This is a genomic window from Salmonella sp. SJTUF15591 (assembly GCF_043356435.1).
Taxonomy (GTDB): Bacteria; Pseudomonadota; Gammaproteobacteria; order Enterobacterales; family Enterobacteriaceae; genus Salmonella; species Salmonella enterica.
This window is the reverse complement of the sequence record NZ_JBEUJO010000001.1, coordinates 1-57,671: the sequence shown is the minus strand read 5'-3', so window position 1 is coordinate 57,671 and position 57,671 is coordinate 1. Positions and strand designations below refer to the sequence as shown.

58 protein-coding genes, 1 pseudogene and 1 other annotated feature (1 of these 60 running past the window's edge) are annotated in these 57,671 nt (G+C 51.5%); of the genes and pseudogenes, 33 read left to right on the top strand and 26 right to left on the bottom strand.

Annotated elements, in window-relative coordinates; all coding sequences use genetic code 11:
- Positions 1 to 120, top strand: the 3' portion of a protein-coding gene (gene sapD / locus ABVM99_RS00295) for a peptide ABC transporter ATP-binding protein SapD (protein WP_001649208.1). The gene continues 873 nt to the left of window position 1, outside the view; 120 of the gene's 993 nt are visible here — the last part of the coding sequence; the start codon falls outside the window, past its left edge; the stop codon is at positions 118 to 120.
- Between the two features lies 1 nt (position 121).
- Positions 122 to 928 (top strand): peptide ABC transporter ATP-binding protein SapF, encoded by an 807-nt coding sequence (gene sapF, locus ABVM99_RS00290; RefSeq protein WP_000230462.1) that lies wholly within the window; start codon positions 122 to 124, stop codon positions 926 to 928.
- A gap of 15 nt (positions 929 to 943) precedes the next feature.
- On the opposite strand, the gene ABVM99_RS00285 is transcribed toward sapF, so the two are convergent.
- Positions 944 to 1,651: an EAL domain-containing protein gene (locus ABVM99_RS00285; protein WP_023195561.1), complete on the bottom strand. Its 708-nt coding sequence runs from the start codon at positions 1,649 to 1,651 to the stop codon at positions 944 to 946.
- 466 nt (positions 1,652 to 2,117) lie between these two features.
- Complete coding sequence (steC, locus tag ABVM99_RS00280; RefSeq protein ID WP_017441293.1) at positions 2,118 to 3,491, bottom strand: SPI-2 type III secretion system effector kinase SteC; 1,374 nt, start codon at positions 3,489 to 3,491, stop codon at positions 2,118 to 2,120.
- Between the two features lie 34 nt (positions 3,492 to 3,525).
- Here steC and ABVM99_RS00275 point away from each other — a divergent pair, with 34 nt between their 5' ends.
- The 9 genes and pseudogenes from ABVM99_RS00275 to osmB all read left to right on the top strand — a co-directional run bounded on the left by ABVM99_RS00275 (position 3,526) and on the right by osmB (position 12,227).
- On the top strand, positions 3,526 to 3,729 hold the full coding sequence (locus ABVM99_RS00275; protein WP_052938175.1) for a hypothetical protein: 204 nt from the start codon (positions 3,526 to 3,528) through the stop codon (positions 3,727 to 3,729).
- Between the two features lie 81 nt (positions 3,730 to 3,810).
- Positions 3,811 to 4,104 carry a hypothetical protein gene (locus tag ABVM99_RS00270; RefSeq protein ID WP_031622943.1) on the top strand — a complete coding sequence of 98 codons (294 nt, stop codon included), beginning with the start codon at positions 3,811 to 3,813 and terminating at the stop codon, positions 4,102 to 4,104.
- Positions 4,105 to 4,221: 117 nt separating this feature from the next.
- Complete coding sequence (gene fabI / locus ABVM99_RS00265; RefSeq protein ID WP_000506501.1) at positions 4,222 to 5,010, top strand: enoyl-ACP reductase FabI; 789 nt, start codon at positions 4,222 to 4,224, stop codon at positions 5,008 to 5,010.
- Between the two features lie 199 nt (positions 5,011 to 5,209).
- Positions 5,210 to 6,187: pseudogene (locus tag ABVM99_RS00260) on the top strand (CMD domain-containing protein); the annotation flags it as partial.
- 244 nt (positions 6,188 to 6,431) lie between these two features.
- Positions 6,432 to 8,366 (top strand): exoribonuclease II, encoded by a 1,935-nt coding sequence (locus ABVM99_RS00255; RefSeq protein ID WP_000485041.1) that lies wholly within the window; start codon positions 6,432 to 6,434, stop codon positions 8,364 to 8,366.
- 261 nt (positions 8,367 to 8,627) lie between these two features.
- On the top strand, positions 8,628 to 10,610 hold the full coding sequence (pdeR, locus tag ABVM99_RS00250; protein ID WP_023194370.1) for a cyclic di-GMP phosphodiesterase: 1,983 nt from the start codon (positions 8,628 to 8,630) through the stop codon (positions 10,608 to 10,610).
- Positions 10,611 to 10,731: 121 nt separating this feature from the next.
- Entirely contained in the window at positions 10,732 to 10,911 is a 180-nt protein-coding gene (locus ABVM99_RS00245) for a hypothetical protein (protein ID WP_001279854.1), read from the top strand.
- Between the two features lie 86 nt (positions 10,912 to 10,997).
- On the top strand, positions 10,998 to 11,750 hold the full coding sequence (locus ABVM99_RS00240; RefSeq protein WP_001088594.1) for a DNA-binding transcriptional regulator YciT: 753 nt from the start codon (positions 10,998 to 11,000) through the stop codon (positions 11,748 to 11,750).
- A 258-nt stretch (positions 11,751 to 12,008) separates the two neighbouring features.
- Entirely contained in the window at positions 12,009 to 12,227 is a 219-nt protein-coding gene (gene osmB / locus ABVM99_RS00235) for an osmotically-inducible lipoprotein OsmB (protein WP_000481166.1), read from the top strand.
- Between the two features lie 119 nt (positions 12,228 to 12,346).
- On the opposite strand, the gene yciH is transcribed toward osmB, so the two are convergent.
- The 5 genes from yciH to pgpB form a co-directional block, all read right to left on the bottom strand.
- Positions 12,347 to 12,673, bottom strand: coding sequence for a stress response translation initiation inhibitor YciH (yciH, locus tag ABVM99_RS00230; RefSeq protein WP_001285199.1), 327 nt, complete (start codon positions 12,671 to 12,673; stop codon positions 12,347 to 12,349).
- Complete coding sequence (gene pyrF / locus ABVM99_RS00225; RefSeq protein WP_072101831.1) at positions 12,673 to 13,410, bottom strand: orotidine-5'-phosphate decarboxylase; 738 nt, start codon at positions 13,408 to 13,410, stop codon at positions 12,673 to 12,675. The genes yciH and pyrF overlap by 1 nt, the downstream gene beginning before the upstream one ends.
- Positions 13,411 to 13,600: 190 nt before the next feature.
- The gene (lapB, locus tag ABVM99_RS00220; RefSeq protein ID WP_000891378.1) at positions 13,601 to 14,770 is read right to left on the bottom strand and encodes a lipopolysaccharide assembly protein LapB; all 1,170 of its coding nucleotides are present in this window, start codon (positions 14,768 to 14,770) and stop codon (positions 13,601 to 13,603) included.
- Positions 14,771 to 14,776: 6 nt separating this feature from the next.
- Positions 14,777 to 15,085 carry a LapA family protein gene (locus tag ABVM99_RS00215; RefSeq protein ID WP_000876301.1) on the bottom strand — a complete coding sequence of 103 codons (309 nt, stop codon included), beginning with the start codon at positions 15,083 to 15,085 and terminating at the stop codon, positions 14,777 to 14,779.
- 149 nt (positions 15,086 to 15,234) lie between these two features.
- The gene (gene pgpB / locus ABVM99_RS00210) at positions 15,235 to 15,999 is read right to left on the bottom strand and encodes a phosphatidylglycerophosphatase B (protein ID WP_000948651.1); all 765 of its coding nucleotides are present in this window, start codon (positions 15,997 to 15,999) and stop codon (positions 15,235 to 15,237) included.
- Between the two features lie 195 nt (positions 16,000 to 16,194).
- Between pgpB and ribA the strand changes: the two genes are divergently transcribed.
- Positions 16,195 to 16,785 carry a GTP cyclohydrolase II gene (gene ribA, locus ABVM99_RS00205; RefSeq protein WP_001176284.1) on the top strand — a complete coding sequence of 197 codons (591 nt, stop codon included), beginning with the start codon at positions 16,195 to 16,197 and terminating at the stop codon, positions 16,783 to 16,785.
- A 55-nt stretch (positions 16,786 to 16,840) separates the two neighbouring features.
- On the opposite strand, the gene acnA is transcribed toward ribA, so the two are convergent.
- The 5 genes from acnA to topA all read right to left on the bottom strand — a co-directional run bounded on the left by acnA (position 16,841) and on the right by topA (position 24,475).
- Positions 16,841 to 19,516 (bottom strand): aconitate hydratase AcnA, encoded by a 2,676-nt coding sequence (gene acnA, locus ABVM99_RS00200; RefSeq protein ID WP_052938172.1) that lies wholly within the window; start codon positions 19,514 to 19,516, stop codon positions 16,841 to 16,843.
- A gap of 182 nt (positions 19,517 to 19,698) precedes the next feature.
- Positions 19,699 to 19,791, bottom strand: coding sequence for a small membrane protein YmiC (gene ymiC, locus ABVM99_RS00195; protein ID WP_223156441.1), 93 nt, complete (start codon positions 19,789 to 19,791; stop codon positions 19,699 to 19,701).
- 280 nt (positions 19,792 to 20,071) lie between these two features.
- A complete protein-coding gene (locus tag ABVM99_RS00190; protein WP_213083417.1) occupies positions 20,072 to 20,212 on the bottom strand; it encodes a YmiA family putative membrane protein in 141 nt (46 codons plus the stop codon).
- A 280-nt stretch (positions 20,213 to 20,492) separates the two neighbouring features.
- Complete coding sequence (cysB, locus tag ABVM99_RS00185) at positions 20,493 to 21,467, bottom strand: HTH-type transcriptional regulator CysB (RefSeq protein WP_000776233.1); 975 nt, start codon at positions 21,465 to 21,467, stop codon at positions 20,493 to 20,495.
- Between the two features lie 410 nt (positions 21,468 to 21,877).
- Entirely contained in the window at positions 21,878 to 24,475 is a 2,598-nt protein-coding gene (gene topA / locus ABVM99_RS00180; RefSeq protein ID WP_001649179.1) for a type I DNA topoisomerase, read from the bottom strand.
- Between the two features lie 402 nt (positions 24,476 to 24,877).
- Here topA and ABVM99_RS00175 point away from each other — a divergent pair, with 402 nt between their 5' ends.
- The gene (locus ABVM99_RS00175) at positions 24,878 to 25,129 is read left to right on the top strand and encodes a YciN family protein (RefSeq protein ID WP_000548616.1); all 252 of its coding nucleotides are present in this window, start codon (positions 24,878 to 24,880) and stop codon (positions 25,127 to 25,129) included.
- Between the two features lie 41 nt (positions 25,130 to 25,170).
- Here ABVM99_RS00175 and sohB read toward each other — a convergent pair whose 3' ends face one another.
- On the bottom strand, positions 25,171 to 26,217 hold the full coding sequence (gene sohB / locus ABVM99_RS00170) for a protease SohB (RefSeq protein WP_000422082.1): 1,047 nt from the start codon (positions 26,215 to 26,217) through the stop codon (positions 25,171 to 25,173).
- A 237-nt stretch (positions 26,218 to 26,454) separates the two neighbouring features.
- On the opposite strand from sohB, the gene ABVM99_RS00165 reads away from it, so the two are divergent.
- Positions 26,455 to 27,216, top strand: a complete 762-nt coding sequence (locus tag ABVM99_RS00165; RefSeq protein WP_000559308.1) for a YciK family oxidoreductase — start codon at positions 26,455 to 26,457, stop codon at positions 27,214 to 27,216.
- A complete protein-coding gene (gene cobO, locus ABVM99_RS00160) occupies positions 27,213 to 27,803 on the top strand; it encodes a cob(I)yrinic acid a,c-diamide adenosyltransferase (protein ID WP_001278856.1) in 591 nt (196 codons plus the stop codon). Before ABVM99_RS00165 ends, cobO begins: the two co-directional genes overlap by 4 nt.
- Positions 27,804 to 27,889: 86 nt before the next feature.
- On the opposite strand, the gene rluB is transcribed toward cobO, so the two are convergent.
- The 3 genes from rluB to rnm all read right to left on the bottom strand — a co-directional run bounded on the left by rluB (position 27,890) and on the right by rnm (position 30,375).
- On the bottom strand, positions 27,890 to 28,765 hold the full coding sequence (rluB, locus tag ABVM99_RS00155) for a 23S rRNA pseudouridine(2605) synthase RluB (protein WP_001291233.1): 876 nt from the start codon (positions 28,763 to 28,765) through the stop codon (positions 27,890 to 27,892).
- A 100-nt stretch (positions 28,766 to 28,865) separates the two neighbouring features.
- Positions 28,866 to 29,486, bottom strand: coding sequence for an L-threonylcarbamoyladenylate synthase (locus tag ABVM99_RS00150; protein WP_000077250.1), 621 nt, complete (start codon positions 29,484 to 29,486; stop codon positions 28,866 to 28,868).
- Between the two features lie 7 nt (positions 29,487 to 29,493).
- Positions 29,494 to 30,375 (bottom strand): RNase AM, encoded by an 882-nt coding sequence (rnm, locus tag ABVM99_RS00145; protein WP_000500448.1) that lies wholly within the window; start codon positions 30,373 to 30,375, stop codon positions 29,494 to 29,496.
- A 121-nt stretch (positions 30,376 to 30,496) separates the two neighbouring features.
- Here rnm and trpL point away from each other — a divergent pair, with 121 nt between their 5' ends.
- From trpL to ABVM99_RS00095, 10 genes are all read left to right on the top strand, one after another.
- A complete protein-coding gene (gene trpL, locus ABVM99_RS00140; protein ID WP_010989026.1) occupies positions 30,497 to 30,541 on the top strand; it encodes a trp operon leader peptide in 45 nt (14 codons plus the stop codon).
- Positions 30,518 to 30,613 (top strand) — a sequence feature (Trp leader region). Its footprint overlaps the gene before it by 24 nt.
- A gap of 22 nt (positions 30,614 to 30,635) precedes the next feature.
- Positions 30,636 to 32,198: an anthranilate synthase component 1 gene (locus ABVM99_RS00135; RefSeq protein WP_001194386.1), complete on the top strand. Its 1,563-nt coding sequence runs from the start codon at positions 30,636 to 30,638 to the stop codon at positions 32,196 to 32,198.
- Positions 32,198 to 33,793, top strand: a complete 1,596-nt coding sequence (gene trpD / locus ABVM99_RS00130) for a bifunctional anthranilate synthase glutamate amidotransferase component TrpG/anthranilate phosphoribosyltransferase TrpD (protein WP_052938171.1) — start codon at positions 32,198 to 32,200, stop codon at positions 33,791 to 33,793. Before ABVM99_RS00135 ends, trpD begins: the two co-directional genes overlap by 1 nt.
- 3 nt (positions 33,794 to 33,796) lie before the next feature.
- Positions 33,797 to 35,155, top strand: coding sequence for a bifunctional indole-3-glycerol-phosphate synthase TrpC/phosphoribosylanthranilate isomerase TrpF (gene trpCF / locus ABVM99_RS00125; protein WP_052938170.1), 1,359 nt, complete (start codon positions 33,797 to 33,799; stop codon positions 35,153 to 35,155).
- Between the two features lie 9 nt (positions 35,156 to 35,164).
- Positions 35,165 to 36,358: a tryptophan synthase subunit beta gene (trpB, locus tag ABVM99_RS00120; protein WP_023194603.1), complete on the top strand. Its 1,194-nt coding sequence runs from the start codon at positions 35,165 to 35,167 to the stop codon at positions 36,356 to 36,358.
- Entirely contained in the window at positions 36,358 to 37,164 is an 807-nt protein-coding gene (trpA, locus tag ABVM99_RS00115) for a tryptophan synthase subunit alpha (protein WP_023194604.1), read from the top strand. The genes trpB and trpA overlap by 1 nt, the downstream gene beginning before the upstream one ends.
- A 479-nt stretch (positions 37,165 to 37,643) precedes the next feature.
- Complete coding sequence (locus ABVM99_RS00110; protein WP_000807657.1) at positions 37,644 to 37,826, top strand: general stress protein; 183 nt, start codon at positions 37,644 to 37,646, stop codon at positions 37,824 to 37,826.
- 89 nt (positions 37,827 to 37,915) lie between these two features.
- Positions 37,916 to 38,419, top strand: coding sequence for a ferritin-like domain-containing protein (locus tag ABVM99_RS00105; RefSeq protein WP_001022822.1), 504 nt, complete (start codon positions 37,916 to 37,918; stop codon positions 38,417 to 38,419).
- 73 nt (positions 38,420 to 38,492) lie between these two features.
- Entirely contained in the window at positions 38,493 to 38,999 is a 507-nt protein-coding gene (locus tag ABVM99_RS00100; protein WP_001109977.1) for a ferritin-like domain-containing protein, read from the top strand.
- A gap of 19 nt (positions 39,000 to 39,018) precedes the next feature.
- Positions 39,019 to 39,897, top strand: coding sequence for a manganese catalase family protein (locus ABVM99_RS00095; RefSeq protein WP_000488345.1), 879 nt, complete (start codon positions 39,019 to 39,021; stop codon positions 39,895 to 39,897).
- Positions 39,898 to 39,978: 81 nt separating this feature from the next.
- On the opposite strand, the gene ompW is transcribed toward ABVM99_RS00095, so the two are convergent.
- Positions 39,979 to 40,617, bottom strand: a complete 639-nt coding sequence (gene ompW / locus ABVM99_RS00090) for an outer membrane protein OmpW (RefSeq protein ID WP_000714799.1) — start codon at positions 40,615 to 40,617, stop codon at positions 39,979 to 39,981.
- 337 nt (positions 40,618 to 40,954) lie between these two features.
- On the opposite strand from ompW, the gene ABVM99_RS00085 reads away from it, so the two are divergent.
- From ABVM99_RS00085 to yciA, 4 genes are all read left to right on the top strand, one after another.
- Positions 40,955 to 41,359 carry a YkgJ family cysteine cluster protein gene (locus ABVM99_RS00085; protein ID WP_000114955.1) on the top strand — a complete coding sequence of 135 codons (405 nt, stop codon included), beginning with the start codon at positions 40,955 to 40,957 and terminating at the stop codon, positions 41,357 to 41,359.
- Positions 41,360 to 41,384: 25 nt separating this feature from the next.
- Entirely contained in the window at positions 41,385 to 42,128 is a 744-nt protein-coding gene (locus tag ABVM99_RS00080) for a YciC family protein (protein WP_023195912.1), read from the top strand.
- Positions 42,129 to 42,184: 56 nt separating this feature from the next.
- The gene (locus tag ABVM99_RS00075) at positions 42,185 to 42,724 is read left to right on the top strand and encodes a septation protein A (RefSeq protein WP_000808682.1); all 540 of its coding nucleotides are present in this window, start codon (positions 42,185 to 42,187) and stop codon (positions 42,722 to 42,724) included.
- 160 nt (positions 42,725 to 42,884) lie between these two features.
- Positions 42,885 to 43,286 carry an acyl-CoA thioester hydrolase YciA gene (gene yciA / locus ABVM99_RS00070; RefSeq protein WP_000210317.1) on the top strand — a complete coding sequence of 134 codons (402 nt, stop codon included), beginning with the start codon at positions 42,885 to 42,887 and terminating at the stop codon, positions 43,284 to 43,286.
- A 59-nt stretch (positions 43,287 to 43,345) separates the two neighbouring features.
- Here the strand turns inward: yciA and tonB are convergent, their stop codons facing one another.
- On the bottom strand, positions 43,346 to 44,068 hold the full coding sequence (gene tonB, locus ABVM99_RS00065) for a TonB system transport protein TonB (protein ID WP_001517937.1): 723 nt from the start codon (positions 44,066 to 44,068) through the stop codon (positions 43,346 to 43,348).
- A 223-nt stretch (positions 44,069 to 44,291) separates the two neighbouring features.
- Between tonB and ABVM99_RS00060 the strand changes: the two genes are divergently transcribed.
- Entirely contained in the window at positions 44,292 to 44,588 is a 297-nt protein-coding gene (locus ABVM99_RS00060; RefSeq protein WP_000967605.1) for a YciI family protein, read from the top strand.
- A gap of 43 nt (positions 44,589 to 44,631) precedes the next feature.
- Here ABVM99_RS00060 and ABVM99_RS00055 read toward each other — a convergent pair whose 3' ends face one another.
- Positions 44,632 to 44,805 carry a YciY family protein gene (locus ABVM99_RS00055; RefSeq protein WP_001531561.1) on the bottom strand — a complete coding sequence of 58 codons (174 nt, stop codon included), beginning with the start codon at positions 44,803 to 44,805 and terminating at the stop codon, positions 44,632 to 44,634.
- A gap of 142 nt (positions 44,806 to 44,947) precedes the next feature.
- On the opposite strand from ABVM99_RS00055, the gene cls reads away from it, so the two are divergent.
- The gene (cls, locus tag ABVM99_RS00050; RefSeq protein WP_000206886.1) at positions 44,948 to 46,408 is read left to right on the top strand and encodes a cardiolipin synthase; all 1,461 of its coding nucleotides are present in this window, start codon (positions 44,948 to 44,950) and stop codon (positions 46,406 to 46,408) included.
- A 33-nt stretch (positions 46,409 to 46,441) separates the two neighbouring features.
- Positions 46,442 to 46,771, top strand: coding sequence for an HI1450 family dsDNA-mimic protein (locus ABVM99_RS00045; RefSeq protein ID WP_000425070.1), 330 nt, complete (start codon positions 46,442 to 46,444; stop codon positions 46,769 to 46,771).
- A 47-nt stretch (positions 46,772 to 46,818) separates the two neighbouring features.
- Here ABVM99_RS00045 and ABVM99_RS00040 read toward each other — a convergent pair whose 3' ends face one another.
- The 7 genes from ABVM99_RS00040 to ABVM99_RS00010 form a co-directional block, all read right to left on the bottom strand.
- Positions 46,819 to 47,655 carry an ion transporter gene (locus ABVM99_RS00040; RefSeq protein WP_000059074.1) on the bottom strand — a complete coding sequence of 279 codons (837 nt, stop codon included), beginning with the start codon at positions 47,653 to 47,655 and terminating at the stop codon, positions 46,819 to 46,821.
- Positions 47,656 to 47,702: 47 nt separating this feature from the next.
- Positions 47,703 to 48,707 (bottom strand): murein tripeptide/oligopeptide ABC transporter ATP-binding protein OppF, encoded by a 1,005-nt coding sequence (gene oppF, locus ABVM99_RS00035; RefSeq protein WP_000994696.1) that lies wholly within the window; start codon positions 48,705 to 48,707, stop codon positions 47,703 to 47,705.
- Positions 48,704 to 49,711: an ABC transporter ATP-binding protein gene (locus ABVM99_RS00030; RefSeq protein WP_000058857.1), complete on the bottom strand. Its 1,008-nt coding sequence runs from the start codon at positions 49,709 to 49,711 to the stop codon at positions 48,704 to 48,706. Before ABVM99_RS00030 ends, oppF begins: the two co-directional genes overlap by 4 nt.
- Before the next feature lie 11 nt (positions 49,712 to 49,722).
- Positions 49,723 to 50,631: an oligopeptide ABC transporter permease OppC gene (oppC, locus tag ABVM99_RS00025; protein ID WP_000979653.1), complete on the bottom strand. Its 909-nt coding sequence runs from the start codon at positions 50,629 to 50,631 to the stop codon at positions 49,723 to 49,725.
- 14 nt (positions 50,632 to 50,645) lie between these two features.
- Entirely contained in the window at positions 50,646 to 51,566 is a 921-nt protein-coding gene (gene oppB / locus ABVM99_RS00020; protein ID WP_000911097.1) for an oligopeptide ABC transporter permease OppB, read from the bottom strand.
- A 121-nt stretch (positions 51,567 to 51,687) separates the two neighbouring features.
- Positions 51,688 to 53,319, bottom strand: a complete 1,632-nt coding sequence (gene oppA, locus ABVM99_RS00015) for an oligopeptide ABC transporter substrate-binding protein OppA (RefSeq protein ID WP_001521098.1) — start codon at positions 53,317 to 53,319, stop codon at positions 51,688 to 51,690.
- A 775-nt stretch (positions 53,320 to 54,094) separates the two neighbouring features.
- Complete coding sequence (locus ABVM99_RS00010) at positions 54,095 to 54,742, bottom strand: YchE family NAAT transporter (RefSeq protein ID WP_000615840.1); 648 nt, start codon at positions 54,740 to 54,742, stop codon at positions 54,095 to 54,097.
- A gap of 476 nt (positions 54,743 to 55,218) precedes the next feature.
- Between ABVM99_RS00010 and adhE the strand changes: the two genes are divergently transcribed.
- On the top strand, positions 55,219 to 57,671 hold a 2,453-nt coding region (gene adhE / locus ABVM99_RS00005; protein WP_393926474.1), incomplete at its 3' end, for a bifunctional acetaldehyde-CoA/alcohol dehydrogenase.

The window sequence follows — 57,671 nt, the reverse complement described above, 5'->3', positions numbered from 1 at the left end:
TGTCGTCTGGGGCCGCGTTGCCCTTACGCGCAACGAGAATGCATTATCACGCCACGCTTAACCGGCGCGAAAAATCATCTCTATGCCTGTCATTTTCCGCTGAATATGGAGAGAGAGTGATATGGTGGAAACTCTGCTTGAAGTGCGCAACCTGAGTAAAACCTTTCGCTACCGGACAGGATGGTTTCGCCGCCAGACCGTCGACGCCGTGAAACCATTAAGCTTTACGCTTCGTGAGCGTCAGACTCTGGCCATTATCGGCGAAAACGGTTCCGGCAAATCCACGCTGGCAAAGATGCTGGCCGGCATGATTGAACCCACCAGCGGCGAACTTCTCATTGACGATCATCCCCTGCATTACGGCGACTATTCGTTTCGAAGCCAACGTATTCGAATGATTTTTCAGGACCCCTCAACGTCACTGAATCCACGTCAACGTATTTCACAGATCCTTGACTTCCCCCTGCGCCTTAATACCGATCTGGAGCCGGAACAGCGGCGCAAACAGATTGTCGAGACGATGCGTATGGTGGGGCTATTGCCCGATCACGTGAGCTACTACCCGCATATGCTGGCGCCGGGGCAGAAACAGCGTCTGGGCCTGGCCCGCGCGCTGATTTTACGCCCTAAAGTCATTATCGCGGACGAAGCGCTGGCTTCGCTTGATATGTCCATGCGCTCGCAGCTCATCAATCTGATGCTTGAATTGCAGGAAAAACAAGGCATCTCCTATATCTATGTCACGCAGCATATCGGCATGATGAAGCATATTAGCGATCAGGTATTAGTGATGCATCAGGGGGAAGTGGTTGAACGCGGCAGCACCGCCGATGTGCTCGCCTCTCCGCTACATGAGCTTACCCGCCGTTTAATCGCAGGCCATTTTGGCGAGGCGCTGACCGCTGACGCATGGCGAAAGGATCGCTAACCGACACAAATACCCTCAGTTCGATTCTCTGAGGGTGTTCATGCGACTGCCCAACAGCAATGTTTCAACCTCTTCTAACGCAACGGAAGGAAATAACGTGCCCTGGGTTGCCCAAATGCCTGCCGTTTTTAACGCCGGCAAATAGCGTGTGTTTTCCTGGCCACCCACCACAATCTTGTCACAATAACGCCGGATATGTTTGACGAGCAGCGGAAACGTCATTTTTTCAATTTGTGAGATAAAAAAGCTGCGATCAAGTTTTACGCCGCTAAAACACCCGCAAACTAATGGCGCAGCGGTTGCGTTCCCTACGCCCAGGTCGCCCAGCCATAATGGATTAGGTTGCTTATGAAGCGCGTGTATTAAAGGATCGATTAAGGCGTTATCTTGACATGAAAAATGTTCAGCGACCTGCAGCTCCACAAATAGCATGGCGTGTAGTAACGCGCGAATATTTTTGTCCTGAAGGACAAACTGCGCCATACCCCGATCGATATTTACGATACAGAACAGGCCGTGGCGTAGAAACCAGCCATGTTTGGCCGCGATTGTCCGCAACAGATCAAGCAGAAAATGGCGCTTCTGCGAATTGTCCCATGACGAGATAACAAACTCAGGGTGTAGCGGACGAGCGGGCGACGATGCAAAATGGGTAGTGATTTCGACACCCAGTAAATCCCCCTCCATTGCCCTTATCGGCTCTGCCATAAAAAAATAGCGCATGTGACCACTCCACTTGATCTTAACTCCCTGATAATGCGCTTTTAACGCAAATCAATCAATAAAAACGATCAATATATAAAAAATGATCGAAAAAAACAATATATGTTAACTTCATGATAACTTGCTAATTTTATGTTTTGAGAATGTTCTTCTATTGCTATAAGGAAATTTACATACTAAGCCGAACAACGCTAATATGACGGCATGAGACCATCCGTAAAGCCATGTTTTTCTTGTCAGGCAGAGGGGAAAAATCAAGGCGAGTTAATGGTGTTGCACCATCGCGTGGCATTTCACCCACTATGGCAGCGCGGCATCGCCAACCCTAATGGCGAGTTGCATCTCCGCTACAGGCTGTCCAGATCCCCCGAACGACCTTTAAGCGAATAGCAACTCTCAATAATTGATCGGCAAATCTGTAGCGAATGAGCCCCCGGCGATTCGCAGAAAAGAACTGAACTAAATGCTATTTTTTTAATTCATTCTTTAATACCTTAGCCACAAGAGTCCCTTCCTCAGGCGCGGCTAGTTTAAAACGTCTTCCTGGCGCAGGTGTCTGTTCTTCCTCTCCGATTAACGCATCAAGATCCGCAATAAGTGACTTATAATATTCAATATCTTCAGTATTTTCTTCGGTCTCGGCCCGCTTTAATTTTATCAGGTGATGGGCCTTAATTTGCTCTTCCAGTTGCCTTGTTGCAAGAGAAACGCTTCGCTGTTGCCGGGATTCTTGTGACAGTACCATTTGATCGCCATCCACAAAGAAAAGAACCCCTTCTTTAATCAGAATATTACCTAAGATATTTATATCATGCATATAAACCCCCCGGGATTTAAGAAGCGCCTCCGCCATTCGATAGTTATCTTCATCTTCAACATCTAACTCCCGACCTTGAATATATTTTGAAACTAAAACCGTAACGTCTTTACCATTAATATTCATGATGGCCGAACGAGAAAAATTCTTGTCGCCATTGGCCATATTCAAATACTTACTGACACGATCAGGATGACAATTACGATGTTCCGGAGAGTTAACATCCACTTTTATCCCCCGCTCATTAATTGGAATCTTAACAACAAACTCATCATTTAACAGATAGACTGTCCCATAACTTCCGCTACCTATTTTATTTTTTTCAATATCACGCATGCGAATATTTTTCTTAAACTCCGACGAGTTAATAAACGCCTCTATTGCCGCTGGTTGTGATGTATCCGTCTGATCAATAGCGCCGCTCTCATCACCAGACGCCGTAGCGGGCGTGGTCAGGAAGTCTATCAAACGTTGCTCAAAAGCCTCATAGATTCCATTACTACCTGCTTCGCTCGGCGGCTGGTTATCATTATCCAAAGCGGTAAGCGTAATTTCCCCGGAATTATAATTAAACATCGTTTCTTTTAAAAAATCGACGCAACGCTCAGAACACTCCGTCTCGGTCACTAATACTCCATCGTAAAACATCTGTAGTAGTAACATATTTTCTTGATACGCTAATACTTCTACAGTGTATTTATCTCTTGTTTCAGGCCTGGAGGCATCAATAAGTTTAATATATCCAAGAAGGGGGCGCCATCGTGTACAGTCTTCATCTCGCTTCGAAAATGGTCCTGGAGAGAAAGGCCCTTTAATATCGGGATGCTCGTTTTTTTGGCACAGTAGATTATATATTTCTCTATAGTCAGAAATTAAACTTCGCTTGGTGAATATATTCCTGAAAAAATCTATAAATTTCTCACACGTTGAAAAAACATGCTCTCTTTTATTATCGATGATATCTCTTAAATACCTTTCTGATATCTGGCAACTATGATTTCCGATCTGAAATGTAAACGGCATATGTCTCATCCTCTGAAAATTTATTATAATATACATGCAAACATATAAAAACCTGATTTGTAACTACTGTAATCACCTGATTTCCAAAATTTTTCATATTCAGTATTACTCTGCATCAATAAATAGAGAAAACCTTCAGCACCTAAAAAAGAAATTATTTTTGTTAAGCATTTGCTGGTTAAAATTACATGTCTATACCCAAAATAATTCGAGTTGCTTAAAGGCGGCAAGGGAGTGAGTCCCCAGGAGCATAGATAACTATGTGACTGGGGTGAGCGAGCGTAGCCAACACATAAGCAACTTGAAGTATGAAGGGTATATAACATCGCTAATAGGTGAGGTAAACCATTCGGATGAATATTCAGGCTTCCTACAGAACCTTTACTTGTCTGGTGGAAGGCGCATCGCTATCGTACTTGCTATCCGTCCCGGTGTCTCTGGTTGGATGAGGCGAACCTTACACCAGCTGGTATACTGCACCGTAGGGCCTGTCCCATTAGACTCTTTGATTTGCCAGTTTGGCCCTGGGGAGTGCTCAAAATCCTCAGGGACTTTGTTACCGTGTGGTTTTAGAACGTCACCTGCCGGAGATAGCGGCGGAAAAATAGCGTGACACACGGGGCCAGGAGTGGGATATAATTTCAGACTAATTTCGAATAATGTTGAAAAATTGCTGTTAACCATTGTTCGTAAAAGCAAAAAATAAGCAATGACTATAAGGATTAAAGCTATGGGTTTTCTTTCCGGTAAGCGCATTCTGGTCACTGGCGTGGCCAGTAAACTGTCCATCGCCTACGGTATCGCACAGGCGATGCACCGCGAAGGAGCTGAACTGGCGTTCACCTACCAGAACGACAAACTGAAAGGCCGCGTAGAAGAATTTGCTGCCCAGCTGGGTTCCAGCATCGTTTTACCGTGTGATGTCGCTGAAGATGCCAGCATTGACGCTATGTTTGCGGAGCTGGGTAACGTTTGGCCGAAATTTGACGGTTTTGTACACTCGATCGGTTTCGCGCCTGGCGATCAGCTGGACGGCGATTATGTTAATGCGGTTACCCGCGAAGGCTTTAAAATCGCTCACGATATTAGCTCTTACAGCTTTGTTGCCATGGCGAAAGCCTGCCGCACCATGCTGAATCCGGGTTCTGCGCTGTTGACCTTGTCTTATCTGGGGGCGGAGCGCGCCATCCCGAACTACAATGTCATGGGTCTGGCGAAAGCCTCTCTGGAAGCCAACGTGCGTTATATGGCAAACGCTATGGGACCGGAAGGGGTTCGCGTCAACGCCATCTCTGCGGGCCCGATCCGCACGCTGGCGGCGTCCGGTATTAAAGACTTCCGTAAAATGCTGGCGCATTGTGAAGCCGTTACGCCAATTCGTCGCACCGTGACCATTGAAGATGTGGGTAACTCAGCGGCGTTTCTGTGTTCCGATCTCTCGGCAGGCATTTCTGGCGAAGTCGTCCATGTTGACGGCGGGTTCAGCATTGCGGCAATGAATGAACTGGAACTGAAGTAAGCGCATTAAGTTTATTAGCGGGCGGCACGGCTGTGCTGCCCCATTCCCCTCACTCACCGCTCATCTCGTTATATAGCGTTCTGATATTTGTTATCACCTAACAATCTTTCATCCCTTTCCCGCATACGCCAGGATAATCCAGCATAAACGATCCGACGCCGAATCATTATCGATCGCCATTTCATCCTCGGGAAACCCTATGGAACAATGCCGAAAAGCGGGTAAAAGCCACTGGTATCATGAAACACAATCCACTATGTCGTCACAAACCCCGCTTTCGCTAATGCCGGAAGCCGCGTATGTTAACGATCGATTTTTACTGGATTTAGCGGTAGCAGAAACCGCGTTGACGCCTTTTGAATCATGGTTAAAGCCCGCTCGCCAGTTGGCGGATGTCTTATTTCCCCGCACGGTTCTCAACGACCGGCTTCATACGTTTAGCGCCTATGAACGTATGAGCACCGCGCTGACCGCCGCTCAGGTATTTGGGGTTCAGCGTTTGTGCCGCCATTATGCCGCGCGTCTGGCGCCGCTACCTGGCCCTGACGCCTCAAGAGAGAGCAATCAACGGCTGGCGCAAATTACGCAATACGCTCGTCAGCTTGCCGGCTCCCCCTCCGTTATCAATACGCGGGCCCGCGAACAGCTTGCAGAGGTGGGATTAACCGCCCGGGATACCGTACTCATCAATCAGATCATTGGGTTTATCGGTTTTCAGGCGCGGGTAGCGGCGATATTTCAGGCGTTTTGCCGTCTGCCCGTGCGCGAACTGCCCGGCCAGGAGATGCAGCGCTTTGCCAGGGCCGCGCGGTTTCAAAACCCCCAGACGATATGGCGGCCCGCCGCTAGTCTGGTAGAATATCCTCCAGCCCATACCAAAGTTCGGCGGCAATATTCGTCTTCACAATGCCAAATGATGGCGCCGGTACTCATGCGCGATCCGTCTTCATTCGCGTTACTCGAACGCATACTGACCAGCACATTACACACTGCGTCGCCCTCTTCTTTACTTCCCCTTATCACGCTCCTCACATCACGTATCAACGGCAGCGCCGCCTGCTTTAACGAACAGGCAACCCAACCTGGCGCGTGGCGTCGCGCTGTCATCACGTTACGCCAGGAAGACGACGACATCGCTCGTTGGGAACTTGAGCCTGCGCTGACACAGGCGATACAATGGCTCACCAGAGCGCCCGATCGCTTTAGCGCCGCGCATTTTTTCCCGCTACTCACCAGGGGAGTTTCATCGGAGCAGGCCATTAATATGTTAGGCTGGTGCGGCGTGTGCGGATGGTTAAATCGTTTAAAAATCGCGTTGGGCGAAACCTATTAACTCATCCATTACTGAAAGAGCGCTTGCTGCGCCAGGCAGAATCGCGTAAAACTGTCAGCCGCTCTTTTGGCTACGAAAATAGACGAATATGTTTCAGGACAACCCGCTGCTAGCGCAGCTTAAACAGCAACTGCATTCCCAGACGCCGCGCGCTGAAGGGGTCGTAAAAGCCACGGAAAAAGGCTTTGGCTTCCTTGAGGTTGACGCGCAAAAAAGCTATTTCATTCCTCCGCCGCAGATGAAAAAAGTGATGCATGGCGATCGTATCGTCGCGGTCATCCACACGGAAAAAGAACGGGAGTCTGCCGAGCCGGAAGAACTGATCGAACCGTTCCTGACGCGCTTTGTGGGAAAAGTTCAGGGTAAAAATGACCGCCTGTCCATCGTGCCGGATCATCCGTTGCTGAAAGACGCGATTCCCTGCCGCGCCGCGCGCGGCGTTCAGCATGAGTTCAAAGAAGGTGACTGGGCGGTTGCCGAAATGCGCCGCCATCCGCTTAAAGGCGACCGTTCGTTTTACGCCGATTTAACGCAGTACATCACCTTTGCCGACGATCACTTTGTTCCCTGGTGGGTTACGCTTGCCCGCCACAACCTGGAAAAAGAAGCGCCGAACGGCGTAGCGACGGAGATGCTTGACGAAGGGCTGGAGCGTCAGGATCTGACCGCGCTGAATTTCGTCACTATCGATAGCGCCAGCACTGAAGATATGGATGACGCGCTATATGCTGAGGAATTAGCGGACGGCAGACTCCAGCTTACGGTGGCTATCGCCGATCCTACCGCCTGGATTGCCGAAGGCAGTAAGCTGGATAACGCCGCGAAAATTCGCGCCTTCACCAACTACCTGCCGGGCTTTAATATTCCTATGCTGCCGCGTGAGCTGTCTGACGATCTGTGCTCACTGCGCGCCAACGAAGTGCGTCCGGCGCTCGCCTGTCGCATGATAATCGCCGCGGACGGCACCATTGACGATGATATCGCCTTTTTTGCGGCCACCATCGAATCGAAGGCCAAGCTGGCGTACGACAATGTCTCCGACTGGCTGGAAAATAACGGCACCTGGCAGCCGGATAACGAAGGCATTGCCCAGCAGATTCGTCTGTTGCACCGTATTTGTCTAAGCCGCAGTGAGTGGCGTCATCATCATGCGTTAGTCTTTAAAGACCGCCCGGATTACCGCTTTGTGCTTGGCGAAAAAGGCGAAGTACTGGATATTGTGGCGGAACCGCGCCGTATCGCTAACCGTATCGTAGAAGAGTCGATGATCGCCGCTAACCTTTGCGCCGCGCGCGTACTGCGCGATAAGCTCGGTTTCGGTATTTACAACGTACATACGGGCTTCGATCCCGCGAATGCCGACGCGCTTGCCGCGCTGCTGAAAACGCATGGTCTGCATGTCGATGCCGAAGAGGTGCTGACGCTGGAAGGCTTCTGTAAACTGCGTCGCGAACTGGATGCGCAGCCCTCCGGTTTCCTTGACAGCCGCATTCGTCGCTTCCAGTCTTTTGCGGAAATCAGCACCGAGCCGGGGCCGCATTTCGGTCTTGGTCTTGAGGCTTATGCCACCTGGACCTCTCCCATCCGTAAGTATGGCGATATGATTAACCATCGCCTGCTGAAAGCGGTCATCAAGGGGGAAGCTATTGCGCGTCCGCAGGAAGATATCACCCAGCAAATGGCGGAACGCCGTCGCCTGAACCGCATGGCGGAGCGCGATGTCGGCGACTGGTTATATGCACGCTTCCTTAACGATAAGGCGGGGACAAATACCCGTTTCGCGGCAGAAATTATTGACGTCAGCCGCGGTGGTATGCGTGTGCGACTGGTCGATAACGGCGCTATCGCCTTTATCCCTGCCCCGTTCCTGCACGCCGTTCGCGATGAACTGGTATGCAGCCAGGAAAACGGTACGGTACAGATTAAAGGTGAGACGGTTTATAAAGTGACGGATGTCATTGATGTCACTATTGCGGAAGTTCGCATGGAAACCCGCAGCATTATTGCCCGACCGGCAGCGTAACCACGTTGAGCTCGTTTAACGGCCTTTGCTGAGAAGGCAAAGGCCGTTTCTTTTCTTCTTCTCCCTTCCGTCATGCTCTAAGTTTAATCTTATTCAAGCGCCCCATTTCTTGTTATTTTTAGCTGGCGACTATGCTTTTTCCAGAATCTGGATTACATATGAATACATAGATAAAACAATACGTTCAGCCATAATTACCCTTATTTATAACATGGCTAACCTTTCTTTTCGGGCACCTGGCGCTTAAATGGGATGGTACGCATGATGAAACAGATTCAGGAACAAACGGCGCTAAATCCCCTTCACTCTCACTGGCGTCTGGCTGATGACCGCAACGTGCTGTATCTCTCCCCGACAGGTGAAACGGATGCAGAAAAAACGGTTGAGCTATCGCCGGAACAAGCCGGGCGTATCCGGGAAATAACGGCGATTACGTCCAGTCTGCTGATAACGTTGTTGATAGAAAAACAGGTTACCGCTGTGCACCTGGTAGGCCGTAAGATTAATAACCGTGAATGGGCTGGCAGCCTGGCAACCTGGCCTGATACGCCTGCCGTCTCGCCAACGCAGGCGCAGGAGCTCTCTTTTGCCGAGCAAATCGTATCAGAAGCCAACTCAGTCATTGCGATACTGGATAGTCGGGGAAAAATCTGTCGATTTAATCGGTTATGCGAAGAGTACACGGGCTTAAAAGAGCAAGATGTAATTGGTCAAAGCGTCTTTAAATTATTTATGAGCCGCCGGGAGGCGGTTGCCTCCCGACACTACATTGAGAATTTTTTTCGCAATGGCAATGCCTATGAAATCGAACGCTGGATAAAGACCCGTAAAGGCCAACGCCTGTTCTTGTTTCGTAATAAATTCATCCATAACGGCAGCGGAAAAAACGAAATTTTCCTGATCTGCGCAGGCACGGATATCACCGAAGAAAGGCGGGCTCAGGAGCGTTTACGCATACTGGCGAATACAGACACCGTCACCGGCCTGCCCAATCGCAATGCTATTCATGAATTTATTAATCATGCTATTGCCTCGGCTGGCGAGTCTCAGGTGGGTATCGTTTATCTCGATCTGGATAACTTCAAGAAAATTAATGACGCCTATGGGCATATGTTTGGCGATCAGCTCTTACAGGCCGTTTCGCTGGCGCTGTTGAGTTGTCTGGAGGAAGATCAATTGCTGGCCAGACTGGGGGGAGATGAATTTATTGTCCTCGCTGCCCATACGTCTCAGGCCGCGCTGGAAGCAGTAGCCTCACGAATCCTTACCCGTCTGCGGCAACCGTTTCGCATTGGACTCATTGAAGTTTACACGGGATGCGCCATTGGCATTTCGTTGGCCCCCCGGCACGGACAGGACAGCGAAAGTCTCATTCGCACTGCCGACACCGCAATGTATAACGCCAAAGAAGGCGGCCGCGGTCAGTTCTGCGTTTTTTCGCCGGAAATGAATCAGCGCGTATTTGACTATCACTGGCTGGATACAAACCTGCGAAAAGCGCTGGAAAACGACCAGTTACTTATTCACTATCAGCCCAAAATTACCTGGCGCGGCGAAGTACGTAGCCTGGAAGCGCTGGTACGCTGGCAATCGCCGGAACGCGGATTAATTCCGCCGCTGGAGTTCATCTCATACGCCGAAGAGTCAGGACTCATCGTCCCGCTGGGCCGCTGGGTGATTCTGGATGTAGTTCGCCAGATTGCGAAATGGCGCGATAAGGGGATTAACTTGCGCGTAGCCGTTAACTTTTCGGCGCGACAACTGGCCGACCAGACGCTTTTTACTGCGCTTAAACAGGCTTTGTACGATCTGAATTTTGAGTATTGCCCGATCGATGTCGAGCTAACGGAAAGCTGCCTGATTGAAAACGACACGCTGGCGCTATCGGTTATCCAGCAATTTAGTCAGCTCGGCGCTCAGATCCATCTGGATGATTTTGGCACCGGGTATTCTTCGCTTTCTCAACTCGCCCGGTTCCCTATCGATGCCGTTAAACTGGATCAGGCTTTCGTCAGAGATATCCATAAGCAACCGCTGTCGCAATCTCTGGTTCGGGCTATTGTCGCGGTGGCTCAGGCGCTAAATTTACAAGTGATTGCCGAAGGCGTAGAAAATGCTAAAGAAGATGCCTTCCTGACAAAAAACGGCGTCAATGAACGACAGGGCTTTTTATTCGCCAAACCTATGCCCGCCGTTTCTTTTGAACGCTGGTACAAACGTTATCAGACGAAAAAAATGCGTTAATGGCGGCGATAATAGGGAGAACAGCCTGTGCAGACAGGCATAGCCCTATTTTTCCCTTCTCTTTTCAGATTAATTTCTGCATCATGAATTGAAACCTTTTCTGACATTAAGGATGACAAACATGTCTGATATCGAAGCACAACGAATTGCCGCACGCATTGATACCGTGCTGGATATCCTTGTTGCTGGCGATTACCACTCGGCCATCAATAACCTTGAAATATTGAGAGCAGAGCTGTTAGATCAGGTTAAAGACGGTATCTCGCCATCCCAGGCTCCCGGGTCGCCCTGGGAAATCTGATAGCGATTATTTGTCCGGGATGGCCGTTAGCCCTTCCCGGCTCTCTGACTGTCTGTTGACTCCTCTTAACGTATAAAATTAATACTATGAACTCCCGACAACAATCAATTTTGCAAATGGTGGTTGATAAAGGCCAGATGAGCGTTGCTGAACTGGCGAAAATTACCGGCGTATCTGAAGTCACGATTCGTCAGGATCTGAATACCCTGGAAAAGCAGAGCTATTTACGCCGTGCGCATGGTTTCGCCGTTTCGCTTGAGAGCGATGACGTAGAGACTCGCATGATGACGAACTACACGCTAAAACGCCGACTGGCGGAGTTCGCCGCCTCGCTGGTCAGTCCAGGGGAATCCGTTTTTATTGAAAATGGCAGCAGCAATGCGCTATTGGCCCGGACGCTGGCGGAACAAAAAGATGTCACGATCATCACCGTGAGCAGTTATATCGCGCATCTGCTCAAAGAAACCCCTTGCGAAGTCATTCTCCTCGGTGGAATCTATCAGAAAAAAAGTGAAAGCATGGTAGGGCCGTTGACGCGACAGTTTATCCATCAAGTGCATTTCAGCAAAGCATTTATCGGTATTGATGGCTGGCAGGCTGATACCGGCTTTACCGGACGCGATATGATGCGATCGGATGTGGTTAACGCTGTTCTGGAAAAAGGTTCAGAAGCGATTGTCCTCACCGACAGCTCCAAATTTGGCTGTGTGCATCCCTATCCCCTGGGCCCGCTCTCTCGCTTCCATCGTGTCATTACGGATTCCAGAATTTCCGCCAGCGATCAAATGCAGTTAGAGCATGCAGGGCTGCTAGTCAATGTTATTGGCTCATCCGTTTAAAATATTTCCCGATGGTTTGCCCTATGGCAAATCATCCTCTCTCTAAGACTTTTCTGACATCCCAATTAAGACTATTTACCTGTTGTAACGAGCGTAACGTCGTAAAATTAATATTAGCGAAATAACAGGAAGTGACTATCACCTGCGTGATATACCCCTGCGCAATCAGGTTTTACGGAAAATCTCTTAACAGGTTTTATTTTAACTATAGTTATAGTGAGCTTAATTCCGTGAATCGTTAATTCAGGAGAGAGTATTATGTTTATGACGAGCAAAAAAATGGCCGCTGCTGTGCTGGCAATCACCGTAGCAATGTCTCTGAGCGCCTGCTCAAACTGGTCCAAGCGCGATCGCAACACGGCTATTGGCGCAGGTGCGGGGGCGTTAGGCGGCGCAGTGTTAACGGACGGCAGTACATTAGGCACCCTGGGCGGCGCGGCGGTCGGCGGCGTGATTGGTCACCAGGTTGGAAAATAATCCAGACGTTTAAATATTGAACGGCTCAAAATAATACGTTTATTCTTTTCAGGTCTGGATTACAAAAATAGACAAAGTTGACTTTTACGCCACGGTAATTTACAACCGTGGCGTTTTCATTAGCCACCAGCTAATTTTACTTTCATTCCTTTAGCTTCCAGCAATGATTTTATCAAGTCGCGTTTATCTCCCTGAATTTCAATAATCCCTTCTTTTACTGCCCCGCCACAGCCGCATTTTTTCTTCAGTTCAGCCGCCAGTTTGGTTAATTCCGCATCATTCATCTCGATACCGGTAATCAAACATACGCCTTTACCCTTACGGCCACTGGTTTGACGCTGAATGCGAACGATACCATCCCCTTTGGGACGAACCGGCGCCGTTTTAGGTTCTTCAATGCGCCCCGTCTGTGTTGAATAAACCAGACGACTATTGGAATCGCTCATTATGCCTCCCGTTTCAGTGACGCGTTAATATCCTTCAGCGTTTGCGCCGGATCTACCGATTGCGTAACCGGGCGGCCAATCACCATATAGTCGACGCCGGCGGATAATGCCTGTTCGGGCGTCATAATGCGTCGCTGGTCGCCTGCCTCGCTGCCTGCGGGCCGAATGCCCGGCGTCACCAGCTTAAATGCAGCGCCAAAGGCCTGTTTAAATCTGACCGTTTCCTGAGCGGAACAGACCACGCCATCCAGCCCGCATTGCTGTGTCAGGCGCGCCAGCCGCTCCGCATGTTCCGCCGGTGACAACGTCACGCCCAGATCGCGCAGATCGCTGGTTTCCATACTGGTCAACACGGTCACGGCAATGAGCAACGGCGCATCTTTACCGAATGGCGCCAGCGCGTCGCGCGCTGCGGCCATCATTCTCGCCCCGCCAGACGCGTGAACGTTTACCATCCAGACGCCCAGGTCTGCCGCTGCGGCGACTGCCCGGGCCGTGGTGTTGGGAATATCATGAAATTTTAGATCAAGAAAGACATCAAACCCACGTTGCTGGAGATCCCGAACGAGCTGTGGACCAAACAGCGTGAACATCTCTTTGCCCACTTTTAAGCGACAATCGCGAGGATCGATTTTATCGACAAACGCCAGGGCTTTATCGCGTTCATGGTAATCCAACGCCACAACGACAGGCGATTCAGTAATAGCGCAGGAAGAAGATGAAGCAGTAAACGTCATGACCAGACCTTCTTGATGATGGGCACCGGAAGTGGCGCAAATTGGATAAACGGCGTGCATTCTACCTGCGGCGCAGGGAAATTAACAGGTTCGATTGACAACCTGATAAGCCCTGGCCGCCGATGCCAGCGTCGTTTCTAGCTTTACATCATTAAGTATGTTGTAACTAAAGCGAAGCTTTTTTTATATACTACTGCCCATCAAGTCCGCGAATAGGTTTAATGGTCGACCATGCCCGGCAGGACGGACAGTGCCAGTACAAGGTATAGGCGGTAAAACCGCATTTCTGACAACGATACCGCGGTTTACTGCGCACCTGCTCGCCAACCATATCACGCAGTACCATCAGGCTTTCTTTCGCTCGCCCTTCTTCCGCCTCGTTGAGGTGGTAATCCATCAGCTTATGGAACACCCGCATGGTAGGGTGTCGCTGTAGCTGACGCGTAATATAGACTTGAGCTGCATCACTACCTTCACGCGCTTCCAGAATATCGGCAAGCATTAACTCAGCGCCAGCACCGGTATTCTCCTCTACGGCGCGGCGTAAAAACTCCGCCCACTCGGCATTTTTACCGAGCTGTTGATAACAGGTTTGCAGCATCTCCAGCGTTTCGCTGACCAGCTCTTTATCCTGAACGATCACCCGTTGCAGGCTTTCGACCGCTTTGGCGTAATCCCCTCTCGCCATATAAACGCGCCCCATCATGATAGACACCCGGGCGCTATTTTTATCTGCGGCGGCACCTTTTTTCAGCAACGCCATCGCGCGATCCATATCGTCGTTGCCCATCTGCTGTAACGCTAACTCACAGTAAAAATGGGCGATTTCGATACGCTGTTTATCTTTGCCCAGTTTCACCAGCCGTTCTGCTACTTCGATCGCCTTTTGCCAGTCGCTGGTTAGCTGATAGATTTGCAAGAGCTGCTGTAACGCGCCTACGCGAAATTCCGTTTCGTCGGTAAGTTGGTTAAACATATCTTCCGCGCGGTCATATAAACCGGCGGCCATATAGTCGCGCCCCAGTTGCTGAACAGCCAGTAAACGCTGTTCATAGGTCAATGAAGCGCTTTCCATGAGCGTTTGATGAATACGAATGGCGCGATCGACTTCGCCGCGTGAGCGAAACAGATTACCGAGAGTGAGATGAGCCTCAACGGTGCCGGTATCCTCTTTAAGCATATCGAGGAACAGATCCACCGCTTTATCTTGTTGGTTACTCAGCAGGAAGTTAACCCCTGCGACATAATCGCGCGACAGGCGGTTAGCTTCATCCTGTTTTGTTTGTTGCGCACTTCTGCGACCCATATACCACCCATAGGCAGCGGCTACAGGCAACAGCAGAAATAACAACTCCAACATAAATGATTATTCCTTTACAACCGACGAATCGGCAGGGACCGCAACGTCGGTTGCTGGCGAGAGCTTGTTTTCCAGTCGTTTAATTTTACGCTCAGCGCGGGCAAGGGAAACGCGGACCCGCAGCCAGAACAGGCCGCAAATCAGCCAGCCAATCGCAAAACCGACGGCGAACAGCACAGCAAGCAACGTGGAGATACGATACTCCCCTTGCGCCAGCAGGTAGTTAAACGTCACCTGTTGATCATTCTGCGCGCCCAGCGTCACCGAAATAACAAAAATCGCCAATACCAGTAAGAAAATGAGTAAATATTTCACATTACTTCCCGTTATGTGGTTTGCGCGAATAAATCGTGTCCAACTTACCGCATCCAGCCTTCTAAATTACCATTTTCCCGCCTCGCGCGAAATGGAAATGCGCCCGCCATCAGATGATTTAAGGGCAATAGTCAGAAAATCAACCGTTGTCAGCTTTCCTGCTCGCGTTCAGCAATTTCTTGCGCTTCTTCACGAGGCGGCATAAGCGGCCCGCAAATTCGCTGCGCCAGCCAGGTCGCCAGGGTAACTAATAGCCAGGAGATAAGCGTGGCGACCACTAAATCTCGCGGCCAGTGCATTCCCAGAAGCAAACGGCTGCCCATTACGCCGGTCGCCCAAACTAACAAAAACGCGATGGTGAAAGTCCGTCTGCGCGGCCATAACAGACCCACGGCCAAAAGCGCCCAGCTCGCTGCAAACATGGTGTGTCCGGAGGGAAACGCAAAGCCCGTCTCTTTTTGCCAGTGCTGACGCAGGAAAACGGGGATGTTCTGTTGCCCGGCCAACTGCTCTTTCACTAAATGTCCGCGTTCTGTACGCTTTAAAGTGTAGAACTCATCGACGGGAATATGGTGCGTTTTTTCAAGCCAGACCACAAATGGCCGCGGCTCCTGTACGCGCTCCTTTACCCATGACTTCACGCCCTGCCCGACGATAATCGCCCCGCCGAGAATCGCAAACAGCATAATGGCGGCGCGCAGGCGAAATCGCAGGCACCATAAGAACCATCCACAAAGAATCACATGCGTGATAACGCCCCAGGGTTTGGTCACGGTTTCCGTTATCCAGAATAGCGTTTTTAGCCACCAGACCTGATGTCCTGGCTGCCACTGCCAGCCTGATACCCATACGGCAAGCGGCATGATAAGCAACAGGGCGGCGCCTGCCGCGGTGCGCCTCGCAATTGAAAGCATGGATGCTCCTTTTATAAGTAAGTATCACAATCATAACTGAAAATTCTCGCCGGACTGGAAAATTGACAAATTTGTGCCATTCCTGAGCAATTACGTGGTAGTGATTAGGTGATGTCCGCCGCCTTATGGCAAAATAGCGGGATACAAGCCAACAGGCGACGACACCGCAGGCGTCAGCATAATCTGGAGAAATACATGCAGCTTAAACGTGTGGCAGAAGCCAAACTGCCAACCCCATTGGGTGACTTTCTGATGGTGGGATTTGAAGAACTGGCAACCGGACACGACCATGCCGCGCTGGTTTTTGGCGATATTTCAGGTAAAACGCCGGTCTTGGCTCGCGTTCATTCCGAATGTCTTACCGGGGACGCGCTTTTTAGTCTGCGCTGTGATTGTGGTTTTCAACTGGAAGCCGCGCTGACGCATATTGCGGAAGAAGGACGCGGTATTCTGATTTACCACCGTCAGGAAGGCCGCAATATCGGCCTGCTTAATAAAATTCGCGCTTATGCGTTACAGGATCAAGGCTATGACACGGTGGAGGCCAATCATCAGCTCGGCTTTGCCGCCGATGAGCGTGATTTCACCCTGTGCGCGGATATGTTCAAATTACTGGGCGTGGATGAAGTTCGCCTGCTGACCAATAATCCGAAGAAAGTCGAAATACTGACCGAGGCGGGAATTAATATCGTGGAACGCGTTCCGCTCATTGTGGGTCGTAATCCAAATAATGAGCATTATCTCGATACTAAAGCGGCCAAAATGGGCCACCTGCTAAGCAAGTAAGCCACTGGTATTAAAGCGCGGGCCTGCCTGTTTACGGCAGGCCCGATAAACGGCTTTAGTTCAGCATATTTCTAATGACATAGTGCAATATGCCGTCATTCTGGTAGTAAGTCAGCTCGGTGGCGGTATCAATGCGACAGCGACAAAGCACCGTTTCTTTGCTGCCGTCCGCTCTCGTTAACATAACCGGAATGGTCGCGCCAGGGCGCAGATTTTGCAGATCCGCGATATCAATCACCTCTTCCCCGGTCAGTCCCAGCGTTTTACGCGTTACGCCCTGTGGAAACTCCAGCGGCAGGATCCCCATCCCAATCAGGTTTGAGCGGTGGATACGTTCGAACGACTCGGCGATCACCACGCGAATACCTAACAGCCGCGGACCTTTTGCCGCCCAGTCACGGCTCGATCCCGACCCATACTCTTTCCCGGCAATTACCGCCAGCGGCGTTTTTTCCTGCTGGTAGAGCATCGCGGCATCATAAATCGACATCGCTTCCGTACCCGGCAAATGCCGCGTCATCCCACCTTCGACGCCGGGCAGCATTTCGTTGCGAATACGAATATTGGCGAACGTACCGCGCATCATCACTTCATGGTTGCCGCGCCGTGATCCATAAGAGTTAAAATCCTTCCGCTCAACGCCGTGGTTTTGCAGATAGCGTCCGGCGGGACTGTCCGGCTTGATACTGCCGGCCGGAGAAATATGGTCGGTCGTTACCGAATCCCCCAGCATCGCCAGGATACGCGCGCCGTGGATATCTTTGACTGGCGCAGGCTGGGCCTGCATTTCATCAAAGAAAGGCGACAGGCGAATATAGGTTGAATCCGACTGCCAGCCGTAGGTATCGGACGATTCAACCTGAATCGATTTCCATTCTTCCGTGCCCTCAAACACTTCCGCATACTCTTTACGGAACATATCTGATGATACCAGTTCAACGGCGCGGGCAATTTCCTGCGCCGAAGGCCAGATATCCTTCAGGTATACCGGATCGCCTTTACGATCGTACCCCAGCGGGTCTGTCGCGAGGTTAATATTCATGTTTCCGGCCAGCGCATACGCGACCACCAGCGGCGGCGACGCCAGCCAGTTCGTTTTCACCAGCGGATGGATACGCCCTTCAAAATTTCGGTTACCGGAAAGCACGGCCCCTACCGTCAGATCGCCTTTTTTAATCGCGGTCTCAATAGGCTCCGGCAACGGACCGGAGTTCCCGATACAGGTCGTACAGCCATAACCGACCAGGTTAAAACCGAGCTCATCCAGATAAGGCGTAAGTTTGGCCTGCGCCAGATAGTCAGATACCACTTTTGACCCCGGCGCCAGAGAAGCCTTGACCCACGGTTGACGCTTCAACCCCAGCGTTACTGCTTTTTTCGCCAGTAATCCCGCCGCCATCAGCACGCTGGGATTCGAGGTATTCGTACAGGAGGTGATGGCGGCAATGACGACAGCGCCATCCGGAAGCTGATATGGCTGTCCGTTCATCGTATAGTCAACCGGCTGGCGATCTTTTTGCGCGGTATTCAGCTCCAGCTCGGCGCTGGCGGCAAAGGCTTTCGGCACATCGCCTAACGCCACGCGATCCTGCGGGCGTTTCGGCCCGGCCAGACTGGCCTCGACATGGCCCATATCCAGTTCCAGAGTACTGGTAAATACCGGTTCGTCTCCGGGATTGCGCCACATTCCCTGCGCCTTCGCGTAGGTTTCAACCAGCTCGACCAGATCGTCGCTACGTCCGCTTAATCGCATATATTCCAGGGTGATGGCGTCAATAGGGAAGAAACCACAGGTTGCGCCATATTCCGGCGACATATTAGCGATGGTCGCGCGATCCGCCAACGGCAGCGAATCCAGACCATCACCATAAAATTCAACAAATTTACCCACGACGCCATGCTTACGCAGCATTTGCGTGACGGTGAGCACCAGGTCAGTAGCGGTGATTCCCTCCCGAAGTTTACCGGTTAACTTAAAGCCGACGACATCCGGGATAAGCATCGACACGGGCTGACCAAGCATTGCCGCTTCTGCTTCAATACCACCCACGCCCCACCCCAATACGCCCAGACCATTAATCATGGTCGTATGGGAGTCAGTCCCCACCAGCGAGTCCGGGTAAGCAATCCACTCCCCGTCCTGTAATTCGCTCCAGACGGCTTTACCCAGGTATTCCAGGTTAACCTGATGGCAAATGCCGGTGCCGGGCGGCACCACGCTGAAACGGCTGAATGCCTGCTTTCCCCATTTCAGGAACATATAACGCTCATGGTTACGTTCCATTTCCAGCCGCACGTTTTCTTCAAACGCATCGTCATCGCCGAAATGATCGACCGTCACAGAGTGGTCAATAACCAGATCAACCGGCGATAACGGGTTCACTTTCGACGTATCGCCGCCGAGGCGTTTAACGGCTTCACGCATCGCCGCCAGGTCGACAACGGCAGGCACGCCGGTAAAGTCCTGCATCAGGACACGGGCGGGCCGCCAGGCAATTTCACGATCGGCATGGGCATTTTTAAGCCAACCGGCCAGCGCCTGAATATCTTCATCAGTCACAGATTCGCCGTCCTGCCAGCGCAACAGGTTTTCCAGTAACACTTTAAGTGATTTGGGCAAACGGGCGATATCGCCCAGGGATTTGGCAGCCAGCGGCAGACTGTAGTAATGATACGTTTTATCTTTGGCCTGCAATGTATCCTTACTGGCTTCTCGTAGGGTTGACGACATAGCTCCTCCTTAAATGACAGGGTTGCGTTACCCTGATTCTCCACAGGGTTGTATTAAAGATAACACAAACAAAATGTAACGTTTTGATAACAACCCAAATTGCTAAAAGAGGAGAAACCTAACAGGCGAGGAACGAAGATGAAAAAGCCCGATAAATAACGCATTATCGGGCTTTGACGAGATTAGACGGCAATCCAGATTAACTCGACCCAGAACAGTAGCGATAATATAAACGCGCCAGTCCATGACCAATACTTTATATTTGACGTTAACATAGGCGACACCAACTGTGTTTAATCAATACTGAGAGGCGCTCAGCACACGGTTGCTGCGGTGTAATAAGACAGCGTTAATAAAACAGTAACGCCAATAAAAAGACGGATATTATTTTTGTGACACCTCATCAGCAAAAGCATCAATAAATGCCCGCTGCTGCGGTGTGAGCGTCCAGTGTTGCGGAACAGACCGAAAAACGGTCGTATCCGGGGTGTTATCATCGTCACAAGATTGAATCGGGGGCGCGATCACGCGCTCGCGTTCCGACGTAATGCTCACTTAGCCCCACCAATGCCAGATAACAAGCGCTACCACTACCCAGAACAGCGCAGAACCCACAAAAACCGCCAGCCATGCTTTACGTTTGAGCTCAGGGTCGCGGCGCGGTTCCTGGTTTTCAGAAGGCATTACTAACCTCATGCTATCGGTATCACTTATCATTTCAGCACCAAACAATCGGTACAATTAATCATCAGATGAGACAAATCCTAAATAAACTTTAGTCAAAAATCCAGTCAATTTACGAATCGTTGCCAGTGAATAAATCAATCTTTTGACTCAAGATAACTATTTGGAAAAAGAAACTGGCGGGACGGGTAATTCAACACTATTTTGCTGATCATTACCCGTAATACTTCGAGGGATATTGCAAAAGGCGGCTTTGTCTGCCATGCCACTACGACACAAACCGGCGGTGATATTACTTTTCAGGCAGCTTTATATCCTGAAACATCGCTTCAATTTCTTCATTAGAACGCAACGCCACCGCCGTATCCACCACATCACGCGTCAGATGCGGCGCAAAACGCTGGATAAAATCATACATATAGCTGCGTAAAAAAGTACTACGGCGAAAACCAATTTTTGTGGTGCTGTGGCTAAAAATATCGTGCGCGTCAATCCGCACTAAATCAGGATCGGCAAGCGGATCGACCGCCATGCTGGCAATGACGCCAACGCCCAGCCCTAACCTGACATACGTTTTAATCACATCCGCATCGGTTGCAGTAAAGACGATCCGCGGCGTTAATCCTGCGCGATTAAAAGCGGTATCCAGTTCGGAACGCCCGGTAAAGCCGAAGGTATACGTCACCAGCGGATACTGCGCCAGCGCTTCAATCGTTACGGAAGACGTTGCCGCCAATGGATGATCCGGCGTCACCACTATCGAACGGTTCCAGTGATAGCATGGCAACATCACCAGATCGTCATATAAATGCAGCGCTTCCGTGGCAATCGCGAAATCGGCGTTCCCTTTCGATACCGCTTCCGCAATCTGCGTTGGCGACCCCTGGTGCATATGCAGCGAAACGCGCGGGTAACGCTCGATGAAGCCTTTAATCACGCCTGGCAATGCGTAACGCGCCTGAGTATGGGTAGTGGCAATATAGAGCGAGCCTTTATCCGGCCAGGTATGCTCGCCGGCGACCGACTTAATGGCATCGACTTTGGAAAGCACCTCACGCGCAATACGAATAATCTCCTGGCCTGCGGGTGTCACCTGAGTCAGATGCTTACCGCTGCGGGCGAAAATCTGGATGCCAAGCTCATCTTCCAGCATCCTAACCTGCTTGCTGATCCCCGGCTGGGAAGTATACAACCCCTCAGCGGTAGAGGAGACGTTAAGGTTATGATTAACCACTTCAACAATGTAACGAAGCTGCTGCAATTTCATAATACATCATCCAGATTAGCGCCATCAGGCCATCGTTTATCTGCAGACATCATTGGGCTGCTAATACGATTTAATAATAAAAAAGGTGTTAACTATAACCACTATATCATTTATATCTGAACTGTATAGCCAGCGCGATAAAATAATAAGCCCGCTATACCCAAAATAATTCGAGTGATTAAAGGCAACAAGCGAGTGAGTTCCCAGGAGCATAGATAACGATGTGACAGGGGTGAGCGACAAATCTGCCGGGAGCAGATTTGAACGTCGCGTGCGACGGCCCGTCAGGGCGAGGCCCATAGATGGGCCGAGTAATCCGTAGCCAACACATAAGCCACTTGAAATATGAAGGGGATATAAAAAAGGGCCGCTTACGCGGCCCGCTTGACTATAGTGACGACAGGCAGGGGTTATTTCTTGCCTTCAACCCACTTGCCGTCGACGAAGAACGCTGACCATCCCGTCGCCTTCCCGTCTTTTTCCGCCGCAACGTACTGCTGTTTTGTTTTGCGGCTAAAGCGAACAACGGTTTTATTACCTTCCGGATCCTGCTGCGGCGCATCCGCCAGATACCGCAGTTTTTCCGGCAGGCGATCGCGGAACCGGTAAAGCTCCTCGACTAATGGCGCGCGCGTTTCGCGTGATTTCGGGAACGTATTGGCCGCCAGGAATATCCCTGCGGCGCCATCGCGCAGCACAAAGTACGCGTCCGATTTTTCACACGGCAGTTCCGGTAATGGAACAGGATCTTCCTTCGGCGGCGCAACTTCGCCGTTACGCAAGATCTTACGGGTGTTTTTACATTCGTCGTTAGTACAGGCCATGTACTTACCAAAACGCCCCATTTTAAGGTGCATTTCGGAACCACATTTCTCACACTCAACGATCGGGCCGTCATACCCTTTGATGCGGAACTCGCCTTCTTCAATCTCGTAGCCGTCACAGGTCGGGTTATTACCACACACATGCAATTTACGCTTCGGATCGATCAGATAGCTGTCCATCGCCGTACCGCACTTCTGACAGCGACGCTTGGCGCGCAGGGCGTTGGTTTCGGCGTCGTCGCCCTCCAGCACGTTCAGAACTTCATTTTCCGGCACCAGGTTAATGGTCGTTTTACAACGCTCTTTCGGCGAAAGCGCATAACCTGAACACCCAAGGAAAACGCCCGTACTGGCAGTACGAATTCCCATTTTACGGCCACAGGTTGGACAGTCGATGCTGGTCAGCACCATCTGGTTAGGACGCATCCCCCCTTCTTCCGGATCTTTCTCGGCTTTATCGAGCTGCTGAGTAAAATCGCTGAAGAAGTTATCCAGTACCGCTTTCCACTCGGCCTGGTGATTCGCAACCTGATCCAGACTATCTTCCATCTGCGCGGTAAAATCGTAGTTCATCAATTCGCGGAAGTTTTCTTCCAGCCGGTCGGTGACGATTTCACCCATTTTTTCCGCATAGAAGCGACGGTTTTCAACGCGAACATAGCCGCGATCCTGAATGGTCGAGATAATCGACGCATAGGTAGACGGACGACCAATACCGCGCTTCTCAAGCTCTTTAACCAGAGAAGCCTCGCTAAACCGGGCTGGCGGTTTAGTAAAGTGCTGAGCAGGCGTCAATTCAAGTAGCGTCAGCGCATCGCCCTTATTCACGGCAGGCAATGTGCGATCTTCATCGCCTTTACGCAGCGCCGGCATCACTTTTGTCCAGCCGTCAAAGCGCAAAATACGCCCACGCGCTTTCAGACGGAATTCGCCTGCGCCAACGGTAAGCGTAGTAGAGTCATATTGTGCTGGCGTCATCTGACAGGCGACAAACTGACGCCAAATTAGCTGATACAACTTCTGCGCGTCAGCCTCCATGTCTTTCAGCGACTCCGCCATGACAACAACGTCAGAAGGACGGATCGCTTCGTGCGCTTCCTGAGAGTTTTCTTTGCTGGCGTACTGGTTCGGGTTATCCGGCAGGTATTTCTTGCCGAAATTATCGCCAATATAACCGCGCACCATGTTGACCGCATCCTGACTCAGGTTGGTGGAGTCTGTACGCATATAGGTGATGTAGCCCGCCTCATACAGACGCTGCGCCATCATCATGGTTTTCTTCACGCCAAAGCCCAGCCGGGTGCTGGCCGCCTGTTGTAGCGTGGAGGTGATAAACGGCGCGCCAGGTTTGCTGCTGGTCGGTTTGTCTTCACGCTCCAGTACGCTATAGCGCGCTTTTTCCAGCAAGCTGACGGCGGCAAGCGTCTGCTCGCGATTTACCGGCCGGAATGGCTTGTCGTTCTGATGCGTGACCTGTAGCGGTAGCGCCTCGCCAGACGGCGTCGTCGTATTGGCGTCAATTTCCCAGAACTCTTCCGGAACAAATGCTTTAATCTCGCGCTCGCGTTCAACGACCAGACGGACCGCGACAGACTGAACGCGACCTGCCGACAAACCACGGGCGATCTTTTTCCACAGCAGCGGCGAGACCATATAGCCTACCACGCGGTCCATAAAGCGGCGCGCTTGCTGGGCGTTGACCCTGTTAATATTCAGCTCGCCCGGCTGTTCAAACGCCTGGCGAATGGCATTTTTGGTTATTTCGTTAAAGACTACGCGACTGTAGCGCGCGTCATCGCCGCCGATCACTTCCCGCAGGTGCCATGCAATGGCTTCCCCTTCGCGGTCAAGGTCGGTTGCGAGATAGATGTGGTCGGCTTTTTCCGCCAACTGTTTCAGTTCAGAGACGACCTTCTCTTTACCGGGCAGCACTTCATAGTGCGCATCCCAGTTGTGCCACGGATCAACCCCCATACGGTTGACGAGAGCGCCACGTTCATCCTTTTTGGGCTTTTTAGCCGTTTTGGTGGAGGTAGAGTCGGCGCTCTTTTTAGCTGCTGAGCCACTGGTCGGCAAATCACGGATATGACCCACGCTGGATTTCACCACGTAGTCATTACCCAGATACTTGTTGATCGTTTTGGCTTTTGCCGGGGACTCAACGATGACAAGAGCTTTACCCATATTCACCTTTACCTAAGTTGATTCTTCCAGGAATGCGTCGCACGTTGATTCACCTTCCACTGGCGACGAGACAACGATATATGGTCTCTGCGTCTGCGGATATCAACCCCTTGTACTGGCTTTGTGTACGAAATGTAACCCTCAGGTGACTGAGTTAACAGGCTTTTTTGCACACACGCGCTATAGCACGACGGAATTTTGGTCGAATGTCAAGCAATTCTGTTGCCAGATTGACGAAAGCGTCACACTGTACCTGATAAAATTCGATACGCAACTTTATTAGCATGCAAAAACAAATCTTGCCAGTGAACGCAACATGACAAATCCATCAATTTCCTGTGAGAATATTTGCCCATCAGAAGTGCTCAGCGTAGACTAATCTCCTTGTTTAAGGAGTAAAAAATGCATAAAGAGACGCAACCTATCGATCGCGAAACACTGTTGCTTGAAGCCAACAAAATTATTCGGGAACATGAAGACACGATGGCAGGTATTGTCGCCACCGGCGTAACGCAGAGAAATGGCGTGCTGGTTTTCAGCGGCGATTACTTTTTAGACGAGCAAGGGTTACCGACCCCTAAAAGCACCGCGGTGTTTAACATGTTTAAACACCTGGCGCATGTGCTGTCTGAGAAGTATCACCTGGTGGATTAATCCATGCCGGATGGCGCTGAATGCCATCCGGCAATAGCGGTTTACATCAATGGCTTTTGTCCACGCTGCCACCAGCGCAGCAGCAGCCGATCCGCGCTTTCCGCCGCGCTGCCGGTAACACGATCGATCAGTTTTTTACGCTGCATATAGCGCACATTCAGCACCTCGCGCCCTTCCATCAGGCCGAGGATAACCTCATCGCTGGTGTTAATCTCATCAACCAGTCCTTTCTCCAGCGCCTGCTGACCGTACCAGTGTTCGCCCGTGGCGACCTGTTCAATGTCCAGAGCCGGACGCATCCGCTGCACAAACTCTTTGAACAGATGGTGCGTTTCGTTGAGATCTTCACGAAACTTCTGCCGCCCTTCTTCCGTATTCTCGCCTAACAATGTCAGGGTACGTTTGTACTGCCCTGCGGTATGCAGTTCAATATCAATGTCTTTACTTTTGAGAAAGCGGTTAAAGTTCGGGATTTGCGCGACAACACCAATTGACCCCACAATAGCGAACGGCGCCGCGATAATTTTTTCCGCCACGCAGGCCATCATGTAGCCTCCGCTTGCCGCGACTTTATCCACCGTCACGGTCAGCGGAATATTTTTATCGCGCAGGCGCTGCAATTGCGATGCCGCCAGGCCATAGCCATGCACAACGCCACCGGGGCTTTCCAGACGCACAACCGCCCGATCGCCGGGTTTCGCCACTGCCAGCACCGCCGTGACCTCTTCGCGTAACGCATTAACTTCGTGAGCATCCATACTGCCTTTGAAATCTATCACCCATACACGCGGTTTGTCCGATGTCGCAATGTCCCCCAGCTTCGCTTTTGCTTTGGCGGCTTTCGCCTCCTGCTTATGCTTTTTTTTCTGCGCTTTATGCCACAGTTTTTGCTGATGGCCATCCATCAACGCCGCAGCAAGGTCATCCTTCATCTCCTGATACTGCTCACTCAAATTGGTCACGCGCAGCTCGCCGCGCTGACGTTTGCGTTGCGTAGCATTCACGATCAGCAGCACAATGACGGCAATGGCCACTACAACGGTGACGATTTTTGCCAAAAATAAGCCATATTCAGACAACAATTCCACGACTCCCACCTTGATTAAATAACGCGACTTGCGCTCAGTGTACAACAGGCATCGAAGTCAGTCTCTCTTCATCCGTATGCCTGTTGAGGAAGAAAAAGTATGACAAGACGTTCATTTTACGGCGTTATCGCCCCTGTCTGATTGAAAAAAAAGGCGCTTTCAGGCATAAACCCGAAAAGTTAACGCGAAGATAAGACAACCTGGCAGGACGGTGCACCACGCCGTTGAGGAGTAGCCATGCATTACCAACCGAAACAAGATCTATTGCAAAACCGCATTATTCTGGTCACTGGCGCCAGCGATGGCATTGGGCGGGAAGCCGCGCTCACGTATGCGCGTTACGGCGCAACGGTGATTCTGCTGGGACGCAACGAAGAGAAACTGCGTCGGGTCGCGCAGCACATTGCTGACGAGCAACATGTCCAACCACAGTGGTTTACGCTCGATCTGCTGACCTGCACCGCTGAAGAGTGCCGGCAAGTGGCCGACCGCATCGCCGCGCACTATCCCCGCCTGGATGGCGTCCTGCACAATGCCGGGTTACTGGGGGAAATTGGTCCAATGAGCGAACAAGATCCGCAGATCTGGCAGGATGTCATGCAGGTAAACGTTAACGCCACCTTTATGCTCACCCAGGCGCTGTTACCGTTATTATTGAAGTCCGATGCCGGCTCGCTGGTCTTTACGTCATCAAGCGTTGGCCGTCAGGGACGCGCCAACTGGGGCGCCTATGCCACCTCGAAGTTTGCTACTGAAGGAATGATGCAGGTGCTGGCGGACGAATACCAGAACCGTCCTCTGCGTGTTAACTGCATTAACCCGGGCGGCACGCGCACCAGTATGCGCGCCAGCGCCTTTCCGACGGAAGATCCACAGAAATTAAAAACGCCTGCCGATATTATGCCGCTTTACCTGTGGCTTATGGGCGACGACAGTCGCCGTAAAACCGGTATGACCTTTGACGCCCAACCGGGCCGTAAACCAGGAATCGCCCAATGAGTGATGAACGTTATCAGCAGCGCCAGCAGAAGGTAAAAGATCGGGTTGACGCCCGTGTCGCCCAGGCACAGGAAGAGCGCGGTATTATTATCGTGTTTACTGGCAATGGTAAGGGCAAAACCACGGCGGCTTTCGGGACTGCCGCCCGCGCCGTAGGACACGGTAAAAACGTAGGCGTGGTGCAATTTATTAAGGGCACCTGGCCCAATGGCGAGCGTAATCTGCTGGAACCGCATGGCGTCGAATTTCAGGTGATGGCAACGGGATTTACCTGGGAGACGCAAAATCGCGAGGCAGACACCGCAGCATGTATGGCCGTTTGGCAGCATGGGAAACGGATGCTGGCCGATCCGCTGCTTGATATGGTGGTCCTGGATGAGCTGACCTATATGGTGGCGTATGACTATTTGCCGCTGGAAGAGGTCATAAGCGCGCTAAACGCGCGCCCTGGTCACCAGACGGTGATTATTACAGGTCGCGGCTGTCACCGGGATATTCTTGATCTTGCGGATACCGTCAGCGAACTGCGTCCGGTTAAACATGCTTTCGACGCGGGCGTAAAAGCCCAGATGGGAATTGATTATTAACCGTAGGCCGGATTAAGGCGTTTGCGCCGCCATCCGGCACAAACCCTCTTATCTGATGATTCTCGGCCTATAGACTGCGGTAGAGATTACCCGTTGTTATTACGCCCACCGGAGCGGCGTCCGCCAGCTATCTGGCTGTGGCGTTTTACCGCCCGACGGATCTGGTTCGCTTTCATACGACGACGGTCTTTTTCGACGGCAACCTTCGACGAGGTTTCCGGCGGGAGCTCTACCAGACCACGCAGATAGTTCGTTTGCGCGAGGTCGAGCTCAGTCCAGCCGCCGCGCGGCAGGCCTTTCGGCAGCGGGATATCGCCGTAACGAACGCGGATCAGACGGCTGACCTGAACGCCTACCGCTTCCCACAGTCGGCGAACTTCGCGGTTGCGCCCTTCCGTCAGCGTCACGTTATACCACTGGTTAATGCCTTCGCCGCCGCTGAATTTAATGGTCTTAAATGCCGCCGGACCATCTTCCAACTGTACGCCACGGCTTAAATCACGCAGTTTCGATTCATCCACCTGACCGAACACGCGCACGGCATATTCACGTTCAACTTCACGACTAGGATGCATCAGGCGGTTCGCCAGTTCACCGTCGGTGGTAAACAACAATAGCCCGCAGGTGTTGACATCCAGACGTCCTACCGCAATCCACCGCGCGCCGCGCAATTTCGGTAAGCGATCAAAAACGGTTGGCCGCCCTTCAGGGTCATTGCGGGTACACAGTTCACCTTCTGGTTTGTAATAGGCCAGAACGCGGCAAATTTGTTCCGCCGACTCTTTCACCGAAATCAGGTGACCGTCGATACGGATTTTCAAACCGGGAGTGACTTCAACACGATCGCCAAGCGTGGCGATTTTACCGTCAACGCTGACACGTCCCGCTTCAATAATGGATTCGATTTCACGGCGAGAGCCGTGGCCAGCGCGCGCCAGCACTTTTTGTAACTTTTCGCTCATAGAGCTTCCTTCAGGTGTCGCCTTCACAGGCGTCGAACAGGAGAATGAACGGCGCGTTGCCGCGCCATTTTAAGGCCGCGTAGTATACAGGCTTACGCCCTTATAAGAAAGGTGTAACGTCGCCGACGCCTTCGCGCAGCACCACCGGGGAGTCATTGGTCAAATCGATTACCGTGGTAGGCTGTTGACCGAGGTAACCGCCGTGGATGATCAGATCCACCTGCTTCTCCAGCCGATCTTTAATCTCCTCCGGGTCCGACTCGGTAAAATCGCTGCCAGGCAGCATCAACGACGTCGAGAGCATCGGTTCGCCCAGCGTATCCAATAACGCCAGCGCAATCGGGTTTGACGGTACGCGCAGGCCGATAGTTTTACGCTTTTCCTGCAACAGACGGCGCGGCACCTCTTTTGTCCCCTTCAGGATAAAGGTGTAATTACCCGGCGTATTGTTTTTCATCAGACGAAATGCCACGTTGTCGACGTAGGAGTAGGTCGACAACTCGGACAAATCGCGGCACATCAGCGTGAAGTTGTGGCCGTCCGGCAGATGACGGATGCGGCAAATGCGCTCCATTGCGCCTTTGTCTTCAATTTTACAACCCAGGGCATAGCCGGAATCGGTTGGATAAACAATAACACCGCCTTTACGCACAATGTCGACGGCCTGATTAATCAGCCGTTGCTGTGGGTTATCCGGATGGATATAAAAAAACTGGCTCATACTTCCCTCACTGTGATATTTGCGGCTGTTCCCATGTCTGCCATACGCCTTCAACGCCAGCGGGCAGCCAGAGTTTACGCCCCAACTCAATCCACGGGCAGGGCTGATGGAAATCAGATCCAAGCGATGCCCATAAATGATGCTGACGCGCAAGCGTCGCCAGTTGGGTGCGTTCATTGGGCGATTGTTGGCACTGCGCCACTTCCATCGCGTCGCCGTGATGGTCGGCAAAATGCGCCACTAATCTTTTCAGCCACTTAGCGCTAAGGTCGTAGCGTCCCGGATGGGCCAACACCGCCTTACCGCCAGAATGATGAATGACATCAATAGCTTGTTCTATTGTACACCACTGCGGCGGAACGTAACCGGTTTTCCCACGCGCGAGATATTTTTTAAAAACATCCGCCATGGTCGCGGCTTTGCCGCACTCCACCAGAAAGCGGGCGAAGTGGCCGCGCGTCACCGCGCCGCCATTGGCCAGTCTCAATGCCCCTTCCCACGCGCCGGGAATATGGGCTTTTTCCAGACGCTCCGCAATGAGCCGACCACGCGCCTGACGCCGCTGTGTCTGCTGCGCCAGAAAATCGCGCATTGCCGGGTGCGCAATATCAATATTCAGACCCACAATGTGAATTTCATGATTCTCCCAAACCGTTGAAATCTCCACGCCGGGAATCAGATTCAGGGCCAGCCCGGAACGTGAAATTTCTTCTCTTGCCGCAGGAATCGCTGCTGTGGTGTCATGATCGGTAATCGCCAGCGTGCCGACTCGCATCTCTACCGCACGGTGTACTAATGTTTCTGGCGTCAACAGTCCATCGGACGCCGTGGTATGACTGTGCAGATCGTAAATCACTGCGTAATTCGTGTCGCTCAAGGCGGCTCCCATAGAGATAAAGGTATGTCATGTACATCATAACGGTTCCGGCAAATATACTGAAATAGGTGTTGACATTATTCCATCGAACTAGTTAACTAGTACGAAAGTTCACATGAAGAGGGTATCTAAAATGGCAGCGACATTTGCATTACACGGTTGGTGGCGCACTTCCTGATAGCGGGCGGTGTATGAACAGCTGTAATCAGCCAAACGATACCCGGCCCGCCTGTTAAGCGGGCTTTTTTTTGAACAAAATAATGAGAATAACCATGCAAACACCAAAACCCACGCTCGAACTGTTGACCTGCGATGCCGCCTACCGGGAAAACCCAACGGCGCTTTTTCACCAGGTCTGCGGCGATCGCCCGGCAACGCTGCTGCTGGAATCCGCGGATATCGACAGTAAAGACGATTTAAAAAGCCTGCTGCTGGTAGATAGCGCGCTGCGCATTACCGCTTTAGGTGACACTGTCACCATTCAGGCGTTATCTGATAATGGCGCCTCGTTATTGCCGCTACTGGATACCGCCCTGCCCGCTGGCGTGGAGAACGAAGTCCTGCCTGCCGGTCGCGTTCTACGCTTCCCGCCCGTCAGCCCATTATTAGATGAAGACGCCCGTTTATGCTCTCTGTCGGTATTTGATGCGTTCCGTCTGTTACAGGGAGTGGTGAACATACCAACGCAAGAGCGGGAGGCTATGTTTTTCGGCGGTCTGTTTGCCTACGACCTGGTCGCTGGCTTTGAAGCGCTGCCACACCTTGAGGCTGGCAATAACTGCCCGGACTACTGCTTTTATTTAGCGGAAACGCTAATGGTGATAGATCATCAGAAAAAAAGCACCCGTATTCAGGCCAGTCTGTTCACCGCCAGTGACCGGGAAAAACAGCGCCTGAACGCCCGCCTGGCCTACCTTAGCCAACAGTTAACCCAGCCTGCGCCGCCGTTGCCGGTCACGCCAGTGCCGGACATGCGCTGCGAATGCAATCAAAGCGATGACGCGTTCGGCGCGGTGGTACGCCAGTTGCAAAAAGCCATCCGCGCGGGGGAGATATTTCAGGTGGTGCCGTCGCGCCGCTTTTCACTGCCCTGCCCGTCGCCGTTGGCTGCCTACTACGTGCTGAAAAAGAGCAACCCCAGCCCGTATATGTTCTTTATGCAGGATAATGATTTCACGCTTTTCGGCGCGTCGCCGGAAAGCTCGCTGAAATATGACGCCGCCAGTCGTCAGATTGAGATTTACCCCATCGCGGGTACCCGTCCACGCGGTCGCCGCGCCGATGGTACGCTGGACAGAGATCTCGACAGCCGTATTGAGCTGGACATGCGTACCGACCATAAAGAGCTTTCCGAACATCTGATGCTGGTCGATCTGGCGCGCAATGACCTGGCGCGCATCTGTACGCCGGGCAGTCGCTACGTTGCCGATCTGACAAAAGTTGACCGCTATTCGTACGTGATGCATCTGGTTTCCCGGGTGGTGGGCGAACTGCGTCACGATCTCGACGCGCTGCACGCCTATCGCGCCTGCATGAACATGGGCACCCTGAGCGGCGCGCCGAAAGTACGCGCCATGCAGTTGATTGCCGATGCGGAAGGACAGCGCCGCGGCAGCTATGGCGGCGCGGTCGGTTACTTCACCGCCCACGGCGATCTGGACACCTGTATTGTTATCCGCTCCGCGCTGGTGGAGAACGGTATCGCCACCGTACAGGCGGGCGCCGGAATTGTGCTGGACTCGGTTCCGCAGTCTGAAGCCGATGAAACCCGTAATAAAGCGCGCGCCGTATTGCGTGCTATCGCCACCGCGCATCATGCACAGGAGACCTTCTGATGGCTGATATTCTGCTGCTCGATAACATCGACTCGTTTACCTGGAACCTGGCAGATCAGCTACGGACCAACGGTCATAACGTGGTGATTTACCGTAACCATATTCCGGCGCAGACGCTTATCGATCGCCTGGCGACAATGAAAAATCCGGTGCTAATGCTCTCCCCCGGTCCGGGCGTTCCCAGCGAGGCAGGCTGTATGCCGGAGCTGCTGACCCGACTACGCGGCAAGTTACCGATCATCGGCATTTGTCTGGGGCATCAGGCGATTGTCGAAGCTTACGGCGGTTATGTCGGTCAGGCGGGAGAAATCCTGCATGGCAAAGCCTCCAGCATTGAACATGACGGTCAGGCGATGTTCGCCGGGCTGGCGAATCCGCTACCGGTCGCGCGTTATCATTCGCTGGTCGGCAGTAATGTTCCTGCCGGGCTAACCATTAACGCCCATTTCAACGGCATGGTGATGGCGGTACGTCATGATGCGGATCGCGTTTGCGGTTTTCAATTTCATCCTGAGTCCATCCTGACGACACAGGGCGCTCGTCTACTGGAGCAAACATTAGCCTGGGCGCAGCAAAAGCTGGAACCGACCAACACCCTACAGCCAATTCTGGAGAAACTCTATCAGGCGCAAACACTGACGCAACAAGAGAGCCATCAGTTGTTTTCGGCGGTCGTCCGCGGCGAACTTAAGCCTGAACAGCTCGCCGCCGCGCTGGTGAGCATGAAAATTCGCGGCGAGCATCCCAATGAAATTGCCGGCGCCGCCACTGCGTTGCTGGAAAATGCCGCCCCGTTCCCGCGCCCGGACTACCTGTTTGCGGATATCGTTGGTACCGGCGGCGATGGCAGTAACAGTATCAATATCTCTACCGCCAGCGCCTTTGTCGCAGCGGCCTGTGGACTGAAAGTGGCGAAACACGGCAACCGCAGCGTATCCAGCAAATCGGGGTCATCCGATCTGTTGGCGGCGTTTGGTATTAATCTGGATATGAACGCCGATAAATCACGTCAGGCGTTAGATGAACTGGGCGTCTGTTTCCTGTTCGCGCCGAAATATCACACCGGATTCCGTCACGCGATGCCGGTTCGCCAACAGTTAAAAACGCGAACCCTGTTCAACGTACTCGGCCCGCTGATCAACCCGTCGCATCCGCCGCTGGCATTGATTGGCGTCTATAGCCCGGAACTGGTGCTGCCGATTGCGGAAACCTTACGGGTACTGGGCTATCAGCGCGCGGCGGTGGTACATAGCGGCGGCATGGATGAGGTTTCGCTCCATGCGCCGACGATTGTCGCGGAGCTGCATGACGGCGAAATTAAAAGCTATCAACTTACGGCGGAGGATTTTGGCCTGACGCCTTACCATCAGGATCAGTTGGCTGGCGGCACGCCGGAAGAAAACCGTGACATTCTGACGCGGTTATTACAAGGTAAAGGCGATGCCGCGCATGAGGCCGCCGTCGCCGCCAACGTGGCGATGCTGATGCGTCTGCATGGTCAGGAAGATCTCAAAGCCAACGCGCAAACCGTGCTTGATGTTCTGCGCAACGGCACCGCATATGACAGAGTCACCGCACTGGCGGCAAGAGGGTAAATAATGCAAACCGTTTTAGCGAAAATCGTCGCAGACAAGGCGATTTGGGTAGAAGCCCGCAAACAGCAACAGCCGCTGGCCAGCTTTCAAAATGAGATCCAGCCAAGTACACGCCATTTTTATGATGCGCTCCAGGGCGCGCGTACCGCCTTTATTCTGGAGTGTAAGAAAGCATCGCCATCAAAAGGCGTGATTCGCGACGATTTCGATCCGGCGCGTATTGCCAGTATTTATCAACATTACGCCTCGGCGATCTCGGTGCTCACCGACGAAAAATATTTTCAGGGGAGCTTCGATTTTCTGCCGGTCGTTAGCCAAAGCGCGCCGCAGCCGATTCTGTGTAAGGATTTTATTATCGATCCCTATCAGATCTACCTTGCCCGTTACTATCAGGCCGATGCCTGTTTACTGATGCTCTCGGTTCTGGATGACGAACAGTATCGCCAACTCTCCGCCGTCGCGCACAGTCTGAAAATGGGCGTGCTCACGGAGGTCAGTAATGACGAAGAACGGGAGCGCGCGATAGCGTTAGGCGCAAAAGTGGTAGGTATCAACAATCGCGATCTGCGCGATCTGTCGATTGATTTGAATCGCACCCGCCAGCTGGCGCCAAAACTGGGCCACGGCGTGACTGTCATCAGCGAGTCCGGGATTAACACCTATGGTCAGGTACGCGAACTGAGCCACTTCGCCAACGGTTTTTTAATTGGCTCCGCGTTAATGGCGCATGACGATCTTAACGCCGCCGTCCGTCGCGTGCTGCTTGGCGAAAATAAAGTCTGCGGCCTGACCCGCGCCCAGGACGCTAAAGCGGCCTGTGACGCTGGCGCAATATATGGCGGGTTGATTTTTGTGCCCTCATCTCCGCGCGCGGTTAGCGTTGAGCAGGCGCGAGAAGTGATAAGCGGCGCGCCATTGCAGTATGTCGGCGTTTTCAAGAACGCTGATATCGCCGATGTTTGCCAGAAAGCCGCCGTCCTGTCGCTTTCTGCCGTACAGCTACATGGCAGCGAAGACCAGGCGTATGTCAACGCGCTGCGCGAGGCGTTGCCGAAACAGGTGCAAATCTGGAAGGCGCTGAGCGTTAGCAATGCCCTTCCCGCACGCGATTATCACCATGTCGATAAATACATTTTCGACAATGGGCAAGGCGGCAGCGGGCAGCGCTTCGACTGGTCACTGCTACAGGGGCAACCGCTGGATGATGTATTACTGGCGGGCGGGCTGGCGGCCGATAACTGCGTCCAGGCGGCGCAAGTCGGCTGTGCCGGTCTCGATTTTAATTCAGGTGTGGAGTCACAGCCGGGCATCAAAGATGCTCGTCTTCTGGCCTCAGTTTTTCAGACACTGCGCGCATATTAAGGAAAAAACATGACAACACTTCTCAACCCCTACTTTGGTGAATTCGGCGGCATGTATGTGCCGCAGATCCTGATGCCTGCGCTGAACCAGCTTGAAGAGGCCTTCGTCAGCGCGCAAAAAGATCCTGAATTTCAGGCACAATTCGCCGATCTGCTAAAAAACTACGCGGGACGCCCCACCGCGCTGACGAAATGCCAGAACATTACCGCCGGTACGCGTACCACGTTGTATTTAAAGCGCGAAGATTTACTGCACGGCGGCGCACACAAAACCAATCAGGTACTGGGTCAGGCGCTGCTGGCCAAACGGATGGGGAAAAGCGAGATTATCGCTGAAACCGGCGCCGGCCAGCACGGCGTCGCCTCTGCGCTCGCCAGCGCCCTGCTGGGTCTGAAATGCCGTATCTATATGGGCGCCAAAGACGTTGAGCGCCAGTCGCCGAACGTCTTCCGTATGCGTCTGATGGGCGCTGAGGTCATCCCGGTTCATAGCGGCTCCGCTACGCTAAAAGATGCCTGTAACGAGGCGCTGCGCGACTGGTCCGGTAGTTACGAAACCGCGCACTATATGCTCGGCACGGCGGCGGGACCGCATCCCTATCCCACCATCGTTCGCGAGTTTCAACGCATGATTGGCGAAGAGACGAAAGCGCAAATCCTCGACAAAGAGGGCCGTCTGCCAGATGCCGTTATCGCTTGCGTCGGCGGCGGCTCAAACGCTATCGGGATGTTTGCGGATTTTATTAATGATACCGGCGTCGGGCTAATAGGCGTTGAACCTGGCGGTCACGGTATTGAAACCGGCGAGCATGGCGCGCCGCTTAAACATGGTCGCGTTGGCATCTATTTCGGGATGAAAGCGCCGATGATGCAAACAGCGGACGGGCAAATTGAAGAGTCCTATTCCATTTCCGCCGGACTCGATTTCCCGTCCGTTGGGCCGCAACATGCGTACCTGAACAGCATCGGACGCGCGGATTATGTCTCCATTACCGATGATGAGGCGCTGGAAGCCTTCAAAACGTTGTGCCGCCATGAGGGAATTATCCCGGCGCTGGAATCCTCCCACGCGTTGGCGCACGCTCTGAAAATGATGCGCGAGCAGCCGGAAAAAGAGCAACTGCTGGTGGTCAATCTCTCTGGCCGCGGAGATAAAGACATCTTTACCGTACACGATATCCTGAAAGCGCGAGGGGAAATCTGATGGAACGCTACGAAAATTTATTTGCACAGCTCAACGATCGCCAGGAAGGCGCTTTTGTCCCCTTCGTGACCCTGGGCGACCCTGGCATTGAACAGTCACTGAAAATTATCGACACACTGATTGACGCTGGCGCCGACGCTCTGGAACTGGGGGTTCCCTTCTCCGATCCGCTGGCCGATGGCCCCACCATCCAGAATGCGAACTTACGCGCCTTCGCCGCTGGCGTCACGCCGGCTCAGTGTTTTGAAATGCTGGCGCTGATTCGTGAAAAACACCCGACCATTCCGATTGGCCTGCTAATGTACGCGAATCTGGTGTTCAATAACGGCATAGATGCATTCTATGCCCGTTGTGAACAGGTTGGCGTAGATTCCGTGCTGGTCGCAGATGTCCCGGTTGAAGAATCGGCCCCCTTCCGCCAGGCGGCGTTACGGCATAATATCGCGCCGATCTTCATCTGCCCGCCAAATGCGGATGACGATCTTCTGCGCCAGGTCGCATCTTACGGCCGCGGTTACACCTACCTGCTTTCGCGTTCGGGCGTCACCGGCGCGGAAAACCGTGGCGCATTGCCGTTGCATCATCTCATTGAGAAGCTTAAAGAGTACCATGCCGCGCCTGCGTTACAGGGCTTCGGTATCTCCTCGCCGGAACAGGTGTCTGCGGCCGTGCGTGCCGGGGCGGCTGGCGCTATCTCCGGCTCAGCCATTGTCAAGATTATCGAGAAAAACCTCGCGTCTCCCGAACAGATGTTGACGGAGCTCAGGTCCTTTGTCTCAGCGATGAAAGCCGCCAGCCGCGCATAACGGGTTAAGCCGTCAGCATAACGCTGGCGGCTTAATGAGAGCTTGGCGCCGAACCAGAATCACGATTCAGACGTAGATCATCAATCTTTTTGGTGTTGTTCCCTGTCCAGCTTTCAAAAAGTCTGAAGTCAATTTTTGCTAAGAAAACTCCTAATCACGCCGAAAAATTTAGCGTTTTCACGTCAATTTCCCCCGCCTTTATGTAAAGAAATGTCAACAAACAATGCATTAACGTTTCTATTGCCGCAGATAGTTACGTTTGTTATTAATAACAATGTAAAGCATTTTCTGTTAAATCGCTTATTCTAAAAGAAAATATAGAATATATTATCCCTAAACAATTTTTTGTGCGTTATTTACGCGGTAAATCACAACTATTTCCGTCAATTTGACTAATCGGTTTAACCAACTAATTTTAATAGGGTGTCGACACGATTAAAACCGATTTTTTCAGCAAGCAACGAGACAGGAGAAATAATATGGCCGAACATCGTGGTGGTTCAGGAAATTTCGCCGAGAATCGTGAAAAAGCATCTGAAGCGGGCCGCAAAGGCGGTCAGCATAGCGGTGGGAATTTCAAAAACGATCCGCAACGAGCTTCTGAAGCCGGTAAAAAAGGTGGTCAGAATAGTCACGGCGGACGTAAATCCGATAATTCCTGATTTACTGTAATGTAAATATAACACATGCTTTTATCAAGCAATCTGCGAGTCTTCTGGCTCGCAGTATTTTGCCCAGGAGAATTAGATTTATGAATATCAAAACCGTTGAAGACCTTTTTATCCATCTACTTTCAGATACCTATAGTGCAGAAAAACAATTAACCAAGGCTCTTCCTAAACTTGCCAGAGCCACGTCCAATGAAAAATTAAGCCAGGCCTTTCAATCTCATCTTGAAGAAACCCAGGGTCAGATTGAACGTATTGATCAGATCGTCGAATCTGAATCTGGCATTAAACTGAAAAGAATGAAATGCGTCGCTATGGAAGGGCTGATTGAAGAAGCCAATGAAGTCATCGAAAGTACGGAGAAAAACGAAGTACGCGATGCAGCGCTTATCGCCGCGGCGCAAAAAGTCGAGCATTACGAAATCGCCAGCTACGGCACGCTAGCCACCCTGGCCGAGCAGCTCGGCTATAGCAAGGCATTAAAACTGCTCAAAGAAACCCTCGACGAGGAAAAACAAACTGATTTAAAACTTACCGATTTAGCAGTCAGCAATGTTAATAAAAGTGCTGAACGCAAATCGAAATAATATTTTTAATTATCAGCTTGCATGATTCCGATTTTATTATCGGAGCAGATTATCACGCATTGAGGAATGTAAAATGAATTATACTGAACATTATCATGACTGGCTTCGTGACGCCCATGCCATGGAAAAACAGGCAGAATCGATGCTTGAATCTATGGCCAGCCGTATTGAAAATTATCCTGATATAAAAGCCAGAATTGAACAACATATTAGTGAAACCAAACATCAAATTACCATGCTCGAAGAAGTGTTGGACCGTAATGGCATTTCCCGTTCGGTGTTGAAAGACTCCATGAGTAAAATGGCAGCAATGGGGCAATCTATCGGTGGCATGTTCCCCTCCGATGAAATTGTCAAAGGTTCAATTAGCGGTTATGTTTTCGAGCAGTTCGAAATTGCTTGTTATACCTCCCTGCTGGCGGCGGCAAAAAAAGCTGGTGACACTGCCTCAATTCCGACGATTGAAGCCATTCTGAAAGAAGAAATGCAAATGGCTGACTGGCTTATCAAACATATTCCGCAGACAACGGAACAATTTTTGCTGCGATCTGAAGCAGATGGCGTTGAAGCCAAAAAATAAATAATAAGCAGGAGGCAATATGTTTCGACACGTAAAACAACTTCAATATACTGTGCGAGTGAGCGAACCTAATCCTGGATTAGCGAACCTGCTGCTGGAACAGTTTGGCGGCCCGCAGGGCGAACTGGCGGCCGCCTGCCGCTACTTCACGCAAGGTTTAAGCGATGATGATGCCGGTCGTAGAGAGATGTTAATGGACATCGCCACCGAGGAGCTGAGTCATCTGGAAATTATCGGCTCACTGGTAGGAATGCTTAATAAAGGCGCTAAAGGCGAGCTGGCGGAAGGCATCGAAAGCGAAGCGGAACTTTATCGCTCACTGACGCAGAATGGTAATGACAGCCATATCACCTCTCTGCTGTATGGCGGCGGCCCTGCGTTGACGAACTCCGGCGGCGTACCGTGGACTGCGGCTTATATTGATACTATCGGCGAAGTCACAGCCGATCTACGCTCAAACATCGCGGCAGAGGCGCGAGCGAAGATTATTTATGAACGCCTGATTAACCTGACTGACGATCCTGGCGTAAAAGACACGCTCAGTTTCTTAATGACCCGTGAAGTCGCGCACCAGCTCTCTTTTGAAAAGGCGCTGTATTCGATTCGTAACAACTTCCCGCCGGGTAAATTACCGCCGGTAGAACAGTATACCGACGTGTACTACAACATGTCGCAAGGCGACGATCCGCGAGGTAGCTGGAATAGCGATGAGAACTTCAACTATGTCGCAGAACCGATGCCTGCTGTTGATGGCGGCGATGGTCTGGCGACAGTGAAATTGCCGCGCGAGCAGTTGGCGCTGCTCAAAGCGATGGCAGAAAGAACGAAATCGGACCCCACCGTTGATCCTCTCACTGGCGCAGAACTAGGCTGCGGCGAACCGAAAGAAGACAAGTGAGTTCCGACAAGTAAAATCCGTGTGTCATGTCCTTTTTTGACCCCGCCTGGCGGGGTCTTTTTTCGTCACAACATCACGCGATTAGAAACGATAGCCTGCCGAGAACATAAATACCCATGGGTCCAGACGCACGCTGTCATGATGCTGAACGCCGCCCATTTTATAATTGGCGGTAGTATCAATATCCATGTACCAGACAGAGGCGCCAATTAACCAGTCGCGGTTAATCAGGTAATCTACCCCAACTTGCCCTGCCGCGCCCCAGGAATCCTTAAAGCTCAGATCGGACAGCCCGGCATTTTTACCATTATCGTTAAAGTCGTTATCGAAGAAGGTGGTGTAGTTCACCCCCACGCCGACATAAGGACGCACTTTGCTGCTGGAATCGCCGAAGTACCACTGCGCCATTAACGTTGGCGGTAACAGGTGAACCGTGGCGATATCGCCCGTCGCGCCCGTACCCACCTTATGGCGGAACGGCGTAGCCGCCAGCAATTCAACCCCGATATTGTCCGTCGCCATGTAAGTGAATGTCAGGCCGAGTTGCGTGTTATTACTCACATCAAACCCGTTTAAATGCCCCAGCGTACCACCCGCCCCTTCTGTAGGTCTGACGGTTGCCGGACCTGCACGCATAAAGAATTCTCCGGCTTCGTGCGCGAACGCGCTGCCTGAGAGAAGAGTTGTTAACGCCAGTGCCGCCACTGTAAATTTTTTCATACCCGCTCCATCGTTATGGTTATAAAAGCGTGATGAATATACCCACAATGAAGTAATAAGTGATCTAACACAGATCACATTTGTTCTTATAATTTAACATTTATTGATCCAGATTAATTTAGAACTTGTATTGAAAATCCTGGTTATAGGAATTCAGATCAATTTTGACATATTCACGCTATGCAAATATTTGTCTGCTCCTGTTGCCCTGGCGATAAAGGCTGGCTAAGGTAATCAATGTCCCGCAATGGCGCGTGGCGTTAAGATTCGCGAACACTGCGGGACAGATTAATTTCCGTTGTAATCTATTGATACGTGAGTTTTTTGCAGGTGAATCATGAGCGTTCTTAACCCATGCATGACATGCGGTGCCTGTTGTGCCTATTTTCGTGTCTCCTTTTATTGGGCTGAAGGCGACGATGCCAGCGGACGCGTTCCGGCGTCATTAACCGAGCCCGTTACCCCTTTTTTACGTTGTATGGCCGGTACCAACCAAAAACAGCCGCACTGTAAAGCGCTAATTGGCACGCCGGGTGAAAACGTCAGTTGCGCTATTTATGAAAACCGCCCTTCAACCTGTCGCGAATTTTCGATATCGGGCGAAGGAGGCGAAGTGAATGAGGCGTGTAATCGCGCCCGCGCGCGATACGGATTACCGCCGCTTTACAAAGATATGCTTTTCCATACAACTGCTGATGCTGCCACTGTAGAGTTATCCAGGGTACAATTGCCCGCAAATTAACACCTGCAAAACTCAAGGAGAGTGCATGTCTATCACGGCGAAGTCCGTTTACCGTGACGCCGGAAATTTTTTCCGAAATCAATTTATTACTATCTTGCTGGTTTCGTTGCTGTGCGCATTTATCACGGTGGTCTTAGGTCATGCCTTTTCACCCAGCGATGCGCAAATCGCGCAACTCAGTGAAGGAGAACATCTGGCAGGCAGCGCTGGCCTGTTTGAGCTGGTACAAAATATGACGCCGGAGCAGCAGCAGATCCTGTTGCGCGCCTCTGCCGCCTCGACGTTTTCCGGGCTTATCGGCAACGCTATTCTGGCCGGCGGTATCATCCTGATGATTCAGTTAGTTTCAGCGGGACATCGGGTTAGCGCGCTGCGCGCTATCGGCGCCAGCGCCCCTGTATTGCCTAAACTGTTTATTCTTATTTTTCTGACTACCCTGTTAGTGCAAATCGGTATAATGCTGATTGTCGTTCCGGGGATTATTATGGCCATTGTGCTGGCGCTTGCGCCAGTGATGTTGGTTGAAGAGAAAATGGGCGTGTTTGCCGCAATGCGCAGCAGTATGCGTTTAGCCTGGGCTAACATGAGACTGGTCGCGCCCGCGGTGATAGGCTGGTTACTGGCTAAAACGTTGCTATTGCTGTTCGCGCCCAGCTTCGCTGTACTGACCCCAAATGTAGGCGCTGTACTGGCGAATACGTTGAGCAATCTGATTTCCGCAGTATTGCTTATCTACTTATTCCGCCTGTATATGTTGATTCGCCAATAATCCGCAATGCGCCGTTACGCGGCGCATTCGACGCTCGTTGATGATGGAATCGAAGAATGAAGCAGTTTCTGGATTTTTTACCGCTGGTTGTCTTTTTTGCGTTTTATAAACTTTATGACATCTATGCGGCGACCTCCGCACTGATTGTCGCGACGGCAATCGTGCTGATTTATAGCTGGGTGCGCTATCGGAAAATAGAGAAGATGGCGCTGATTACCTTTGTTCTGGTTGCCGTCTTCGGCGGTCTGACGCTCTTCTTCCATAACGATGAATTTATTAAATGGAAGGTGACGGTTATTTATGCGCTGTTCGCCGGCGCGCTGTTAATAAGCCAGTGGGTGATGAAAAAACCGTTAATCCAACGTATGTTAGGTAAAGAACTGGCGTTGCCGCAGCAGGTCTGGTCAAAGCTGAACCTGGCGTGGGCGCTGTTTTTTATTGCGTGCGGTCTGGCTAACATTTATATCGCCTTCTGGTTGCCGCAAAATATCTGGGTCAACTTTAAGGTCTTTGGACTCACGGCGCTGACGCTCATTTTTACCCTGCTGAGCGGCGTCTATATCTACCGGCATCTGCCACAGGAAGATAAATCATAACCCTCCCGTGACTTATCATCGCCAGACTGCGAACGCCTGGCGATATTTTCTCCACCTTTACGCCCTGCGCTTTCCCGTCAGTACCTTTATTCCCACTATTCTCCACACAAAATTCATAGTAGCATCGCGGCTGTAATTTTTTCTGATAGTCGGTTTTACAATGACAACAATGGATAATACTCCTCAGGGCGAGCTGGTTTTACGTACATTGGCCATGCCTGCCGATACCAATGCGAACGGCGATATTTTTGGCGGCTGGCTGATGTCGCAAATGGATATTGGCGGCGCGATACTGGCCAAAGAGATCGCGCACGGTCGGGTTGTAACCGTACGCGTGGAAGGAATGACATTTCTGCGCCCCGTCGCGGTTGGCGATGTCGTATGTTGCTACGCGCGCTGCGTTAAACGCGGTACGACGTCTATTAGCATCAATATTGAAGTCTGGGTGAAAAAAGTCGCGTCAGAACCAATTGGACAGCGCTACAAGGCCACCGAGGCGCTGTTTATTTATGTCGCCGTCGATCCGGACGGTAAACCTCGCCCGCTCCCGGTTCAGGGTTAAGTATACCCGCTTACGCCGCCAGCAGGTGATGGTATATTCCTGGCTGGCGGCGCCAGAGATTACTCAATCTGCGCCGTACCGTTCAGACGGAAGATAATATTGACCACCAGCCCGGAACCCGGCTTGCCTGCTTCATAGCGCCATTTTCGCATCGCATTCTTAACTTCACGCTCAAACATATTGGCTGGCTGCGCGGATAGAATCTGTACATTTTCCACTCGCCCAGCAGAGGTCACGTCAAACTTCACCTTTACGCGGCCTTCAATACGTAACGCCTGTGCTCGCGCCGGATACTGCGGCTGGTTACGGCTCAGAGCGCGAGGTCCAGTGGGCACGCTCACCGCCGGCTTGCTGGTCGCCGACGCGGTGCTGCTTGTTGGCCGCGCCGGGGCGCTATTTTCAAACGGTGAGGCAGGACGCGGCGCAGCCGGTTTGACTTCGCGCTTCGGCTGCTCTTCAACCTTTTTCACCGGTTTCGGCTTCGGCTTGGGTTTTGGCTTAGGTTTGGGTTTCTCAATCACCACGGGCGCTTCTTTAGGCGGTTCAGGGATCGGCTCTGGCTCCGGTTCGGGTTCAACCACCGGCTCCGGCGGCGGCTGAACCGCCTGGGGCGGCTCCAGGTCGGCGGGTGAAACCATTGTCACCGTGATAGGCTGCGCTGGCGCAGGCAATTCAATAACCTGATGTACCGAGGTATAGAGCAAACCTGCCACTACAGCACCATGAATGCCTACGGAAAGGAGTGTCGGCCAGGGAAAGCGACGAGGTAAATCAAGGGTCATTGAAGTCATAATCGTTTCAGTTGAAAAACCAGAGCTGAATTTTAAATGCAAATAGCAATCATATTCAATAAGGCATTGTTGATAGCGGCATTTAAAAGATGATATCGCACAAAAACACCACACAAAATGTGCATGTTTAACAAAGTCGGTATCTTTACATTGCAGTTAAATGCCCTTTCCAATAACGTAATCAGCAACTTTTACCGATTAAGGAGCTCTACCCGTGCTGTATGTTATTTACGCTCAGGACAATGCCAACTCGCTTGAAAAACGCCTCTCGGTACGGCCCGCGCATCTGGCGCGCCTGCAACTTCTGCATGATGAAGGGCGATTATTAACTGCCGGGCCGATGCCCGCAGTGGACAGTAACGATCCTGGAGTAGCTGGATTTACCGGGTCAACGGTGATTGCTGAATTTGAATCTTTAGAAGCGGCGCAATCCTGGGCTGATGCGGACCCCTACGTCGCAGCGGGCGTCTATGCGCAGGTTTCGGTCAAACCGTATAAGAAGATCTTTTGAAAAGGATGGCCTGTTGGGCACCGCATACGGTGCCCTTTCTGGCTCACACACCGTGAATCGCAAAGAGTAATGAATTACGCTGACGATTAAAGATGCATTTCCTGATGGTATGGATACGCATATTACGGCGTGATTGCCCTTCAAGCCAACGCGCTTTACGGCGGCTCGCCTGACGTAGCATTCGCCAGCGCCCCACTTCCGTTCTACTACGCTTCATGTTTACGACTCTCACTGTAACAGAAGCGCCATTATACCCCCTCGCCGGATGCAGACCAGCGCTTTTCCCGTGTTTTTATTTGCCATGTGAATCCTGACGCGTAAACTCTTAACAACACGCTTTCTAAAGGATTTTTAAAGTTATGACAACCTTCTACACCGTGGTGAGTTGGCTGGTCATTTTGGGATACTGGGTTCTCATTGCCGGCGTCACATTACGTATTCTAATGAAACGGCGCGCAGTTCCCTCCGCAATGGCCTGGTTGTTAATCATCTATATCCTTCCGCTGGTCGGGATCATCGCCTATTTGTCCGTGGGCGAATTGCATTTAGGCAAACGTCGCGCCGAGCGTGCCCGCGCCATGTGGCCGTCTACCGCCAAATGGTTGAATGACCTCAAAGCCTGTAAACACATTTTCGCGCAAGAAAACAGTAGCGTCGCATCGTCCTTGTTTAAGCTGTGCGAACGACGTCAGGGGATTGCGGGCGTCAAAGGCAACCAGTTGCAATTGCTTACCGACTCCGATGATGTCATGCAGGCGCTTATTCGCGATATCCAACTGGCGCGGCATAATATCGAAATGGTGTTTTACATCTGGCAGCCAGGCGGCATGGCGGATCAGGTCGCTGAATCGTTAATGGCCGCCGCCCGCCGTGGCATCCACTGCCGGCTTATGCTGGATTCCGCGGGTAGCGTCGCTTTCTTCCGCAGCCCCTGGGCGGCCATGATGCGTAACGCTGGCATTGAAGTCGTAGAGGCGCTGAAGGTGAATCTGATGCGCGTCTTTTTACGCCGTATGGATCTTCGCCAGCACCGTAAAATGGTGATGATTGACAATTACATCGCCTATACCGGCAGTATGAATATGGTGGATCCGCGTTTTTTCAAACAGGATGCCGGCGTTGGACAATGGGTCGATTTGATGGCGCGGATGGAGGGTCCCGTGGCGACAGCAATGGGGATTGTTTACTCCTGCGATTGGGAAATCGAGACGGGTAAACGCATTCTGCCTCCCCCGCCGGATGTGAATATTATGCCGTTTGAGCAGGCCAGCGGGCATACCATTCATACCATTGCTTCCGGTCCTGGTTTTCCGGAAGATCTCATTCACCAGGCACTATTAACCGCCACCTATGCTGCGCGCGAATATTTAATTATGACCACGCCATATTTCGTCCCCAGCGACGATCTGCTGCACGCTATTTGTACCGCTGCGCAGCGCGGCGTGGATGTCAGTATTATCCTGCCCCGTAAAAATGATTCACTGCTCGTCGGCTGGGCCAGTCGCGCCTTTTTCAGCGAGTTACTGGCGGCGGGCGTGAAAATCTATCAGTTCGAAGGCGGGCTGTTGCATACCAAAAGCGTGCTGGTCGATGGCGAACTGAGCCTGGTCGGTACCGTGAATCTCGACATGCGTAGCCTGTGGCTTAATTTCGAGATTACGCTGGTCATTGATGATACGGGTTTCGGCGCCGATCTGGCTGCGGTACAGGACGATTATATTTCGCGCTCCCGCCTGTTAGATGCGCGTTTGTGGGTAAAACGTCCGTTATGGCAGCGTATTACCGAGCGATTGTTTTACTTCTTTAGTCCATTGCTGTAAAACGTGACCAACATGAGTAAACAGGTAGTCACTATGGAAATGGATCTGAACAATCGCCTGACTGAAGACGAAACGCTTGAGCAGGCTTACGATATTTTTCTTGAGCTGGCGGCGGATAATCTTGATCCGGCTGATATCATTCTGTTCAATTTGCAATTCGAGGAGCGCGGCGGCGCGGAGTTGTTTGATCCCGCTGAAGACTGGCAAGAGCACGTCGATTTTGACCTGAATCCAGACTTTTTTGCCGAGGTGGTAATTGGCCTGGCGGATACCGAAGACGGCGAAATTAACGACATTTTCGCCCGCGTTCTGCTGTGCCGGGAAAAGGACCACAAGCTGTGCCATATTCTCTGGCGCGAATAAGCGGTTCAGGCCGGATGGCGTCTGATTGCGCCCTCCGGCAAGCCTGTTTAATCCGGTAGCTTACTGCCGCATCGGTTACAATATTGCGCGCTATGTTCATGCTGGCTTTGCTGGCACTGCGGACATTTTCGCTGCCAGTGACGTTTTTGAAACGCGCTGCTCATGTGCGTGGTAATCAGTCCTGTAGGAATCGCAATCACCGAATAACCAATCAAAATAAGCACCGACGCGACAATACGTCCCAGCGGCGTATGCGGCGTAATATCACCGTACCCCACGGTTGTGACTGTCACTATCGCCCAATACACCGAGGCATTAAGCGTCGTGAAGCCATATTTCGGTCCTTCAATAAGATACATCAGGGCACCGAAAATAATCATCACGATCGCAATAAATGAATAGAACAGAATAAGCTGATGACGCGCGCTAATAATGGCGCTCCAGAATACGCGCAGGGATGGCATAAAGCGTAGCAGTTTAAGAATACGCAGCACGCGAATCGCTCGCATAGCACGCCAGGCAAACATATAGTTCAGGCTAATTTCCGGCCACAGCCACATGACGTACAGCGGCAAAATCGTCACCAGATCAATAAATCCCCAGAAACTAAAAACGTATTTTGCCGGTTCGGGCCAGCTAAACAGTCTGAGCAAGTATTCACCGGTAAATATCAGGGTAACGCAGAGCTCCAGCCAGACAAAAATATGCCATTCATCAAATGTCAGGTGATATTCCGTTCCTACGCCTGATTCAACAAAAATGACCAGTACGCTAAGCAGCGCAAACAGCGCGCATAACCCTTCAAAACGGCGACCTGAGCGCGTAGTCAAATCGAACAGATTATGATAAAGACGACGGCGAACCGACGACAAAGAAAGTGACACGGTAACCTCACCTAAAAGAAGGGCTGACGAATTGTCAGCCCTTGCGATTATAACGGGTCTACTTTAAGGCAGGAAACGGCATGGCGAAAACTCCCTTCCAGCACCGGTCGAGTTTGCGCGCATTCTGGCCCGGCTATCGGACAGCGTGTACGGAACACGCAGCCGGAAGGCGGGTTAATGGGCGAAGGTAATTCGCCCTCCAGCAATTGTATCTTCTTATTTCGCTCCAGATCGGGATCGGGAATCGGTACCGCCGACATCAGCGCTTTGGTATAAGGATGCAGTGGATTATGGTACACCTCATCATAGGTGCCCAATTCTACCGCATGACCGAGATACATCACCAGGACACGATCGGATATGTGCTTTACGACCGCCAGATCGTGCGCAATAAAAATCAACGACAGCCCCATCTCTCGCTGTAACTGCTGGAGCAAATTCACCACCTGCGCCTGAATAGAAACGTCCAGCGCCGACACCGGCTCATCGCAAATAATAAGCTTAGGTTCCAGGATCAACGCCCGGGCGATACCGATGCGCTGGCACTGCCCCCCGGAAAATTCATGGGGATAACGGTTGATGAGATTCGGCAACAGCCCCACTTTTAGCATCATGGCTTTCACGCGGTCACGCACGTCCTGGCGCGAAAGCTTAGGATGATAAGTGCGCAGCGGTTCAGCGATAATTTCGCCAATCGTCATTCGCGGGTTGAGTGACGCCAGCGGGTCCTGGAAAATCATCTGGATATCGCTGCGCACTTCGCGCCACTCATCCGCTTTCATGCCCAACAGATCTTTTCCCAGCCAGGCGACTTTACCGTCTGTCGCCTTCACCAGACCAATAATGGCGCGCGCAAACGTCGACTTGCCGCAGCCGGATTCGCCCACCACGCCCAGCGTTTCGCCTTCATACAGGCGTAGCGTAACGCCGTCCACCGCTTTCAGGGTTTTCGGCGGTTGCCAGAACCACTGCTTCCCTTCTTTGATATCAAAATGTACTTTCAGATCGGCGATTTCGAGGAGAACTTTACGTTGTTCAATCACAGCATTCATAGCAGTTCCTCCACCGGTTTAAAACAGGCGCGCAAGCGACCAGGACTGAACGCTTCAAGTGGCGGCGCATTATTGCAGATCTCCATCGCATGAGGACAACGCGGCTGGAATGGACAACCTTTAGGCAAACGCAATAAATTGGGAGGATTGCCCGGAATCGTCAGCATTTCCGCCCCCTCGCTATCCAGACGCGGCACCGCATTAAGCAGGCCTATCGAATACGGATGGACGGGCTGATAAAAAACATCGCGCGCCTTACCGTATTCCATGGTACGCCCGGCATACATTACCAGGACCTTATCGCAAATACCCGCGACCACGCCCAGATCGTGGGTAATCATGATAATGGCGGTATTAAATTCGCGCTTTAGCTCATTAAGCAAGGTCATAATCTGCGCCTGCACGGTAACATCAAGCGCGGTGGTAGGCTCATCGGCAATAAGCAGTTTTGGCCTGCACAACAGCGCCATCGCAATCATCACACGTTGACGCATTCCGCCGGAAAATTCGTGCGGGTACATTTTCATCCGTTTGCGCGCTTCCGGCATTTTTACGGCATCCAGCATTCTGACGGACTCTTCAAAAGCTTCCGCTTTGCTCATCCCTTTATGCAGCATCAGGACTTCCATTAACTGCTCCCCAACGCGCATATAAGGATTTAGCGAGGTCATCGGGTCCTGAAAAATCATCGAAATCTGTTCTGCGCGCAGCGTATTCAGTTCGCGCTCAGGTAGATTAAGAATTTCACGTCCGTTAAAGGTCGCGGAACCGCCGATTCGACCATTCGTCGCCAGCAGTCCCATTAATGCGAACGCCGTTTGCGATTTCCCCGATCCAGACTCGCCAACAATACCTAACGTTTCTCCAGCGCGAAGCGTAAAGTTCAGATCGTTGACCGCCGTCACATCGCCATCAGGCGTAGCGAACGTAACACGAAGATCATTTACCTCCAGCAGTACATTCGCCGGTTGCGGCGCCTGAGTTGCGGTTTCTGATAAGCTCATGGCTGTACTCCTTAACGATCTTTCGGGTCGAGGGCATCACGCAGGCCATCGCCAATAAAGTTAAAACAGAATAACGTCACCACGAGAAAGCCAGCCGGAAACAGCAGCAGCCACGGTGAGACTTCCATTGAATTTGCGCCATCGCTCAACAACGCTCCCCAACTGCTTAACGGTTCCTGCGTCCCAAGCCCCAGGAAACTGAGGAAAGACTCAAACAGAATCATGCTGGGCACCAGCAACGATGCATACACTACCACTACGCCCAGGACGTTAGGCACAATATGGCGGATCACAATGCTGGCGGTCGACACACCTCCCACCTGCGCGGCTTCGATGAACTCTTTACGTTTAAGACTTAGGGTTTGGCCACGCACGATACGCGCCATATCAAGCCAGGAGACCATGCCGATGGCGACGAAAATCAACAGAATGTTCTGCCCAAAAAACGTCACCAGCAAAATCACAAAGAACATAAACGGGAACGAATTGAGGATCTCCAACAACCGCATCATCACAGAATCAATTTTGCCGCCCAGATAGCCGGACAGCGAGCCATACAGCGTTCCGACAATGACCGCCACCAGCGCGGCGGCAATCCCGACCATCAATGAGATACGCCCGCCGATGGCAACGCGCACCAACAGATCGCGCCCGGAAGAGTCAGTGCCGAAATAGTGGCCGGACGCCATATCCGGCGCGCTGGACATCATGCCCCAGTCGGTATCGAAATAGGTAAATTGCGACAGCATAGGCGCTACTGTCACGAACAGGGCTATCAGAAACAGGACAATAAGACTGGCCACCGCCGCACGGTTATGCATAAAGCGCCGACGGGCATCTTGCCAAAGGCTGCGACCTTCCACCTCCAGCTTTTCACTGAAATTTTCCAGCGTCTCGCTGTTTTTCTTACTTAACATCATCGCGAGCTCCAGTATCAATAGCGAATTTTCGGGTCGATAACGGCATAGAGCACATCGACAATGGCGTTAAACAATATGGTCAGCGCCCCGACTAAAATGGTCAAACTTAACACCAGCGAGTAATCGCGGTTGAGCGCGCCATTAACGAAAAGCTGCCCAATGCCCGGTAAGCCATAAATAGTTTCAATCACCATTGAGCCGGTAATAATGCCGACAAAGGCTGGCCCCATATAGGATAAAACCGGCAGCAGCGCAGGTTTTAACGCATGGCGGAAGATGATTCTGCGCATCGGTAATCCTTTTGCCCGCGCGGTACGAATAAAGTTCGAATGCAGAACTTCAATCATTGAGCCGCGCGTAATACGAGCGATGCTGGCAATATAGGCCAGTGAAAGCGCGACCATCGGCAGGATCATAAATTTTAACGCCCCGCCGTTCCAGCCGCCGCCAGGCAACCATTGCAAGGTTATCGCAAAGACCATCACCAGCAGCGGCGCCACCACAAAACTGGGGATAACGACGCCGGTCATGGCAAATCCCATCACCGTATAATCCCATCGCGTATTTTGCTTTAGCGCGGCAATCACGCCAGCGCTGACACCAATAATGACCGCCAGTAAAAAAGCGGCGGCGCCAAGTTTCGCCGAAACGGGGAAGCTGGCGGCAACCAGATCGTTGACCGTGTAATCTTTGTATTTAAACGATGGTCCAAAATCGCCATGCGCCAGCTGCTTCAGGTAGCTGAAGTATTGCGTCATGATGGGATCGTTCAGATGATATTTTGCTTCAATATTGGCCAGCACTTCCGGCGGCAATGCGCGCTCGCCGGTAAAAGGGCTACCCGGCGCGAGGCGCATCATAAAGAAAGAGATGGTAATAAGAATAAACAGCGTCGGAATCGCTTCCAGACAGCGGCGTAAAATAAATTTCAACATTGCCCGTACCTTCTGGCCTGTGCCTTTACTTCCCGGACGTGACAAAAGATCCGCCAGGGAAAGTTATAGTGCGATGAAAAAAGACACCATGGGACAACCGCAGTTGTCCCATGTCTTGCCATTAATGTTTGATAATATATAAGTTTTTCACATAAATATTATCCAGCGGGTCTTTACCGGTATACCCGCCCACCCAGGGTTTCACCAGGCGCGCGTTAACGTAGTAATACACCGGCACAATAGCCGAGTCTTTATCTAACTGCTGCTCCGCTTTAGCGTAGAGTTCGCTGCGCTGCGTATCGTCCGCCACTTTCAGCGTGTCGGCAATCAGCTTATCAAACGCCGGGCTCTTATAATGCGCGGTGTTATTTGAACTGTCGGACAACATGGTATTCAGGAACGAAGTCGGTTCATTATAATCTGCGCACCACCCGGCTCTGGCGACATCAAAGGTGCCCTGATGACGGGTATCCAGGAAGGTTTTCCATTCCTGATTCTCCAGATTCACATTGACGCCCAGATTTTTCTTCCAGATAGACGCCACGGCAATGGCCAGTTTTTTATGCAGATCGGAGGTGTTATACAGCAGGTCGAATGTTAAGGGCTTATCCGCCGTAAAGCCGGCTTCAGCCAACAATTTCTTCGCTTCTTCATTACGCTTTTGCTGGGACCATTTGAACCACTCAGGCTCTACCAGTTTTGCGCCATCGGTATACGGCGGCGTGTAGCTATAAGCGGGTAAATCGCCCTGATTTTTAACCTTATTAACAATAATGTCGCGATCTAACGCCAGTTTCAGCGCGGTACGCACGCGGACATCGTTAAACGGCGCTTTTTGATTATTAATTTCGTAATAATAGGTACACAAATAAGGGTCTACGCGGACTTCATTCGGGATCTCTTTCTTCAGTTTCTGGAATAATTCGATCGGCATATTGTTATAAGTCATATCGATCTCGCCGCTGCGGTAGCGGTTGACATCCGTCACCTCCGAAGAGATCGGCAAATAAGTTACCTGATTGATGACGGTTTTGGCGTTATCCCAGTATTGCGGGTTACGCTCCAGCACAATACGTTCGTTCACCACCCAGTTTTTTAACTTATAAGCGCCGTTAGTGACAATATTGGCTGGTTGTGTCCATTTATCGCCAAATTTTTCGACCGCCGATTTCGGTACAGGAGACACTGAAGGGTGGACCAACAATTTGTAGAAATAAGGCACCGGCTCACTTAAGGTCACTTCAAAGGTGTGATCATCAAGCGCTTTTACCCCCAGATCGGTGGCGGGTTTTTTACCGGCGATAATGTCATCGATATTAGCGATATGACCGTATTGCAGATAGCTGGCGTACGGCGATGCCGTATTAGGATCGGCCAGGCGTTGCCAGCTATAAACGAAATCATGGGCGGTGACGGGCGTACCATCTGACCATTTCGCATTTTCACGTAGATGGAATGTCCAGACTTTAAAATCTTTATTTTCCCATTTTTCCGCGACGCCCGGTGAAGGATGCCCCTCGACATCACTAATTAATAAGCCTTCGAAGAGGTCACGGCTGACGTTCGATTCCGGCACGCCTTCAATTTTATGCGGGTCGAGAGACTGCACTTCTGATCCGTTATTACGTACCAACGTTTGCTTGTCGGCTAACTGAACGCCGGCGGGCACGTCTGCCGCAGTCGCGGCGCTGGCGGCGATGAGCGCAGTGAGTATTCCCGCTGCAATCAAACTTTTTTTCGTGATGTTAGACATTGTGTTTGTACTCCACTCATTATAATTACTGGTTTTTACCAGCCTGTTTAATCCCGTCAGGGTTCCTGTGCAGCACTGGTGGTGTACTGCCAGGTCTGTCACTGCTTTTGCTATCACCGACTTTATTTATTCTGACGATTCGTTCGATCGCCTTTCGTCGATTCGGTATACGACGTACCTGCCCACGTCGCACGTTATTTCTGACAACCATCTAAATGAAAATAGTTATCAACAATGTGAAATCTTCTGCAAAATGTTTGGCCGAAAAGTATCAAATGCGTTTCTGAACCGCCAATTCATTTTACAATTTTGTTAACCAATTCTCTTTTATGGAAAATTCCCTGCCCAGAAAAACAGTTCAAGAATGTTAAAAAACTTTGATTTATTCTTTATAATCAATAACTTGAAAGAAAATCATCTCTCTGTCATATCGTAGATCATGCCTTCGGCAGAAAACACACACAAATTTAACAAATGCTCATTATTTAGCACATTCATCTACGATGGAGCTGAAACAACTAATAACATTTCAATAATCCTTCATCAAGCCCCAGAGTATGGTGTGAATAAAATAACAGACCTACCGCTTCTCACGGACTCAGTAATGTTCATAATAGTTTGATTAATAAAAATAAATAGCGTTAGATTATATTAGTATTTTTTATCATTTAAACGCTGAATGCTTATCAAAGTAAGAAGTGTTACGTGGGAATGTCACTGGGAATGTCACAAGGCGGCCCCTTAGGGCGCCGCCTGTAAATCAACAGGTGGGAGTTTAGTTGAGCAAGCCGGGGAAAATGCCTTTTATTCCTGTGACAATAAATTCGATGCCGAGCGCCATTAACAACAACCCCATGATTCGGGTAATAACGTTGATACCGGTTTGCCCCAGCAAACGAACCAGCCACGGCGCCATACGGAACACACCCCAGCAGCAAAGCGCAAAAAGCGCAATGGCAACTGAAAAACCAAGCAAATGCGCGATGCTGTGATAACGCGTCCCCCAGACGATAGTGGAGCTAATCGCCCCTGGCCCCGCCATTAACGGTAGCGCTAACGGCACAACGCCAATGCTCTCGCGTATGGCCGTCTCTGACTTTTCTTGCTTGTTTTGTTTATCTTCCCCCAGCTTCCCGCTGATCATCGACATTGCAATGGTGACAACCAGGATACCGCCCGCAATTCTGAACGAGTCAATAGAAATACCAAACAGCTGCAGGATGCCATCGCCGAGGAATAAGGAACTCCACAAGATAATCGCAACCGACAGATTCGCGGTGAGGTTAGTTTTATTACGCGCCGTGGCCGTCTGGTAGCTGGTCATGCTGATGAAAACGGGGATAATCCCCACCGGGTTAACCAGCGCAAAGAGCCCGATAAAGAACTTAAAGTAAACAGGAAAATCAAAAAGCGGTTGAATCACGGTTAGCTCCGAAGCGTTAGCCGGATGAAGTCAATGTTCGTTAATGATCAAAACGCGCAGAAGATACGCCTTTTATTCGCATAGTTCACCTCTTATCTACACCTAATTTCATCCATTCATCGCTGTTATTTATATGTACTCGTTATGCTAATCCACTTACTCTTCATGACAACGATTTCTTAACAATTTACATAAAGGGCTAAAATGGCCTGCTGAAAGGTGTCAGCTTTGCGTAATCTTGATTTAGATCACACAATCGCTACTCAGAAGTGAGTAATCTTGCTTACGCCACCTGGACGTAACGCGTTAGAGTTAAATGATACTAACGCAGAAGCTCTTTTAGTAAATCAGAGCGAAACGGACGTTAAGTAACCACCTGAATTTCAGGCATTTATACAAAGTATCGTCGATCTGTCTATACTCACGTATCGCGCAGATGATTTACTAAAAAAGTTTAACATTATCAGGAGAGCATTATGGCTGTTACTAATGTCGCTGAACTTAACGCACTCGTAGAGCGTGTAAAAAAAGCCCAGCGTGAATATGCCAGTTTCACTCAAGAACAGGTCGACAAAATCTTCCGCGCCGCCGCTCTGGCCGCCGCTGATGCCCGCATTCCGCTGGCCAAAATGGCCGTCGCCGAATCCGGTATGGGTATCGTGGAAGACAAAGTGATTAAAAACCACTTCGCTTCTGAATATATTTACAACGCCTATAAAGATGAAAAAACCTGCGGCGTGCTGTCTGAGGACGACACCTTCGGGACCATCACCATTGCTGAACCTATCGGCATTATTTGCGGTATCGTTCCAACCACTAACCCGACCTCTACCGCGATCTTCAAATCGCTGATTAGCCTGAAGACCCGTAACGCCATCATCTTTTCTCCGCATCCGCGCGCTAAAGAAGCAACCAACAAAGCGGCAGACATCGTTCTGCAAGCGGCTATCGCTGCCGGCGCGCCGAAAGATCTGATTGGCTGGATCGATCAACCTTCCGTAGAACTGTCTAACGCGCTGATGCACCATCCGGATATTAACCTGATCCTTGCGACGGGTGGTCCAGGCATGGTTAAAGCAGCATACAGCTCCGGCAAACCGGCAATCGGCGTAGGCGCAGGTAACACTCCGGTAGTGATTGATGAAACTGCTGATATCAAACGCGCTGTGGCGTCTGTTCTGATGTCTAAAACCTTCGATAACGGCGTAATCTGTGCTTCTGAACAGTCTGTTGTCGTTGTTGATTCCGTCTATGATGCCGTTCGCGAACGTTTCGCCAGCCACGGCGGCTACATGCTGCAGGGCCAGGAGCTGAAAGCGGTTCAAAACGTTATCCTGAAAAATGGCGCTCTGAACGCCGCTATCGTCGGTCAGCCAGCCTACAAAATTGCTGAACTGGCAGGCTTCTCCGTACCAGAAACCACCAAGATTCTGATCGGTGAAGTTACGGTCGTTGATGAAAGCGAACCGTTCGCACACGAAAAACTGTCTCCGACTCTGGCGATGTATCGTGCGAAAGATTTCGAAGAAGCGGTAGAAAAAGCAGAAAAACTGGTCGCTATGGGCGGTATCGGTCACACCTCCTGCCTGTACACTGACCAGGATAACCAGCCAGAACGCGTTGCTTACTTCGGTCAGATGATGAAAACCGCGCGTATCCTGATCAACACCCCGGCCTCTCAGGGTGGTATCGGTGACCTGTACAACTTCAAACTCGCACCTTCCCTGACGTTGGGTTGTGGTTCCTGGGGTGGTAACTCCATCTCTGAAAACGTTGGTCCGAAACACCTGATCAACAAGAAAACCGTTGCTAAGCGAGCTGAAAACATGTTGTGGCACAAACTTCCGAAATCTATCTACTTCCGCCGTGGCTCTCTGCCCATCGCGCTGGATGAAGTGATTACTGATGGCCACAAACGTGCGCTCATCGTGACTGACCGCTTCCTGTTCAACAACGGCTATGCAGACCAGATCACCTCTGTGCTGAAAGCGGCTGGCGTTGAAACCGAAGTCTTCTTCGAAGTTGAAGCCGACCCGACGCTTTCCGTTGTTCGCAAAGGCGCTGAGCTGGCGAACTCCTTCAAACCGGACGTGATTATCGCGCTGGGCGGCGGTTCCCCGATGGACGCCGCGAAAATCATGTGGGTCATGTACGAACATCCGGAAACTCACTTTGAAGAACTGGCGCTGCGCTTTATGGACATCCGTAAACGTATCTACAAGTTCCCGAAAATGGGCGTGAAAGCGAAAATGATCGCCGTCACCACCACTTCCGGTACCGGTTCTGAAGTCACACCGTTTGCGGTTGTGACCGACGATGCAACCGGTCAGAAATATCCGCTGGCTGACTATGCCCTGACCCCGGATATGGCGATTGTCGACGCCAACCTGGTGATGGATATGCCGAAGTCCCTGTGTGCGTTCGGTGGTCTGGATGCGGTGACTCACGCCCTGGAAGCTTATGTTTCCGTACTGGCTTCTGAGTTCTCTGACGGTCAGGCTCTGCAGGCTCTGAAACTGCTGAAAGAAAACCTGCCGGCGTCTTACCACGAAGGGTCTAAAAACCCGGTTGCGCGTGAACGTGTTCACAGTGCAGCGACTATCGCCGGTATCGCGTTTGCCAACGCCTTCCTCGGTGTATGTCACTCCATGGCGCACAAACTGGGCTCTCAGTTCCACATTCCGCACGGTCTGGCGAACGCCCTGCTGATTTGTAACGTTATCCGCTACAACGCGAATGACAACCCGACCAAGCAGACCGCTTTCAGCCAGTACGATCGTCCGCAGGCACGCCGTCGTTACGCTGAAATTGCTGACCACCTGGGCCTGAGCGCGCCGGGCGACCGTACCGCCGCTAAGATTGAAAAACTGCTGGCATGGCTGGAAAGCATTAAAGCTGAGCTGGGCATTCCTAAGTCTATCCGTGAAGC

Coding starts and splice junctions, on each gene's coding strand:
- sapF (WP_000230462.1), top strand. CDS start 122: ATGGTGGAAACTCTGCTTGAAGTGCGCAACCTGAGTAAAACCTTTCGC.
- ABVM99_RS00285 (WP_023195561.1), bottom strand. CDS start 1,651: ATGCGCTATTTTTTTATGGCAGAGCCGATAAGGGCAATGGAGGGGGAT.
- steC (WP_017441293.1), bottom strand. CDS start 3,491: ATGCCGTTTACATTTCAGATCGGAAATCATAGTTGCCAGATATCAGAA.
- ABVM99_RS00275 (WP_052938175.1), top strand. CDS start 3,526: ATGCAAACATATAAAAACCTGATTTGTAACTACTGTAATCACCTGATT.
- fabI (WP_000506501.1), top strand. CDS start 4,222: ATGGGTTTTCTTTCCGGTAAGCGCATTCTGGTCACTGGCGTGGCCAGT.
- ABVM99_RS00255 (WP_000485041.1), top strand. CDS start 6,432: ATGTTTCAGGACAACCCGCTGCTAGCGCAGCTTAAACAGCAACTGCAT.
- pdeR (WP_023194370.1), top strand. CDS start 8,628: ATGATGAAACAGATTCAGGAACAAACGGCGCTAAATCCCCTTCACTCT.
- ABVM99_RS00245 (WP_001279854.1), top strand. CDS start 10,732: ATGTCTGATATCGAAGCACAACGAATTGCCGCACGCATTGATACCGTG.
- ABVM99_RS00240 (WP_001088594.1), top strand. CDS start 10,998: ATGAACTCCCGACAACAATCAATTTTGCAAATGGTGGTTGATAAAGGC.
- osmB (WP_000481166.1), top strand. CDS start 12,009: ATGTTTATGACGAGCAAAAAAATGGCCGCTGCTGTGCTGGCAATCACC.
- yciH (WP_001285199.1), bottom strand. CDS start 12,673: ATGAGCGATTCCAATAGTCGTCTGGTTTATTCAACACAGACGGGGCGC.
- pyrF (WP_072101831.1), bottom strand. CDS start 13,410: ATGACGTTTACTGCTTCATCTTCTTCCTGCGCTATTACTGAATCGCCT.
- lapB (WP_000891378.1), bottom strand. CDS start 14,770: ATGTTGGAGTTGTTATTTCTGCTGTTGCCTGTAGCCGCTGCCTATGGG.
- pgpB (WP_000948651.1), bottom strand. CDS start 15,999: ATGCTTTCAATTGCGAGGCGCACCGCGGCAGGCGCCGCCCTGTTGCTT.
- ribA (WP_001176284.1), top strand. CDS start 16,195: ATGCAGCTTAAACGTGTGGCAGAAGCCAAACTGCCAACCCCATTGGGT.
- acnA (WP_052938172.1), bottom strand. CDS start 19,516: ATGTCGTCAACCCTACGAGAAGCCAGTAAGGATACATTGCAGGCCAAA.
- ymiC (WP_223156441.1), bottom strand. CDS start 19,791: ATGTTAACGTCAAATATAAAGTATTGGTCATGGACTGGCGCGTTTATA.
- ABVM99_RS00190 (WP_213083417.1), bottom strand. CDS start 20,212: ATGAGGTTAGTAATGCCTTCTGAAAACCAGGAACCGCGCCGCGACCCT.
- cysB (WP_000776233.1), bottom strand. CDS start 21,467: ATGAAATTGCAGCAGCTTCGTTACATTGTTGAAGTGGTTAATCATAAC.
- topA (WP_001649179.1), bottom strand. CDS start 24,475: ATGGGTAAAGCTCTTGTCATCGTTGAGTCCCCGGCAAAAGCCAAAACG.
- ABVM99_RS00175 (WP_000548616.1), top strand. CDS start 24,878: ATGCATAAAGAGACGCAACCTATCGATCGCGAAACACTGTTGCTTGAA.
- ABVM99_RS00165 (WP_000559308.1), top strand. CDS start 26,455: ATGCATTACCAACCGAAACAAGATCTATTGCAAAACCGCATTATTCTG.
- cobO (WP_001278856.1), top strand. CDS start 27,213: ATGAGTGATGAACGTTATCAGCAGCGCCAGCAGAAGGTAAAAGATCGG.
- rluB (WP_001291233.1), bottom strand. CDS start 28,765: ATGAGCGAAAAGTTACAAAAAGTGCTGGCGCGCGCTGGCCACGGCTCT.
- ABVM99_RS00150 (WP_000077250.1), bottom strand. CDS start 29,486: ATGAGCCAGTTTTTTTATATCCATCCGGATAACCCACAGCAACGGCTG.
- rnm (WP_000500448.1), bottom strand. CDS start 30,375: ATGGGAGCCGCCTTGAGCGACACGAATTACGCAGTGATTTACGATCTG.
- ABVM99_RS00135 (WP_001194386.1), top strand. CDS start 30,636: ATGCAAACACCAAAACCCACGCTCGAACTGTTGACCTGCGATGCCGCC.
- trpD (WP_052938171.1), top strand. CDS start 32,198: ATGGCTGATATTCTGCTGCTCGATAACATCGACTCGTTTACCTGGAAC.
- trpCF (WP_052938170.1), top strand. CDS start 33,797: ATGCAAACCGTTTTAGCGAAAATCGTCGCAGACAAGGCGATTTGGGTA.
- trpB (WP_023194603.1), top strand. CDS start 35,165: ATGACAACACTTCTCAACCCCTACTTTGGTGAATTCGGCGGCATGTAT.
- trpA (WP_023194604.1), top strand. CDS start 36,358: ATGGAACGCTACGAAAATTTATTTGCACAGCTCAACGATCGCCAGGAA.
- ABVM99_RS00110 (WP_000807657.1), top strand. CDS start 37,644: ATGGCCGAACATCGTGGTGGTTCAGGAAATTTCGCCGAGAATCGTGAA.
- ABVM99_RS00105 (WP_001022822.1), top strand. CDS start 37,916: ATGAATATCAAAACCGTTGAAGACCTTTTTATCCATCTACTTTCAGAT.
- ABVM99_RS00100 (WP_001109977.1), top strand. CDS start 38,493: ATGAATTATACTGAACATTATCATGACTGGCTTCGTGACGCCCATGCC.
- ABVM99_RS00095 (WP_000488345.1), top strand. CDS start 39,019: ATGTTTCGACACGTAAAACAACTTCAATATACTGTGCGAGTGAGCGAA.
- ompW (WP_000714799.1), bottom strand. CDS start 40,617: ATGAAAAAATTTACAGTGGCGGCACTGGCGTTAACAACTCTTCTCTCA.
- ABVM99_RS00085 (WP_000114955.1), top strand. CDS start 40,955: ATGAGCGTTCTTAACCCATGCATGACATGCGGTGCCTGTTGTGCCTAT.
- ABVM99_RS00080 (WP_023195912.1), top strand. CDS start 41,385: ATGTCTATCACGGCGAAGTCCGTTTACCGTGACGCCGGAAATTTTTTC.
- ABVM99_RS00075 (WP_000808682.1), top strand. CDS start 42,185: ATGAAGCAGTTTCTGGATTTTTTACCGCTGGTTGTCTTTTTTGCGTTT.
- yciA (WP_000210317.1), top strand. CDS start 42,885: ATGACAACAATGGATAATACTCCTCAGGGCGAGCTGGTTTTACGTACA.
- tonB (WP_001517937.1), bottom strand. CDS start 44,068: ATGACCCTTGATTTACCTCGTCGCTTTCCCTGGCCGACACTCCTTTCC.
- ABVM99_RS00055 (WP_001531561.1), bottom strand. CDS start 44,805: ATGAAGCGTAGTAGAACGGAAGTGGGGCGCTGGCGAATGCTACGTCAG.
- cls (WP_000206886.1), top strand. CDS start 44,948: ATGACAACCTTCTACACCGTGGTGAGTTGGCTGGTCATTTTGGGATAC.
- ABVM99_RS00045 (WP_000425070.1), top strand. CDS start 46,442: ATGGAAATGGATCTGAACAATCGCCTGACTGAAGACGAAACGCTTGAG.
- oppF (WP_000994696.1), bottom strand. CDS start 48,707: ATGAATGCTGTGATTGAACAACGTAAAGTTCTCCTCGAAATCGCCGAT.
- ABVM99_RS00030 (WP_000058857.1), bottom strand. CDS start 49,711: ATGAGCTTATCAGAAACCGCAACTCAGGCGCCGCAACCGGCGAATGTA.
- oppC (WP_000979653.1), bottom strand. CDS start 50,631: ATGATGTTAAGTAAGAAAAACAGCGAGACGCTGGAAAATTTCAGTGAA.
- oppB (WP_000911097.1), bottom strand. CDS start 51,566: ATGTTGAAATTTATTTTACGCCGCTGTCTGGAAGCGATTCCGACGCTG.
- oppA (WP_001521098.1), bottom strand. CDS start 53,319: ATGTCTAACATCACGAAAAAAAGTTTGATTGCAGCGGGAATACTCACT.